53 protein-coding genes, 2 tRNA genes and 1 pseudogene (1 of these 56 only partly in view) are annotated in these 56,604 nt (G+C 62.5%); 22 read left to right on the top strand and 34 right to left on the bottom strand.

Annotation, left to right across the window (positions count from 1 at the left end; genetic code table 11):
- The 5 genes from QP884_RS03995 to QP884_RS03975 all read right to left on the bottom strand — a co-directional run.
- Positions 1-132: the 5' portion of a DUF445 domain-containing protein gene (locus QP884_RS03995; protein WP_284820839.1), read on the bottom strand. 1,203 nt of this gene lie to the left of the window's left edge; 132 of the gene's 1,335 nt are visible here — the first part of the coding sequence; its start codon is at positions 130-132; its stop codon lies beyond the left edge, outside the window.
- A 251-nt stretch (positions 133-383) separates the two neighbouring features.
- The gene (locus QP884_RS03990; protein WP_179387315.1) at positions 384-758 is read right to left on the bottom strand and encodes a hypothetical protein; all 375 of its coding nucleotides are present in this window, start codon (positions 756-758) and stop codon (positions 384-386) included.
- 56 nt (positions 759-814) lie between these two features.
- The gene (locus QP884_RS03985) at positions 815-1,564 is read right to left on the bottom strand and encodes a succinate dehydrogenase/fumarate reductase iron-sulfur subunit (protein WP_005323073.1); all 750 of its coding nucleotides are present in this window, start codon (positions 1,562-1,564) and stop codon (positions 815-817) included.
- Entirely contained in the window at positions 1,564-3,579 is a 2,016-nt protein-coding gene (locus QP884_RS03980; RefSeq protein WP_200435948.1) for a fumarate reductase/succinate dehydrogenase flavoprotein subunit, read from the bottom strand. The genes QP884_RS03985 and QP884_RS03980 overlap by 1 nt, the downstream gene beginning before the upstream one ends.
- A gap of 15 nt (positions 3,580-3,594) precedes the next feature.
- Positions 3,595-4,350: a succinate dehydrogenase cytochrome b subunit gene (locus QP884_RS03975; protein WP_284820837.1), complete on the bottom strand. Its 756-nt coding sequence runs from the start codon at positions 4,348-4,350 to the stop codon at positions 3,595-3,597.
- A gap of 369 nt (positions 4,351-4,719) precedes the next feature.
- On the opposite strand from QP884_RS03975, the gene ramB reads away from it, so the two are divergent.
- Entirely contained in the window at positions 4,720-6,129 is a 1,410-nt protein-coding gene (gene ramB, locus QP884_RS03970; protein WP_284820835.1) for an acetate metabolism transcriptional regulator RamB, read from the top strand.
- A gap of 262 nt (positions 6,130-6,391) precedes the next feature.
- Here the strand turns inward: ramB and lpdA are convergent, their stop codons facing one another.
- Positions 6,392-7,804 carry a dihydrolipoyl dehydrogenase gene (lpdA, locus tag QP884_RS03965; RefSeq protein ID WP_005327177.1) on the bottom strand — a complete coding sequence of 471 codons (1,413 nt, stop codon included), beginning with the start codon at positions 7,802-7,804 and terminating at the stop codon, positions 6,392-6,394.
- A gap of 532 nt (positions 7,805-8,336) precedes the next feature.
- Between lpdA and QP884_RS03960 the strand changes: the two genes are divergently transcribed.
- The 7 genes from QP884_RS03960 (at position 8,337) to rfbA (ending at position 17,120) form a co-directional block, all read left to right on the top strand.
- Positions 8,337-9,749, top strand: coding sequence for an alpha/beta hydrolase (locus QP884_RS03960; RefSeq protein ID WP_284820833.1), 1,413 nt, complete (start codon positions 8,337-8,339; stop codon positions 9,747-9,749).
- A gap of 33 nt (positions 9,750-9,782) precedes the next feature.
- Positions 9,783-10,862, top strand: coding sequence for an alpha/beta hydrolase (locus QP884_RS03955; RefSeq protein WP_284820832.1), 1,080 nt, complete (start codon positions 9,783-9,785; stop codon positions 10,860-10,862).
- Positions 10,863-10,907: 45 nt separating this feature from the next.
- Positions 10,908-12,233 (top strand): M1 family metallopeptidase, encoded by a 1,326-nt coding sequence (locus QP884_RS03950; protein ID WP_284820830.1) that lies wholly within the window; start codon positions 10,908-10,910, stop codon positions 12,231-12,233.
- Between the two features lie 141 nt (positions 12,234-12,374).
- Entirely contained in the window at positions 12,375-13,853 is a 1,479-nt protein-coding gene (locus QP884_RS03945; RefSeq protein ID WP_284820828.1) for an HNH endonuclease signature motif containing protein, read from the top strand.
- A 55-nt stretch (positions 13,854-13,908) separates the two neighbouring features.
- Positions 13,909-14,913, top strand: a complete 1,005-nt coding sequence (rfbB, locus tag QP884_RS03940) for a dTDP-glucose 4,6-dehydratase (RefSeq protein WP_284820826.1) — start codon at positions 13,909-13,911, stop codon at positions 14,911-14,913.
- Between the two features lie 2 nt (positions 14,914-14,915).
- A complete protein-coding gene (rfbD, locus tag QP884_RS03935; RefSeq protein ID WP_284820824.1) occupies positions 14,916-16,271 on the top strand; it encodes a dTDP-4-dehydrorhamnose reductase in 1,356 nt (451 codons plus the stop codon).
- Complete coding sequence (rfbA, locus tag QP884_RS03930; RefSeq protein WP_200435941.1) at positions 16,272-17,120, top strand: glucose-1-phosphate thymidylyltransferase RfbA; 849 nt, start codon at positions 16,272-16,274, stop codon at positions 17,118-17,120.
- Between the two features lie 21 nt (positions 17,121-17,141).
- On the opposite strand, the gene QP884_RS03925 is transcribed toward rfbA, so the two are convergent.
- From QP884_RS03925 to QP884_RS03915, 3 genes are read right to left on the bottom strand one after another with little or no spacing between them, the layout of a single operon-like run.
- Positions 17,142-17,756 (bottom strand): MBL fold metallo-hydrolase, encoded by a 615-nt coding sequence (locus QP884_RS03925; protein WP_269947142.1) that lies wholly within the window; start codon positions 17,754-17,756, stop codon positions 17,142-17,144.
- Positions 17,756-18,841 (bottom strand): S-(hydroxymethyl)mycothiol dehydrogenase, encoded by a 1,086-nt coding sequence (locus tag QP884_RS03920; RefSeq protein WP_005327163.1) that lies wholly within the window; start codon positions 18,839-18,841, stop codon positions 17,756-17,758. The genes QP884_RS03925 and QP884_RS03920 overlap by 1 nt, the downstream gene beginning before the upstream one ends.
- A gap of 52 nt (positions 18,842-18,893) precedes the next feature.
- Positions 18,894-19,709, bottom strand: a complete 816-nt coding sequence (locus QP884_RS03915) for a GDSL-type esterase/lipase family protein (protein WP_284820820.1) — start codon at positions 19,707-19,709, stop codon at positions 18,894-18,896.
- A 151-nt stretch (positions 19,710-19,860) separates the two neighbouring features.
- Between QP884_RS03915 and QP884_RS03910 the strand changes: the two genes are divergently transcribed.
- Entirely contained in the window at positions 19,861-21,483 is a 1,623-nt protein-coding gene (locus QP884_RS03910; RefSeq protein ID WP_284820818.1) for an AMP-binding protein, read from the top strand.
- Positions 21,484-21,540: 57 nt separating this feature from the next.
- On the opposite strand, the gene QP884_RS03905 is transcribed toward QP884_RS03910, so the two are convergent.
- Positions 21,541-21,616, bottom strand: a tRNA-Thr gene (locus tag QP884_RS03905).
- Positions 21,617-21,692: 76 nt separating this feature from the next.
- On the bottom strand, positions 21,693-22,931 hold the full coding sequence (locus QP884_RS03900; protein ID WP_284820817.1) for a DNA polymerase III subunit delta': 1,239 nt from the start codon (positions 22,929-22,931) through the stop codon (positions 21,693-21,695).
- On the opposite strand from QP884_RS03900, the gene QP884_RS03895 reads away from it, so the two are divergent.
- On the top strand, positions 22,930-24,462 hold the full coding sequence (locus tag QP884_RS03895; protein WP_284820815.1) for an adenylate/guanylate cyclase domain-containing protein: 1,533 nt from the start codon (positions 22,930-22,932) through the stop codon (positions 24,460-24,462). The two genes, QP884_RS03900 and QP884_RS03895, sit on opposite strands and share 2 nt — an antisense overlap.
- A gap of 37 nt (positions 24,463-24,499) precedes the next feature.
- A complete protein-coding gene (locus QP884_RS03890; protein WP_434736447.1) occupies positions 24,500-25,714 on the top strand; it encodes a DUF418 domain-containing protein in 1,215 nt (404 codons plus the stop codon).
- Here the strand turns inward: QP884_RS03890 and QP884_RS03885 are convergent.
- Entirely contained in the window at positions 25,664-26,257 is a 594-nt protein-coding gene (locus QP884_RS03885) for a hypothetical protein (RefSeq protein ID WP_284820812.1), read from the bottom strand. The genes QP884_RS03890 and QP884_RS03885 overlap by 51 nt on opposite strands.
- An 18-nt stretch (positions 26,258-26,275) precedes the next feature.
- Positions 26,276-29,251, bottom strand: coding sequence for a type I DNA topoisomerase (gene topA, locus QP884_RS03880; protein WP_284820810.1), 2,976 nt, complete (start codon positions 29,249-29,251; stop codon positions 26,276-26,278).
- A gap of 248 nt (positions 29,252-29,499) precedes the next feature.
- Here topA and QP884_RS03875 point away from each other — a divergent pair, with 248 nt between their 5' ends.
- The gene (locus tag QP884_RS03875) at positions 29,500-30,129 is read left to right on the top strand and encodes a DedA family protein (RefSeq protein ID WP_284820809.1); all 630 of its coding nucleotides are present in this window, start codon (positions 29,500-29,502) and stop codon (positions 30,127-30,129) included.
- A gap of 44 nt (positions 30,130-30,173) precedes the next feature.
- Here the strand turns inward: QP884_RS03875 and QP884_RS03870 are convergent, their stop codons facing one another.
- Positions 30,174-30,377, bottom strand: a complete 204-nt coding sequence (locus QP884_RS03870) for a cold-shock protein (protein WP_204610420.1) — start codon at positions 30,375-30,377, stop codon at positions 30,174-30,176.
- Between the two features lie 176 nt (positions 30,378-30,553).
- Between QP884_RS03870 and QP884_RS03865 the strand changes: the two genes are divergently transcribed.
- Positions 30,554-32,917, top strand: coding sequence for a Zn-binding domain-containing protein (locus QP884_RS03865; protein WP_284820807.1), 2,364 nt, complete (start codon positions 30,554-30,556; stop codon positions 32,915-32,917).
- Positions 32,918-32,924: 7 nt separating this feature from the next.
- Here the strand turns inward: QP884_RS03865 and QP884_RS03860 are convergent, their stop codons facing one another.
- From QP884_RS03860 to ssd, 8 genes are all read right to left on the bottom strand, one after another.
- Positions 32,925-33,122: a hypothetical protein gene (locus tag QP884_RS03860; RefSeq protein WP_005327148.1), complete on the bottom strand. Its 198-nt coding sequence runs from the start codon at positions 33,120-33,122 to the stop codon at positions 32,925-32,927.
- A gap of 242 nt (positions 33,123-33,364) precedes the next feature.
- The gene (locus QP884_RS03855) at positions 33,365-33,691 is read right to left on the bottom strand and encodes an Rv3654c family TadE-like protein (protein WP_284820803.1); all 327 of its coding nucleotides are present in this window, start codon (positions 33,689-33,691) and stop codon (positions 33,365-33,367) included.
- The gene (locus QP884_RS03850) at positions 33,684-33,998 is read right to left on the bottom strand and encodes a hypothetical protein (protein WP_005323101.1); all 315 of its coding nucleotides are present in this window, start codon (positions 33,996-33,998) and stop codon (positions 33,684-33,686) included. The genes QP884_RS03855 and QP884_RS03850 overlap by 8 nt, the downstream gene beginning before the upstream one ends.
- Positions 33,999-34,053: 55 nt before the next feature.
- Positions 34,054-34,242 (bottom strand): DUF4244 domain-containing protein, encoded by a 189-nt coding sequence (locus tag QP884_RS03845; protein WP_005327144.1) that lies wholly within the window; start codon positions 34,240-34,242, stop codon positions 34,054-34,056.
- A 24-nt stretch (positions 34,243-34,266) separates the two neighbouring features.
- The gene (locus QP884_RS03840) at positions 34,267-34,863 is read right to left on the bottom strand and encodes a type II secretion system F family protein (RefSeq protein WP_284820802.1); all 597 of its coding nucleotides are present in this window, start codon (positions 34,861-34,863) and stop codon (positions 34,267-34,269) included.
- Positions 34,860-35,648 carry a type II secretion protein F gene (locus tag QP884_RS03835; protein WP_284820801.1) on the bottom strand — a complete coding sequence of 263 codons (789 nt, stop codon included), beginning with the start codon at positions 35,646-35,648 and terminating at the stop codon, positions 34,860-34,862. The genes QP884_RS03840 and QP884_RS03835 overlap by 4 nt, the downstream gene beginning before the upstream one ends.
- On the bottom strand, positions 35,641-36,819 hold the full coding sequence (locus tag QP884_RS03830) for a TadA family conjugal transfer-associated ATPase (protein ID WP_284820800.1): 1,179 nt from the start codon (positions 36,817-36,819) through the stop codon (positions 35,641-35,643). Before QP884_RS03830 ends, QP884_RS03835 begins: the two co-directional genes overlap by 8 nt.
- On the bottom strand, positions 36,816-37,883 hold the full coding sequence (gene ssd / locus QP884_RS03825; RefSeq protein ID WP_284820798.1) for a septum site-determining protein Ssd: 1,068 nt from the start codon (positions 37,881-37,883) through the stop codon (positions 36,816-36,818). The genes QP884_RS03830 and ssd overlap by 4 nt, the downstream gene beginning before the upstream one ends.
- 460 nt (positions 37,884-38,343) lie before the next feature.
- Here ssd and QP884_RS03820 point away from each other — a divergent pair, with 460 nt between their 5' ends.
- Complete coding sequence (locus QP884_RS03820) at positions 38,344-39,225, top strand: HAD family hydrolase (RefSeq protein ID WP_284820797.1); 882 nt, start codon at positions 38,344-38,346, stop codon at positions 39,223-39,225.
- On the opposite strand, the gene QP884_RS03815 is transcribed toward QP884_RS03820, so the two are convergent.
- A complete protein-coding gene (locus QP884_RS03815) occupies positions 39,222-39,938 on the bottom strand; it encodes a hypothetical protein (RefSeq protein ID WP_005323119.1) in 717 nt (238 codons plus the stop codon). The genes QP884_RS03820 and QP884_RS03815 overlap by 4 nt on opposite strands.
- A gap of 108 nt (positions 39,939-40,046) precedes the next feature.
- Between QP884_RS03815 and QP884_RS03810 the strand changes: the two genes are divergently transcribed.
- Together QP884_RS03810 and QP884_RS03805 are read left to right on the top strand one after the other, a co-directional pair.
- Positions 40,047-40,550 (top strand): phage holin family protein, encoded by a 504-nt coding sequence (locus QP884_RS03810; protein ID WP_005323120.1) that lies wholly within the window; start codon positions 40,047-40,049, stop codon positions 40,548-40,550.
- 120 nt (positions 40,551-40,670) lie between these two features.
- Positions 40,671-41,585, top strand: coding sequence for an alpha/beta fold hydrolase (locus QP884_RS03805; RefSeq protein WP_284820795.1), 915 nt, complete (start codon positions 40,671-40,673; stop codon positions 41,583-41,585).
- Here QP884_RS03805 and QP884_RS03800 read toward each other — a convergent pair.
- From QP884_RS03800 to nth, 4 genes are read right to left on the bottom strand one after another with little or no spacing between them, the layout of a single operon-like run.
- Positions 41,582-42,778 (bottom strand): MarP family serine protease, encoded by a 1,197-nt coding sequence (locus tag QP884_RS03800; RefSeq protein WP_284820793.1) that lies wholly within the window; start codon positions 42,776-42,778, stop codon positions 41,582-41,584. The two genes, QP884_RS03805 and QP884_RS03800, sit on opposite strands and share 4 nt — an antisense overlap.
- 57 nt (positions 42,779-42,835) lie before the next feature.
- A complete protein-coding gene (locus QP884_RS03795) occupies positions 42,836-43,537 on the bottom strand; it encodes an NUDIX hydrolase (RefSeq protein ID WP_284820791.1) in 702 nt (233 codons plus the stop codon).
- On the bottom strand, positions 43,534-44,097 hold the full coding sequence (locus QP884_RS03790; protein WP_284820789.1) for a TlpA family protein disulfide reductase: 564 nt from the start codon (positions 44,095-44,097) through the stop codon (positions 43,534-43,536). The genes QP884_RS03795 and QP884_RS03790 overlap by 4 nt, the downstream gene beginning before the upstream one ends.
- 9 nt (positions 44,098-44,106) lie before the next feature.
- Positions 44,107-44,763 carry an endonuclease III gene (gene nth / locus QP884_RS03785; RefSeq protein ID WP_284820787.1) on the bottom strand — a complete coding sequence of 219 codons (657 nt, stop codon included), beginning with the start codon at positions 44,761-44,763 and terminating at the stop codon, positions 44,107-44,109.
- A 340-nt stretch (positions 44,764-45,103) separates the two neighbouring features.
- Here nth and glxR point away from each other — a divergent pair, with 340 nt between their 5' ends.
- The gene (gene glxR, locus QP884_RS03780) at positions 45,104-45,787 is read left to right on the top strand and encodes a CRP-like cAMP-activated global transcriptional regulator GlxR (RefSeq protein WP_005323128.1); all 684 of its coding nucleotides are present in this window, start codon (positions 45,104-45,106) and stop codon (positions 45,785-45,787) included.
- Between the two features lie 219 nt (positions 45,788-46,006).
- On the opposite strand, the gene QP884_RS03775 is transcribed toward glxR, so the two are convergent.
- From QP884_RS03775 to QP884_RS03760, 4 genes are read right to left on the bottom strand one after another with little or no spacing between them, the layout of a single operon-like run.
- Positions 46,007-46,822 (bottom strand): MBL fold metallo-hydrolase, encoded by an 816-nt coding sequence (locus QP884_RS03775; RefSeq protein ID WP_040424920.1) that lies wholly within the window; start codon positions 46,820-46,822, stop codon positions 46,007-46,009.
- Positions 46,823-46,840: 18 nt separating this feature from the next.
- On the bottom strand, positions 46,841-47,299 hold the full coding sequence (locus tag QP884_RS03770; RefSeq protein WP_284820786.1) for a RidA family protein: 459 nt from the start codon (positions 47,297-47,299) through the stop codon (positions 46,841-46,843).
- Positions 47,300-47,458 (bottom strand): DUF4177 domain-containing protein, encoded by a 159-nt coding sequence (locus tag QP884_RS03765; RefSeq protein ID WP_005323131.1) that lies wholly within the window; start codon positions 47,456-47,458, stop codon positions 47,300-47,302.
- 45 nt (positions 47,459-47,503) lie between these two features.
- Positions 47,504-47,827: a WhiB family transcriptional regulator gene (locus tag QP884_RS03760; RefSeq protein WP_005323132.1), complete on the bottom strand. Its 324-nt coding sequence runs from the start codon at positions 47,825-47,827 to the stop codon at positions 47,504-47,506.
- Between the two features lie 144 nt (positions 47,828-47,971).
- Here QP884_RS03760 and QP884_RS03755 point away from each other — a divergent pair, with 144 nt between their 5' ends.
- Positions 47,972-50,485: a transglycosylase domain-containing protein gene (locus tag QP884_RS03755; RefSeq protein WP_284820785.1), complete on the top strand. Its 2,514-nt coding sequence runs from the start codon at positions 47,972-47,974 to the stop codon at positions 50,483-50,485.
- A 27-nt stretch (positions 50,486-50,512) separates the two neighbouring features.
- Here QP884_RS03755 and QP884_RS03750 read toward each other — a convergent pair whose 3' ends face one another.
- Positions 50,513-50,977, bottom strand: coding sequence for a GatB/YqeY domain-containing protein (locus QP884_RS03750; RefSeq protein WP_049377313.1), 465 nt, complete (start codon positions 50,975-50,977; stop codon positions 50,513-50,515).
- Positions 50,978-51,010: 33 nt separating this feature from the next.
- On the opposite strand from QP884_RS03750, the gene QP884_RS03745 reads away from it, so the two are divergent.
- The gene (locus QP884_RS03745; RefSeq protein WP_284820784.1) at positions 51,011-51,901 is read left to right on the top strand and encodes a metallophosphoesterase; all 891 of its coding nucleotides are present in this window, start codon (positions 51,011-51,013) and stop codon (positions 51,899-51,901) included.
- Between the two features lie 78 nt (positions 51,902-51,979).
- Positions 51,980-52,056: transfer RNA gene (locus QP884_RS03740), tRNA-Pro, on the top strand.
- Between the two features lie 35 nt (positions 52,057-52,091).
- Here the strand turns inward: QP884_RS03740 and QP884_RS03735 are convergent.
- Both QP884_RS03735 and QP884_RS03730 read right to left on the bottom strand, forming a co-directional pair.
- Positions 52,092-53,456, bottom strand: a complete 1,365-nt coding sequence (locus QP884_RS03735; protein ID WP_284820783.1) for a CitMHS family transporter — start codon at positions 53,454-53,456, stop codon at positions 52,092-52,094.
- A gap of 458 nt (positions 53,457-53,914) precedes the next feature.
- Complete coding sequence (locus QP884_RS03730) at positions 53,915-55,363, bottom strand: hypothetical protein (protein ID WP_284820782.1); 1,449 nt, start codon at positions 55,361-55,363, stop codon at positions 53,915-53,917.
- An 86-nt stretch (positions 55,364-55,449) separates the two neighbouring features.
- On the opposite strand from QP884_RS03730, the gene QP884_RS03725 reads away from it, so the two are divergent.
- Positions 55,450-56,046 carry a hypothetical protein gene (locus QP884_RS03725; protein WP_284820781.1) on the top strand — a complete coding sequence of 199 codons (597 nt, stop codon included), beginning with the start codon at positions 55,450-55,452 and terminating at the stop codon, positions 56,044-56,046.
- 246 nt (positions 56,047-56,292) lie between these two features.
- Positions 56,293-56,604: pseudogene (locus QP884_RS03720) on the top strand (helix-turn-helix domain-containing protein); the annotation flags it as partial.

Here is a 56,604-nt window from a genome sequence, read left to right as displayed (position 1 = left end):
CAGCGCAATCGCCTTCCACCGCCGCAGATCCGCACGCCGGGCCTCCTGGTTGCCAGCCTGCGGCACGGGAGCAGCACCCGACGATGCCGATGCCGTAGCCGATTCGAGGCCTTCCTCCGCGCGGTGCGTCATGAGTTCTCCTTGAGGTTGTGAAAGTGTATTTCAGCTTCGTTCTATAACACTAGTGCCCACCTCGGACACGCCCGGTGGTTGCCGTCATTCCAGCGACTTGTTGAATCGCTACCACCTGCTAGCGGCAGAGTCGTTTAGATGGTGAGAGATCACGCAACCCCCGCCTCCTGCACGGTGAACATGCTAATGGAGGCGGGGGTTGCGTCGAGTCAGTACAGAAACTTAGGCAATGCCTAGATTAGGCAGCTGCCTTAGTTAGCTCGGCCGGTTTCCTTGCGGTACTTGCGGTAGTAGCGGCGGCCGTAGTGGACGGTGCCGAATGCGGCGATAGCCACAGCCACCAGAGCGATAATGCCGATGATGATGGTCAGGGAGTAGTTGCCCTCACCGGCAGTGCCCAGCGGGGTATCCCACACGCCAAGGCCCCAGATGAGGATGCCGGCGGCTGGGAGGCAAGACAGGATCAGACCCATGCCCACCCAGGTGGAGGTGCGCAGAAGGGAAGAGTGAGGAGCACCGAAGGATACTGGATCGTAGCCCTCAATGTAGGTGTCCTGAATCTTGCCGGAGAACTCCGGGTAGGTCTCGCTGGCGTAGTCAGCGACTGCGTGGGTGTTATCGCTCATGGCGGAGTCTTTCTGTCTTTCTCTCGTTCCTAGTATTCCTACGGAATAACCTTAGCTTAGTCGTCCTTGCCACGGAAAGCAGCACGTGCACGTTCGCGGGTAACCGCAGAAACTGCAGTCAGCGGAACGCCAGCCGGGCAGACATCGGCACACTCACCGTAGAGGGAGCAGTGGCCAAAGTTGGCTTCCAGGTCGTCGACCATGTTGCGAGCACGGCGGCCACGCTCTTCCTTGCCCAGTGGCATCAGGGAAAGGTGCACCAGCTTCGCGCCGGTAAACAGGTGAGCCGCACCGTTCGGGCAGGCAGCAACGCAGGCACCGCAGCCAATGCAGGCAGCGTGGTCCAGCGAGTACTCGGCGGTCTCGTGGTTGAGGTGCATGGTATCCGCATCCGGAGCGGTACCAGCATCCATGGAGACGTAGCCGCCCTGCTCCATGACGTGATCCAGTGCCGCGCGGTCTACGACCATGTCCTTGATGACGGGGTAGGCAGCGGAACGGAATGGCTCCAGCTTGACGGTCTGGCCATCGGTGAAGTTGAACAGGCGCTGCTGGCAGGCAGGGGTGTTCTGGCCAGGGCCGTGCGGGCGACCATTGACGGTCAAACCACAGGTACCGCAGATGCCCTCACGGCAGTCAGAAGCGAAGGCGAAGGGCTCTTCGCCGCGCTCAATGTAGCCCTCGTTGACGTGGTCCAACAGCTCCAGGATGGACATCTGCTCAGAAGCGTCATCCACCTGGACGGTCTCGAAGTGGCCTTCTTGGGTCGGTCCGGCTTGACGCCAGATCTCAAGTGTCAGTTTCATTACTTGTAGTTCCTTGTCATCAGCGGGATCGAATCAAAGTACAGCGGCTCGGCGTGGCGGATGAACTCGTTCTTATTAGCGCCCGGCTCCCAGGCGGAAACGAAGCACCAGTTCTCGTCGTCGCGTTCTGCCTCGCCGTCCTCGGTGAGGTGGTCCTCGCGGAAGTGGGCGCCACAGGACTCGTCGCGGTCCAGAGCGTCAACACACATGAGCTCGCCCAGGTCCAGGTAGTCGGCAACGCGCAGGCCGTATTCCAGCACCTGGTTCATGTCATTGGCCTCACCCGGAATGCGGACATTAGCCCAGAAGTCCTCGCGCAGCTCGCGGATCTTGGTGATCGCGGTCTTGAGGTCCTCGACGTTACGGGACACACCGCAGCCGTGGTAGAGGATATCGCCCAGCTGGCGGTGGTAGTAGGACGGACCGTGCGGGTTCTCACCGCGCACACCCATGAGGCGGTCGATGCGCTCCTGGGACTGTGCCAGGGTTGCCTGTGCCTCTGGGGAATCCTCGGCCAGCTTCTCCTCGTTGAGGTGGTCGGCCAAGTAGTTCGGGATGGTAAACGGCAAGGTGAACCAGCCATCGACGGAAGCCGAAAGCAGGGAGTTAGCACCCAGGCGGTTAGCACCGTGGTAGGTCCAGGAGCACTCACCGGCGGCAAAGAGGCCATCGATGGAGGTCATCTCGTTGAAGTCGGTCCACAGGCCACCCATGGTGAAGTGGCAGGTCGGGGCGATGCGCATCGGGGTCTCATAAGCAGACTCGCCGATGGCCTCTTCGTACATTTCGATGAGGTTGGAGTAGCGCTCGCGGATCTTGTCCTTGCCCAGGCGCTCGATGGCGTCGCGGAAGTCCAGGTACACCGAGTTGTGCAGCGGGCCAACGCCCAGGCCGGCGTTGATCTGCTGCGAGATGGCGCGGGAAGCAACGTCACGCGGAACCAGGTTGCCGAATGCCGGGTAGCGGCGCTCCAAGAAGTAGTCGCGCTCTTCTTCCGGAATGGTATTCGGGTCGCGGTCGTCGCCCTCCTTCTTCGGGGACCAAATGCGGCCGTCGTTACGCAGGGACTCCGACATCAGGATGGTCTTGGACTGCCAATCGGAGTTGACCGGCAGGCCCGTCGGGTGGAACTGCACGAAGGCCGGGGAGGCCAGGTAGGCACCGCTGTCGTACGCACGCATCATGGCGCTGGCATTGGAGTTCTTAGCCAGGGTGGACATGTGGTAGACGTTGCCGTAGCCGCCGGTACCCAGCACAACTGCGTGGCCGGTGAAGGCCTTGAGCTCACCGGTAATCAGGTTGCGGGTAACGATGCCGCCGGCACGCTTCTTACCGTTGTCGTTGTAGACGATGATGTCCTGCAGGTCGTTGTGAGCGAAGAGCTCCACGTTGCCCAGGCCAATCTGGCGGTAGAGCGCCGAAGTGGTGGACAGCTGCAGCTGCTGACCTGTTTGGCCACGGGTGTAGTAGGTACGGGAGACCTGCACACCACCGAAGGAACGGGTAGCCAGGGTGCCGCCGTACTCGCGAGCGAATGGGGCGCCGATGGCGTTCATGTGGTCAATGACGCGGACGGACTCGTTTGCCAGGCGCCAGCAGTCGGACTCGCGGCAGCGGTAGTCGCCGCCCTTCACGGTGTCCTTGGTGTGGCGGTAGGCGGAGTCATTGTCCACCTTCTTGGCACGGGAGGCGTTGACGCCACCCTGCGCGGCAATGGAGTGCGCGCGGCGCGGGGAATCGTGGTAAGTGAATACCTTTACCTTGTAGCCTAGCTCGCCCAGTGCGGCCGCAGCGGAACCGGCGGATAGGCCCGTACCAACCACGAGAACCTCAAACTTGCGGCGGTTCAGCGGGGAGACCAGCTGCATGTGGTCCTTTTGGTGGGACCACATATCCTTCATCGGCACGCCGTGCGGCTCGTGGGATTCCAGAATGTTGCCGGCAGATACGCCCGGAACGATGGACTGTGGGTGCGAGAACTTAGGGTGCTCGCGCTTGAGTTCAGTATTAGTCATGGGTTTCTAACTCCTTTAGCTGACCAAGCCCAGGGCAACGGACAAAGGCATAACGATGTTGCCGATGCAGACAACGGCCGGGATGACGTACGCCAGGATCAGGAAGGTCTGACGCCACTTCGCACCGGTGATACCCAGGTCAGAGGCGGCAAGGCGAATGCCGTGGGTGAGGTGCAGGAACAGGAAGCACATGGCAATCACATACACGATGGTGACCGGCCAGCGGCTGAAAGTAGCAATCATGTTGGCCTTCACCGCGCCCTCTGCAAAGTCACCTGGGGCGATGGGCTGTACGCCCATGGTCAGGTCCAGCAGGTGGAAGATGATGAACAGCAGCAGAACCAGGCCGGAGACCAGCATGGTCTTGGTGGCGAAGGAATCCAGGCCACCCATGAGGTTGCTGCGGCTGAACTTGCCGCGGGATGCCTTGGAGCGGGCGGTCAGGGCGATCGCGCCGTAGATGTGGGCGATGATGGCGACCAGCAGGACGGCGCGAATAATCCACAATGCGCCCTCATGCGGGAACAACGGCTCGCCCATGGAGCGCAGGAATGCGCCGTATTCATCCAGAGCCTCTTCGCCGCCGTTCGCCGGCAAGTACAGCTTCAGGTTGCCGGCCATGTGGCCAACAACGAAGAGGGCGAAGAGCAGGCCGGTGACGGCCATGATGAGCTTCAGAACCCAGGAGGGCACTCCCGGCTTCTGGCGGATTGGTTCGTTAGTAATGTGGCCGTGAGTTACTGCCTCACGGTCCGGATTTCTTAAAGTCATGACACCTCCATTGTCGCCCTCACTTTAACTGGGCTTAACCGCTGGTTACTAGTCAATTCCTGCAGCGTTTCGCCTTACGGTACGGCGGTACGGTTAAAGTCATAATTCTTTTAGGTAAGGGTTGCCTTAGAAGCCTTGGGGTAAAACGTCACTACCTTGGCTGCTCGGAATTCCGCAATATTGACGTTGCGTAATTCCCTCCACAGTTGTGAACTTGGTCACCCGGTGTTACTAGAGTGACCGCCTTACCCCTTTATGTGTCAAACTTTCGCATGAAACCCACATGTAGCCCACAGGCGGGTGAACATTCTTCGCAAGATCTTTGCAATTAGGGTGCACACCCGCAGGCCAGCCAGTAACCTTGCCGGCATGAGTAAGACGTATGTGGGATCCCGCCTTCGCCAGCTTCGCCGTGAGCGCGATCTCAGTCAGGCTTCCCTTGCCGCGACGCTGGGTCTCTCCGCCAGCTACGTCAATCAGATCGAGCACGACGTCCGGCCGCTCACAGTGCCGGTGCTCCTGCGTATCACGGAAGTCTTCGGCGTCGATGCCACCTTCTTCTCCCGCGACGATGACTCCCGCCTTCTTGCCGAGATCCAGGACGTCATCCAAGACAAGGAGCTCTGCCCCTCCCCCGTCGAACTGCAGGAGCTCTCCGAGCTGGTCTATAACCACCCCACCGTGGCCCGCACGCTGGTAGACGTCCACCGCCGCTACCGCAATGTGCGCGATAAGCTTTCGCTGGCCACCGATGCCCGCCGCACCACCGAGGCCACCCAGGCCCTATCCATGCCGCACGACGAGGTGCGCGACTTCTTCTACGCTCGCCAGAACTACTTGGACAACCTGGACCACCATGCAGAGCAGCTTGCCGACGCCCTCTCGGTCACCCACTTCGGCATCCGCGACACCGAACATGCCCTGGCCCAGCGCCTGCGCGATCGCCACAACGTAGATATCCACATCACTTCCCAGATGGATGGCACGCTACACAGCTTTAACCGCGAGACCGGCGAGTTCCGGCTCGCTTCGCGCCTGAGCGAAGGCCAGCGCGCCTTCCGTATGGCCGCGGAGCTGAGCTTCCTCGAGGCCGGGGACGACATCGCTTCCCTAGTGGAGGAGGAGCCGTTTACCTCGGATGCTTCGCGCAACCTCGCGCAGCGCGGCTTGGCCAGCTACTTCGCCGCGGCCACCGTGATGCCCTATGCACTGATGCATTCCGAGGCCGAGCGCTCGGGCTACGACGTGGAATACCTCTGCCAGGTCTTCGGCGTGGGCTATGAATCCGTGGCCTCCCGCCTGTCCACCCTGCAGCGCGATAACCTCCGCGGCATTCCTTTTACTTTTGTTCGCGTCGACCGCGCAGGCAATATGTCCAAGCGCCAATCCGCCACCGGCGTGCACTTTTCCAATAATGGCGGCACCTGCCCGCTGTGGAATGTCTACGAGACCTTCACCCAGCCCGGCATTATCTCCCGCCAGCTGGCCCAGATGCCCGATGGCCGTAACTACCTGTGGATTTCGCGCGCCGTCCAGCACCACCAGGGGCGCTTTGGCGATACCGATAAGCTCTTCGCCATCGGCCTAGGCTGCGAGGCCCGCCACGCCGACCGCACCGTCTACGCCGAGGGACTCGATCTCACCGATCTCTCCTCGGCCACCCCCATCGGCTCCGGCTGCCGCACGTGCCCGCGCGAGAACTGCGCGCAGCGCGCCTTCCCGCCCATTAATGAAGTCATCAACGTCGACGCCCACCGATCCGCAGTTGCACCCTACTAGCGTCTTGGGCGCCAATCGACCTACTCGAAAACTACTCGAAAGCTACTCGAAAGCTACTCGAAAGAGCTCGTTTCGAGTAAATAACGTTATGACCTGCCGGTTTGGCAGTACTCGAAGCCTACTCGAAATCTACTCGAAAAATTTTCGAGTAGTGCTTACAAACAGAAAGCGGCACCGCAGTCCGTCTCCCTCCGACGAGCGGGAGAACGGTGCGGTGCCGCTGGCGTCGCGCTCAAAGGCGGACGTCGGCAAGCAGCCCTGCTTAGAGGTTAATCATGTGGCCGCCGATGCCCTCGGCAGCCTCCTTCATGGCCTCAGAGAGGGTCGGGTGGGTGTGAACGTTGCGGCCGATTTCCTCAGCAGTGAGGTCGAAGCGCTGCGCCAGGGTCAGCTCCGGCAGCAGCTCAGATACGTTGGAGCCCACCATGTGGCCGCCGATGAGCTCGCCGTACTCGCCGTCCGCGATGAGCTTGACAAAGCCGGCGGTCTCATTGAGGCCAGCGGCCTTGCCGTTAGCGGAGAACGGGAAGGTAGCAACCTTAATGTCGCGGTCCGCGAACTTCTCCTTGGCAGCCTCTTCGGTGTAGCCGAAGGAAGCGACCTGCGGGTTGCAGAAGGTAGCGCGCGGCATATTCATGTAGTCGCCCAAAAGCTGGGTCTCCACGCCGGCGATGGTCTCTGCGGCGACAACGCCCTGGGCCTCAGCAACGTGGGCGAGCTGCAGCTTCGCGGTGACGTCACCGATGGCGTAGATGTGGTCGACGTTGGTGCGCATGGTGTCATCGATGGCAATAGCGCCGCGCTCGGTGAGCTCAACGCCGGTGTTCTCCAGGCCGAAGCCCTCGGTGCGCGGGGCGAAGCCGATGGAGATCATGGCACGGTCCACGGTGAGGGTGTCCTGCTTGGAGCCGTCCTTGGACTCCACCTCAACGGTGACATTATCGCCGTTGTCCTTCACGGAGGTGGTCTTGTAGCCGGTCAGCAGCTTGACGCCGAGCTTCTTGTACTCCTTGGCAATGGCCTTGGAGACGTCCTTGTCCTCGTTTGGCAGGACGCGGTCCATGAACTCCACGATGGTGACGTCCACGCCGTAGTTGGACAGAACATAAGCAAATTCCATGCCGATGGCGCCGGCGCCGACGATGACCATGGACTTCGGGGCCTCATCGTTGAGGATCTGCTCCTCGTAGGAGACGATGTTGCCACCGAGCTCTACGCCCGGCAGGGACTTGACCACGGAGCCGGTAGCGATGATGCAGTCATCGAAGGTAACGGTCTTGCCCTTGTCGTCACCATCGGTGATTTCGATGGTCTTATCGTCCTTGAAGGAGCCAAGGCCGTTGATCTCGGTGATCTTGTTCTTCTTCATCAGGTAATGGACACCCTTGACGATGCCCGCGGAAACCTTGCGGGAACGCTTGTGGGCAACACCGAAGTCGAAGGAAACATCGCCAGAAATGCCGAAGTCCTTGGCCTCGTGGTTGAAGGTGTGGGCAACCTCAGCGTTCTTCAGCAGCGCCTTGGAAGGGATGCAGCCTACGTTGAGGCAGACACCGCCCCAGTACTGCTTCTCGATTACGGCAACTTTCTTACCAAGCTGAGCTGCACGGATGGCGGCCACGTAGCCGCCAGGGCCCGCGCCGAGTACTACTACGTCATAATGTTCATTAGTCACGCCCTTTAGGATACGTAACTTTCCCCTCCATGTCGCGCATTGGGTCACACTCTTGTGCCCGAGTACCCCACGCTTCGGGGGTAAAACGCGCAAAGGCCCTGCACGGTGGCGTCGGCAAGCGCGCGACGCCCCCACGCAGGGCTATGGACTCGGTGTTTTAGAACAGGCCGAGAGCCAGTGCAGCGGTGGAGGACATGGAGGAACCGGTGTGCAGGAACTGGCCCAGAACTTCGTTGATGGCCACGAGGATGGAATCGAAAACGTTCATTATGCTTCTTTCTGTGTTTTTACTTGCCTAGAGCGAGGGATGGGCCCGCGGATGGGGACCGCATTATTCACACGTTTAGTACTAGCGGAGATTGTAGCGTCACCGTTACATACGCGCCGCGTTCAGAATTATGACACACAAACCACATGCGTCACAGGTTTTGCTACATTAAAAGGGCTATTAAGGCATAGAGTCTTGCTAACATTCCCGCTTTGCGGAACGATACCTACTGAGAAGATTCTCTTAACTCGAGGAAGCTAAAATATGCATACTTTGCGCTCTATCGGCTCCAGCGTCGCAGGCATCGCCATCGCGGCAGGAGTCCTCTCCGCCCCTATCGCCTCCGCCGTCGAGCCGGCCGAGATCCAGGGCGACGCCACCCCGTCCACCATTCGCGAGGTTAACCTCACCGACTCGGCGGATGCGGAAAACATCAACTACGCCATCACCACCAAAGGCGAAAACCGCGTGGTGGATATTGCCAAGCTGAAAGATAAGGACAAGTGGAAGGGCTATGCCTTCGGCCACAAGAGCGGCCAAGGCAAGCACTACGGCAACCACGTTAAGGCCCTGACCGCCACCTCCGCCGCCATGGACGGCCGCGAGGTTCCGCTGGCGGTCATCACCCCGGACGGCAACTTTGATAAGAAGCGCCCCACCCTGTACCTGCTCAATGGCGCGGGCGGCGCCGAGCAGGGCATGGACTGGCTGACCGCCACCGCCAACCACGACATCGACCCTGAGGCCGAGGGCGTGCAGGACATGGTGGACTTCTACACGTCCAAGGACGTCAACGTGGTCATCCCGCAGGCCGGCGCCTTCTCCTACTACACCGACTGGGTATCCTCCCCGAATAGCGGCTACCTCAAGGGCCCGCAGAAGTGGGAAACCTTCCTCACCAAGGAGCTACCGGGCAAACTGGAAGAGCACATCGGCGGCAATGGCAAGCGCGCGATTGCCGGCATGTCCATGTCCGCCACCTCCTCCCTGCTGCTGGCGGAGCACAACCCGGGCTTCTACAACGCCGTGGGCTCCTTCTCTGGCTGCGCTTCCACCTCTCGCCCGCTGCCACGCCTCTACACCCAGCTGACCGTCAACCGCGGCGGTGGCTCGGCCGATCAGATGTGGGGCGCTATGGGCAGCGAGTACAACGTGTACAACGATGCCTTGGTGAACGCTAACCCGAATAACCTGGGCAAGTCCGAGACTTATGTTTCGGTCAACTCCGGCCTGGGCGGCGCCAATGACTGGGGTGTTCCGGGATCTTCCACCCTCATCGTTGAGGGCGGCGTCATCGAGGCCGCGATGAACTCCTGCACCCATGACCTCAAGGCCAAGATGGATTCCCAGGGCATGAAGGCGGATTGGAACTTCCGCAATACCGGCACCCACTCCTGGCCAGGCTGGCGCAATGACCTCTTCACCTCTTGGGCAACCTTCGAGCGCGGCTTTAACAAGGCTGCTGCAGAGGCACCGGCCGTGCCGGAGGTAAAGCCCAACGAGCTTTCCATCGAGGCACCGCAGGCCGAGGAAGATGCGCAGGTTAAGGACGCCCCGAGCGCCGCTGACCAGTCCCCGGACAAGGACTTTGTCGAGGACAAGGGCGTTGAGGGCGCAGAGGTTCCGGACGCTGCGGAGGCTGTAGCGGCCGCCGTGGATGCTGTCGCTGCCGAATAATCAGGAATTCATTAACTACAGGAAAGAAGCACTATGAAGCGCCTTAGCTCCATCCTTGCCGGCACCGCAGTGTGCGCAGGCTTGGCTTGCACCCCGATGGCGGGGGCCGCACAGCTCACCCCGCAACAGGTAGCGGGCAACGCCGCCCAGTCCACCCTGGCCCCGCTGGAGGTCACCCCAGAGCTGGAGCAGCAGACTTGGTACCAGAAGTACAAGGACGATCCGCGCGTCGAAAAGCTGCAGGCCACCTCCCCGGCCATGAACGGCCGTAAGATTCCGCTGGCTGTCATTCGCGCGACGGACGAGAACCGCCCCACCATCTATCTGCTCAATGGTGCAGGCGGCGCGGAGCAGGACATGGACTGGCTGAAGCTTTCTGACGCCGTCGATTTCTACCACTCCAAGAACGTCAACGTGGTCGTCCCACAGGCCGGTGCTTTCTCCTACTACACCGACTGGGTCTCCGAGCCGAACTCCAAGTACCTCAAGGGCCCGCAGAAGTGGGAAACCTTCCTTACCAAGGAACTGCCGGGCGCCATCGAGGGCCACATCAAGGCCGATAACCACCGCGCTGTCGCGGGCATGTCCATGTCCGCCACCTCTTCCCTGCTGTTGGCGGAGCACAACCAGGGCTTCTACGACGCCGTCGGTTCCTACGCCGGCTGCGCGGCTACCGCTTATCCGGTAGAGCACAAGGCCGTTGAGCTTACCGTTAACCGCGGCGGTGCGACCGCGGAGCAGATGTGGGGCCCGTTCGGCTCCCCCACCAACCGCTACAACGACGCGATGATGAACCACGAGAAGCTGCGCGGCACGGAGCTGTACATCTCTTCCGGTTCTGGGTTGGCCGGAGAAACCGATACGTATTCTTACTATACGAATCAGGGAGCTAACCCTGCTATCGCTGCTGTGGGCTCCGCTCGGCTGCAGGTCGAAGGTGGCGCCATCGAGGCTGGCGTGAACTACTGCACCCACAACTTCAAGGCCAAGCTGGACCAGGCTGGCATCCCGGCGACCTACAACTTCCGCAATACCGGCACCCACTCCTGGCCGCACTGGATTGCGGACCTCAAGGATTCTTGGCCGGTCTTCGAGCGCGCTTTCAATAAATAAGCTCGTTTCTTTCCACGGCTAAAAGGGCGGTAGGCTTGCAGCATTATGAAGTTGCTTCCTACCGCCCTTTCGCGTGCCCACACTGATCCTTATACCGGCGTGGATTTTAACCTCGGTTTCGAGGTCTCCCACTACACGCTGGACCTGACCTACCGCGTGGAGCCCAACCTCCTCCACGGCGAGGCTACTTTGGCCATCCGGACCGATGAGGATTTGGCGTCCCTGACCCTGGATCTGGGCGGGGCGATGGTGGCCCGGCGCGTGACCGCACAGGGTGCGCCGCGGGTAGCTAAATTCCGCCAATCCTCCGGCAAGCTGCGCCTGCGCTTCGCAGAGGAGATTGCGGCCGGCACGGAGTTTGAGCTGGTGATCCGCTATGGCGGCAGCCCGCGGCCGATCCGCACCACCTGGGGCGAGATCGGCTGGGAAGAAACCGAGTCCGGTTCGCTGGTGGCCAGCCAGCCCAATGGCGCGCCGAGCTGGTTCCCCTGCGACGATACGCCTTCTGCCAAGGCGCTCTATGACATCATCATTACGGCCGATGATCCCTTCATCGTGGTATCTAATGGTGACCTTGTCTCCCGCCGGGCGGGCGGTTCCACCACGCGCTGGCACTACCGCACCCGCGAGCCCATGGCCACCTATCTGGCGACGGTGCAGGTAGGAGAGTTCTCTTCTTTCGATTTGGGACCTTCCACGCGCGCTTGGGCGCCGGCCGCGCTGCGCGAGCGCGTGCTGAATGAGTTTGCCCAGCAGCAGGAAATGGTGGACTTCTTCTCCTCCCTCTATGGCCCGTATCCCTTTGCGGATTATCAGGTGGTCATCACGGAAGATGAGCTGGAAATTCCGCTGGAGGCGCAGGGCCTGTCCATCTTTGGCTCCAATCACATCAAGGGCGATCACGCCTTTGAGCGTCTTATTGCGCATGAGCTTTCCCACCAGTGGTTTGGCAATTCCGTGGGCCTGGGCGAGTGGAAGGATATTTGGCTCAACGAGGGCTTTGCCTGCTACAGCGAGTGGCTATGGGGCGAGCACAAGGGCGAGACCACCGCGCGCGAGGCGGCACGTTCCCACTACAACGTCCTGGGACGCAAGGCGCAGAATCTCACCGTTTCCGATCCGGGTGCGCGCGATATGTTCGATGACCGCGTGTATAAGCGCGGCGCCTTGACCGTGCACGCCATTCACCGCCTGCTTGGCGACGCCTTCTTTACCACCCTCCGCAGCTACCTCACCGAACACCAACACTCGGTGGTAGAGCCCTCCATGCTGCTGGATGCCTTCCGCGCCGCCGCTCCTGACGCCGCGCTTTTCGACGCCACCGTAGACACCTGGCTCAACCAGAAGGCCCTTCCTCCCTTCCCGAGTTAGTGGCTTTGGCCCCGTTTTGTGGGGTTTTGCCTGCGTTTGTTTGGGGAATGTCTAATCTATTGACCAATCCCTTCTTTCCTGTTGACAGGGTGTTTTATCTGGGTAATATAGAACATGTAAACGAAAAGGAAGGGAGGGAACATGCAGACCACCAAGCACGCGGAGATAGACTCCGCCATCGCACAGGTTGCCACTGGGCTCACCCAGCTGCGCAGCCTCATGCAGGATCCCTCCGATCTGTCCTTCGAGCTTCTTCATTCGCATTTCGAACACTTGGAGCGGGCGCTAGGCAATAAGTCCACCATCGACGCCGCCTTCGCTTTCATCGCGGAGCGGGATGACGCCGGCCGCCGCGTTGGTTCTTCCAAGGCCAAGGACTACCTGACCACGCGCCTAGGCCTTACCGATGCCGAGGCCGCCACCCGCCTCCGCAATGGACGCAACCTCTTCGCACCCATCCCCGATCCGGAGCCCACTCCCCCTGCGGACCCCGATGCGGACGATGCCGCACGCGCCCGAGCCGAGGAGGAATCCCGCCGCCGCGCTGACCGCGAGCGCCGCGAGGAGGAGAAGCGCCGCAAGAAGCTCTTTGAGGAAGATCCTATCCCCGAGCGCATCCTCAACCTCATCGAAAACGAGCTGCGCAGCCTCAGCAAGTACGCCATCCCGGGCCCGAGCGAACTGCGCAACCAGGCTCTCGAGCAGGCCAAGCGTCGTTCCTTCGATTCCCTGCGCGAATGGCTACGCAAGGCCATCCGCAAAGCAAATAGGCACGCGCTCAACCCAGCCGGCGAACCCGATCCGCACGCCGCTACCCGTAAGCGCCGCTTTAGTATCTCCCGCCAAGATGCTGATGGCGGCGTGCACATCTCCGGCTATCTCGATGCCTCCGCAGCTGCCATCCTCGCCAGCGCCTTCGCGCCCGCAAAGAATAAGGGCAGCGCGGACCTCAGTCCCGAGGACGATACCCGCACCTATGCCCAACGCATGGCGGACCAATTGACCGCTGCGCTATCCAGCTATCTCTCCGCCACCCAAAAGAACTCCGACGGTCTCGGCTCCTTCTTCGTCGCCACTACCTTGGAGGAGCTAGAAGCGATGGGCGGAGATACCCGTTTCGCCACCAGCACCGGCATCGAGCTCACCCCGCTCGATCTCCTCCGCCTCGGCGGCGCACGGCACGATTTCTTCTGTGCCGTGGATGAGAAGGGCTTCCCCCTCGAGCTTGGCCGCACCAAGCGCACCGCGTCCCTCTGGCAGAAGCTCGCTCTCGCAGCCTCCGAACTCGTCTGCACGCACCCAGAATGCAACCGCCCGTGGCAGGACTGCGACGTCCACCATCTCCAAGCCTGGTCTCACGGTGGCGCCACCGACCTCAAAAACCTCACTCTGTTGTGCCGCCGGCACCACGTGGACAATAACGATTACCGCGATGGCCGCAACGGAATGGGACACGCCGAACGAGACCCCGACACGGGCCGGGTAGGATACCGAGCCGCCCACACCGACGGCTTATCTCCCACCGTGGAGGTCAACGACCACCCCGCCGCGGAACAAGCCCCGGCCCGCAGGCTCACCGATCCACCTTCGCCACCGCCGTCGCCCCCGGGCGCGGCCTGACCGGGGCCCGCAGCCTGCCACAGCCGCGCGCCCGACTGCCCTACACTGGATAACCATGCAAACGATGCTCGTCACTGGCGGCGCCGGTTTTATCGGCGCCAATTTCGTGCGCCTAATATGCCAGGCGCGTCCCGATACCCGCGTTACGGTGCTCGATAAACTCACCTACGCCGGAAACCGCGCCAACCTCGCCGGCCTCGATATTGACCTCGTGGAGGGGGATATCGCCGATCCCGCCACCGTAGAACCGCTCGTCGCCGCTGCCGATGTAGTGGTTCATTTTGCCGCCGAGTCCCATAACGACAATTCTTTGCGCGACCCCTCGCCCTTCATCCACACGAACCTCGTAGGCACATTCACCCTTTTGGAGGCCTGCCGGAAGCACGATACGCGCTTCCACCATGTCTCCACTGACGAGGTTTTCGGAGATCTGGAAATCGGGGCAGGCACCAAATTTACCGAGGATACTGCCTACGCTCCCTCCAGCCCATACTCGGCCACCAAGGCGGGGTCTGACCACCTCGTGCGAGCATGGGTGCGTTCCTTCGGGCTGCGCGCGACCATCTCAAACTGCTCCAATAATTACGGGCCTTACCAGCACATCGAGAAGTTTATCCCCCGCCAGATCACCAATATCCTTTCCGGACACTCGCCCAAGCTCTATGGGACGGGCGAGCAGGTGCGCGATTGGATCCACGTCGATGACCACAACGAAGCGGTGCTCGCCATCCTCGAGCGGGGCCGCATCGGCGAGACCTACAATATCGGCGCGGACCAGGAAGATATTAATAATAAGCAGGTCATTGAGCTGATCTGCGAAATCATGGGCCACACCCGCAATGGGCGCGCACTCTATGAGCACGTGGCGGACCGCCCCGGCCACGACCAGCGTTATGCCATGGACGCCACCAAGCTGCGTCGCGAGCTGGGATGGATCCCGCGGTTCACGGATATCCGCGCCGGTCTCGAAGACACCATCGCGTGGTACCGCGATAACGAAGGCTGGTGGAAGCCCGAGAAAGAAGACGTGGAAGCCCGCTACAAGCAGCAAGGACAGTAGATATGCGTATTACCGAAACCGCCATCCCGGGGCTGCTCATCATCGACCTCGACGTGCACGGCGATAACCGCGGCTGGTTCAAGGAGAATTGGCAACGCGAGAAATTCACCGGCCTCGCGCCAGAGCTCGCGAGCTTCCAGCCGGTGCAGAACAATATCTCTTTTAATCACGCCGGTGCTACGCGCGGCCTGCACGCTGAGCCGTGGGACAAGCTCGTCTCGGTGGCGCAGGGCAAGATTTTCGGCGCATGGTGCGACTTGCGCGAGGGGTCGGATAGCTTTGGCGAAGTCGTCACCCACGAGGTAGGGCCGGAGACTGCGGTGTTTGTCCCGCGGGGCGTCGCCAATGGCTTTCAGGCGCTGGAGGAAACCTCCTATTGCTACCTGGTGAATGAGCACTGGTCGGCCGAGGCTCGCTACGCCGCGGTGAACCTCAACATCGTCGACTGGCCGCTGGAGCCCACCGAGATTTCGGAGAAGGACAAGCAGCACCCCGCCCTCGAAGACGTGAGCCCGATGCCTGCCCGGCGTATCCTCGTCACCGGCGCGAACGGGCAGTTGGGGCGTGCGCTCAAACGCCTGCTTGCCGACGCCGAATTGTGCACCCACGCCGACTTCGACATCACCGACCCACCAGAACGGAATTGGAAGCAGTACTCCGCCATCATCAATTGCGCGGCGTATAACGACGTCAACGGTGCCGAAAACGACCGCGCCGCCGCCTGGGCCGTCAATGCGGAAGCGCCCGCACGGCTGGCGCGCATCGCCGCGGAGAACCAACTCACGCTGGTGCATGTGTCGAGCGACTATATCTTCGACGGCACCAACGAGGTCCACACCGAGGAAGAACTGCCGTCGCCGCTGAGTGCGTATGGGGCGTCGAAAGCCGCGGGCGATACCGCCGCGCAGACCGCGCCGCAGCACTACGTCATCCGTACTTCCTGGGTCTTTGGTGATGGTGAGAATTTCATGTCCACCATGCGCCGGCTGGCCACTAAGGGCGTGGAACCGAAGGTCATCCATGACCAGCGCGGGCGGCCCACGTTTGCCGAGGACTTGGCCAAGGGCATCGTGCACCTGCTCAACTCCGGTGCGGACTACGGAGTGTATAACCTCTCCAACTCGGGCGATACCGTGGGCCGCGATGAGATTGCCATGGCCGTGTTCATCGGGCTCGGCCACGACCCGGCCGAGGTCACTCCGGTAAGCACCGAGCAGTACCGCGAGATCGCGGGCCCCGAGGCGCCGCGCCCCAAGGAGTCGACGCTTGCGCTAGATAAAATCGAGGCTACGGGCTTCAAGCCGCAGAATTGGCGCGCGGCGCTTGCCCTGTACTTGGCGCTGTACCCGGAGGATTAAATGAAAGGCATCATCCTGGCCGGCGGTTCCGGCACGCGGCTCTACCCGATTACCAAGGGCATCTCGAAGCAGCTCATGCCCATTTATGACAAGCCGATGATTTATTACCCGCTCACCACGCTCATTCAGGCGGGTATTCGGGAAATCCTCATCATTACCACCCCAGAGGATGCGGGGGCCTTCCAGCGACTGTTTGGCGATGGATCGCAGCTCGGGCTCATGATCGATTACGCGGTCCAACCGCGGCCGGAGGGGCTCGCGCAGGCCTTTTTGATCGGCGAGGAGTTTATTGGAGACGACAGCGTCGCGCTGGTGCTCGGCGATAATATCTTCCACGGCTTCGGCGGCGAGCTCGCCCACTGCCAAGATCCGGAGGGCGGCATCATCTTCGCCTACGAGGTCTCGGATCCGCAGCGCTATGGTGTCGTGGAATTCGACGCCGCAGGCCATGCGCTCAGCATCGAGGAAAAGCCGGAAGTACCGCGGTCGAACCACGCGGTGGTGGGCTTGTACTTTTATGACAACTCCGTCGTGGAGATAGCCAAGGGCATCGAGCCCAGCGGCCGCGGTGAACTGGAGATCACGGCGGTAAACGAGGAGTACCTGCGCCGCGGCGAGCTCAATGTCCAGCGCCTGCACCGCGGCAGCGTGTGGCTCGATACGGGAACGGTGGACTCGATGAGCGAGGCCTCCGCCTACGTCGAGGTGATGCAAAAACGCACCGGCATCGTTATCGGCTCACCAGAAGTGGCCGCCTTCGAAGCGGGCTTCATCGACCGCGCCCAGCTAGAAAAACTCGCCGAGCCGTTGCTTAAGTCCGGCTACGGCGAGTACCTGCGGGCGTACTAGAGGCGTACTAGCACGCAGCGGTTAGTAACCGCGCTCGATGTATTCGTCGATGCGCGCGGCCTCCGCGCCCACCGTGGTGGCGTCGCCATGCCCTGGCAGGACCTTGGTGTCCTCCGGCAGGGTGAAGACGACGTTCTTCAGCGACTCGATGATCACATCGAAGTCGGAGTACTTGCGGCCGGTGGCACCAGGGCCGCCGTTGAAGAGCGTATCGCCCGATAGCAGCGTCTCGCCCACGTGCAGCACCACGCAGCCCGGCGAGTGGCCCGGGGTGTGGTAGACCGTAATCTTCTCGCCGCCAATATCGAACTGCCCGCGGTCCGCCAATGGCGTGTACGGAGCATCGCCATTGGACTCCTGCCACAGCATGTCATCGTCCGGGTGCAGGTAGACCTCGGTATCGAAGCGCTTGGCGGCCTCGGGGGCGAGCTCGCAGTGGTCATTGTGCCCGTGGGTCAAAAGGATGCCCTCCACGCGGCGGTCACCAACGAGCTCTGCTACCGCATCCAGATCGTGGGAGGGGTCCACCACGTACACGCTGGAGTCATCGCCCACGACGTAGACGTTATTGTCCACGTCCCACTCGCCGCCATCGAGGCGGAACTTGCCAGAAGTAACCGTGCTATCGATACGCATTAGAACTCCACCACCGAACGCAGAACCTTGCCGGACTTCATGGTGGTAAAGGCCTGCTCGACGTCGTCAAGCGCAATGCGCTCGGTGACAAACTTGTCCAGCGGGAAGTTGCCGGCCTTGGACAGCGCTACGTAAGCGGGGAAATCGCGCTCTGGGAGGCAATCGCCGTACCACGCGGGCTTGATGGAGCCGCCGCGGCCGTAGAGGTCGATGGCCGGAATGTCCACGTGGTCGGTGAGGTTCGGCACGCCCACCATGACCATGCGGCCGGCATGGTCGCGGGAGTAAAAGGCCTGGCGCCAAGTGGGCTGGATGCCCACGGCGTCGATAGAGACGTCGGTACCGAAGCCGCCGGTGAGCTCGCGGACGGCATCGATGACCTCCTGCTCCGACAGATCCTTGGAGCAGATGGTGTCGGTCGCGCCGAACTCGCGAGCGGTCTCCAGCTTGGACTCGTCGATGTCCACAGCAATGATCTTGGCTGCGCTCGCCAGCTTGGCGCCCGCAATGGCAGCCATGCCAACGCCGCCGCAACCAAAGACAGCGACGGACTCGCCGAGCTGGATATCGCCGGTGTTCACGGCCGCGCCGAGGCCCGCCATAATGCCGCAGCCCAGGAGGCCGGCAGCGGCTGGGTCGGTGTCTTCTACCTTGGTGCACTGGCCCTCGTGGACCAGGGTCTTCTCAGCGAAGGAACCGATGCCCAGCGCAGGGGTGAGCTCGGTGCCGTCCTCGAGGGTCATCTTCTTGGAGGCGTTGTGGGTATTGAAGCAGTACTTTGGCTCGCCCTTCTTGCAGGCGCGGCACTCGCCGCACACGGCGCGCCAGTTCAAAATGACGAAGTCGCCTTCCTCCACGTGGGTGACCGCAGAACCTACGGTCTCTACTACACCTGCGGCCTCGTGGCCGAGCAGGAAGGGGAAGGCGTCTTCAATATCGCCATCGCGGTAGGCGAGGTCGGTGTGGCACACACCGCAGGCCTGGACGCGCACGATGACGTCGTTAGGGCCGGGGTCAGGAACGACAATGTTGACGGTTTCGACTTCCGCACCCTTGGAACGGGCGATAACAGCTTTTACAGTCATGCGCCCGAGCGTACCGATATTTTCAAAACCGGCGCATTATTGAAAACTCTTTTTAAGAGCGGGCGATGACGTTGGCCGCATGCTCGTGGCCACGCTGGTTCATATGGATGGGCAGGTTGCCGTCGCCAGCAGTAAAGTCCACCAGACCAGCCCACATGCGCTGGTTTGCATCGGCGCACATGCCGTTATTGCGGGTGGAAGGCTTCATATCCAAGAACTGCACGCCGGTACGCGCCGCCAGATCCACCTGCATCCACTGCGCCTTATTCTCAAAGTCTTGGATGCCCGGCAGGAAGGTGGAATCGGCCGGGCGCGGACCGAAGTGGAAGAGGCAGTAATAAGGGCCGGTGCCGATGGTGGGGTATCCCACGATCTGGACGCGAGCGTTCGGGGCCGCGCGCTTAATGCGCTCGATCTGCGGGGCGGTGCGGTCCGCGAACTCCTTGCGAATCTGCGGCAGGCTCATATCGCGGTGGTTGTAGGTGTCATTAAAGCCGGTGGTGATGACCACGCGGTTAGTGGCCGGGCTCAGCGCGCCGGTACGGATGGCCGCATCCACCTGCTGGAAGATCTGCGGGCCGCGGGACATGGACACGGCGCCGGAGCAGGAGAAGTCCCGCACCGGAAGGCGCAGCTTGGCGCCGGCGCGCTTGGCGTAGTTATTGGAGGTCGGGCAATCTACGCCCACACCTTTAGAGGGATCGTAGCGGTGGGCCAAGTAGGAGCCGGCGTCTGGATCCGCCAAGACGGAATCGCCGAAGGCTACCAGGTTGCGCTCCGCGGCGGTGGCCTGCGGCGCGACAGCCACGCCTACGACGGCCAGCGCGGACGCCACCACGGAGAGGACTTTGAGCTGCAGAGATTTCATGAGATCCTTTTCTAGAAACACCAGTAACTTCAGGTAACTGTAGTCACTTCTGTAACATAATTCGAGTTGGCGGCAACACCGCGCGCCTCTCTCACGATATCGTCCATGGTTACCTTTTTGTTATCTTTGCTTATTTGGAGCTATCCCAACCGTGAATTTCTCTGATTTCAAGTTCCACGCCGCAGCCCTCGGCCGGTTCGTGCCGGCGCTTCTCAACGCCGGACTCGTCAGCCACCAAGGCGGCACGAAGGCCCAGATCAATCTGCTGCCAAACCTGGCCCGCTACCGCTTCACCACCGCGCGCGAGATCGAACAGGGCTACCTTGCCTGCCCCGAGCGCTTGGCGCTTATCGACGACGACGGCACCCTCACCTACCGCCAGCTGCGCACCCACACGCAAGGCTTCGCCCGCTACCTCCGCTCGCTGGACCTGCCCGAGATTCGCCTCGGCGTCATGGCGCGCAACGGCCGCGGCATCATCATTCCGCTCGGCGCCAAGGGTTATGTGGGCGCTTCTATTTATCTGCTCAACGTGGGCTCCTCCCCGGAGCAGCTGGCCGGCTGCATCGAGGAAAACGGCATCAACGTGCTGGTTGTAGATGACGAGTTCATTGACCGCGTGGACACCGATATCCCGGTCATCATCGCGCACGATACGGGCGCAAGCGATCTGCCGAAACTCGATAAAATTGTGAAGAACCCACCGGCCGCGGAGCTGCCGCGCTTCCCCAAGCACGGCGCAATCGTGCTCATGTCCTCCGGCACCACCGGCATTCCGAAGGGCATTGTGCGGCCGGAGCCTACCCTGCCCGTGGTGCTGGCCTCCATCGTGGATACGATTCCGTGGCGCGCCGACCAGCGCCTGCAACTGACCGCCTCCATTTTTCACACCTGGGGCTGGGCCTGCATCAATATTGCACTGGGCCTGCGCAATACCATCGTCACCCGGCGCGTATTCGACGCGGAGCAGGTGCTTGACGACGTCCAGCGCTACCGCCTCGATGGCATGATTTCCTCCCCCATCTTCTTTAAGCGCTTGGTGGAGCGGGACCCAGCTGGCGAGTTTGATACCTCGAGCCTGCAGTTCATCGCCTCGGCCGGCAATGCGCTGACCCCGGAGGTGGTCAAGGAGACCAATGAGCGCTTTGGCGCCATCCTGTGCAACGTGTACGGATCCACCGAACTCGCGCTCGCGACGACCGCCACCATGGATCAGGTCGCCGCCAACCCCACCATCGCCGGGCGCGTGGCCTCGGGCACGAAGCTGCGCATCCTCGATAAGGAGGGACACCCGGTTCCGCGCGGCGAGGTGGGAGAGATCTACCTGACCAACTCCACCGCAATGACCGGCTATACCAACCCGAACCTGCGGCTCAATAAGGTGGACGGGCTCATTTCTATCGGCGACTTGGGCTACATCGACGAGCACGACTTCCTGCACGTGGTCGGCCGCGCCGATGACATGATCATCGTCGGCGGCGAGAACGTCCACCCGCAGTCCGTCACCGAGGTCCTCGAGGCCATGCCCGGCATCCACGAGGTGCATGCTGGCGGCGTAGAGGATAGCGAGACCTTCCAGCGCATCGCTGTGTGGGCGGTGCCTACTGCCGACGCCGCCGGAAAGGCCCTCACCGCCGACGCCATCCGCGACTGGGTCCGCACCAAGCTTGCCGATCACTCCGTGCCGCGCGACGTGCACTTCCTGGCCAAGCTCCCGCGCAACGCCACCGGCAAGGTGGTCCCGCGCCTGCTCAATAACTACGGGGAGGCTTAGCGCACCTCCCACCCCCGAAACCGCGAAAGGCCGCAGGCTATACACCTGCGGCCTCTGTGGAGCCGCCTGCGAGAATCGAACTCGCGACCTTTTCATTACGAGTGAAATGCTCTACCGACTGAGCTAAGGCGGCGCGCTGCTCGGCATGCGCCAGTGCAGCAAGAGAGAGTTTAACCTAGGGGCGCCGCGGAATAGAAATCGGGCCCCACCTACAGGCACGCGCGGCGCAGGCGGCCCACCAACCCGTCGAAAGCAATCTGCGTGCCGACGTTTTGGGTCAGCTGCTCGCGGCACAGCGTAATGGCCGCCTGGCAGTCCAGCAGGCCTTCCTCGCTCACGCGCTGCGCGATCTCGCCAGAAAGTCCAGCAAAATCCGGGTGGGTGAGATCCACCTGCGCGCCCACCTTCTGCATGAGCGCATCGCGGTAGACGCCGGAGAGATCAACCAGCACCAGGTCCAGGTTGTCCATCACGCGGCGCTTCGCCCGCTTTTTGTGCTGATCCTGTAAGTCTTTAATCGCAGAGCGGGCGTCGCGCTGCGCCTTGGCCGCACCTTTGCCCTTCGCACCCACGCCGAGGGTCTGTTCCAGCTTCGCCAGCTCGGCCTCTTCCTGTTCCTTATGCGACTCCTTCGCCTCCGAGTCCACCAACTTCAGCAGCGAGGTCACCGCCTGGAAGCCTTGGGAGCCGTGGAAAACTTCCTCTGCCAGGTTGATGGCCACCGCGCGGCGCTTTTGCACCGCCGGATCGTTGACCAGGCGCCGCGCCCGGCCGACGTGACGGAGGGAGGTGAGGGCGGCCAAGTGGGCGTCGTGATCCGAGGCGCCCTCGCTGACCAACTGGGCGGTAATGCTCTCCACCGACGGGGAGGGAATGTAGAGGTGGCGGCAACGCGAGCGGAGGGTCTGGGAGAAGTCCTCGGGGGCGTCGGAAGGCGCGCACATGACGATCACGGTGCGCGCCGGCGGCTCCTCTACCGTCTTGAGTAGGGCATTCGCGCCGTTATTGTTCAGGCGGTCGGCATTATTGAAGATCACCACGCGCCAGGGCGCCACCGTGGGCAGGCTCGCCGCGCGACCGATGACCTCGCGCACCGTATCCACGGGAATGATGACCTCCTGCGGATCCACGAGGACGAGATCGGTGTGCTGCTTGGTCTCCAGCACCGCGCGGCAGGCCTCGCACCGGCCGCAGCCCGGTTCCTCCGGGTCCGTGCACATGAGCGCGGCCGCAAAATCGATGGCAGCCAAGGAACGGCCGGAGCCCGGCGGGCCGGTAAATAGCCAGGAATGGCTCATCGCCCGCGGGTCTGCCCCCGGCATCCCCCGAGCTGCCCGGGCGGCGCCCAGGATAGTGCGGGCCACACCTGGGGTATCTGCCAATCTTTGCGCAACGCTTCCGGTATTCACTCGCCCTAGCCTACTGGTCTTACTAAAGTATGAAAGCATGAACAGACTACTGCGCGGCGCACGATGGCTCATGGGTACCCAATGGCCGGTCTACGCCGCCTTAGTCCTTGGCGCGAACCTCATCGGCGCCATCGCGATCATGACCTTTGTCCTTTATTTCCTACCGATGCCGGAGATTAAGGATTTTGCCGCCGAGCTGCCCAGCCTGATGGGCGTCGCCGCGGTGTACCTCATCTTTGCCGTGGTCATCGGCATCGCCGTCACCCTGCTGCTATTCCGCCCGGTGCTGGACTGGCAGCGCAACCCGGAAGAGCACGATCCGAATATGGTGCGCAACCTGGTGCTGCGCATCCCCGTCTACCAATCCGTGGTGGCGGCCGCGGTGTGGCTTATCGGCATCATCCTGGCCGTGGTGATTTCCGGCCGGGAATCCGGCGGCCTCGGGCTCGTCGTGGGCGTGTCCGCCACCCTGGCCGGCCTCGTGGTGGTCATCTTGACCTACCTGCAGGCAGAGCGCCTCGTACGCCCGGTGGCCGCCCAGGCGGTGGCGCGCCGCTTCGAGGATGCCACCCTGGAGCCGCCCATCAAGTACCGCCTCATTTCGACCTGGCTGATGACCTCCGGCGTGCCGTTGGTCGGCATCTTGCTCGTGCTCATCGCACAGCGCACCGGGCTCTTCTCCGGCACCGCAGGAGACCTCGTGCCTGCCATTACCGCCCTGGCACTTACCGCCCTGGCCACCGGTTTTATCGGTACTAGCTTCGCGGTGATGAGCGTGGTGGACCCGATCGTGGAGCTCCAAGACGCCATTAACCGGGTGCGCCGCGGCGAAAACAATGCCGAGGTCGATATCTATGACGGGTCCGAGCTGGGCGTGCTGCAGGCCGGTTTCAACGAGATGATGCGCGGCCTGCGCGAGCGCCAGCGCGTGCGCGAAATCTTCGGCCGCTACGTCGGCACCGAGGTGGCGCAGCGCGCCCTAGAGGAGCGCCCCGAGTTGGGCGGCGAGGACCGCAAGGTCGCGGTGCTCTTCATTGACGTCATCGGCTCTACTACCTTCGCCGTCAACCACTCCCCCGAGGAGGTAGTGGAGGAGCTCAATAAGTTCTTCGAGCACGTTGTCCAGGTGGTGCACCGCAATAAAGGCATCATTAATAAGTTCCAAGGCGATGCCGCCCTCGCCGTTTTTGGCGCGCCGCTCAATGTTTATGATTCCGCCTCCATGGCCCTGCAGGCCGCCCGCGAGCTGCGCGGCGAGTTGCGCGGGCTGGAGCTGCAGGCGGGCATCGGCGTGGCGGCGGGGCACGTCGTCGCCGGGCACATTGGCGGCGCGGATCGCTTCGAATACACCGTCATCGGTGACGCCGTGAACGAGGCCGCGCGCCTGACCGAGCTCGCTAAGGACACCCCGGGCCAGGTGCTTACCAACGCCGCCACGCTCAAGACCGCCAATGAGGCCGAGCAGGCCCGCTGGACTATGATGAAATCCATTGAGCTGCGCGGGCGTCACCGCATGACCCAGCTGGCTCGCCCTATCCGCGCTACCCTGGCAGAACGTTCCGAGGTATAACGAGGTTTTTTAAGTGAGCTCAGCTCCCCGGCCGCGCATGATCGTGCCCGATGTGGCGCGCGGCATGGCCCTTCTAGGCATCGCCATGGCCAATATGACCACGGCATGGATCATCACCACCGACCGGCCGGGCAGCTATTTCGGCGGCATCATCGATGGCAGCGCGTGGGATAAGGCGGCCGTCGTCTTCGGCGCCTTCTTTGTCCACAACCGCGGCCTGCCCATGTTTTCTACCCTGCTCGGCTTTGGCGTGGGGCTTATTGCGATGAGTCTGTGGCGGCGCGGGTTTCCGGTGCGGGCGGCGCGCGGGGTCATCGCCAAGCGCTATGCCTTCTTGGCGGTGATGGGCGCGGTGCACCTGGTGCTGCTGTTTTGGGGCGACATTATGTTCTTCTATGGCGTGGCGGGAATTATCATCGCATTCCTGCTGCGCAAACGGGATTCTACCCTCATGCTCGTTGCCTATATTCTGTTTGCGCTGTGCGCGCTGGGCGGGGTGGTGGCCTTTATTTCCGGTGCCTTGGATCCCCTCGGCGTGGTGGCCACGGAAGGCATTGGCACCATCGAGTCTTATCCAGATCTGCTGCTCAGTCAGCTTATTACCCTGGGCAGCCAGGCCGTTGCCACGCCGATCATTGTGCTGATGTACCTGCCCGTCATGCTGGTGGGCTTTGTGTGGGCGCGCCAGGGCGTGCTTGCCGACGTCCCCTCTCACCGCCCCACCCTCCTGCGCTGGGTCGCCATCGCGGTGGCCATTACCGTCGTAATCGGTAGCTTGTGGTCTTTGAGCACGCTGGGGGTCATCGGGCAACGCTGGGCCAATGCGGCCAATAATGCCAACGCTTTCATCGGAGTCTTTACCGGGCCTGGCATCCTGGCCGGGCTCGCGCTGCTGCTGCAGCCGGTGCAGGAGCGGCTCTCGGGCGGCGCGCCGCTGCCCGCGGTGCTGTGGCCCTTTGCGGCGCTGGGCAAGCGCTCCATGAGCGGCTACGTGGGGCAGTCCATTCTCTTTTTCTTCCTCGTGCACCCCTTCACGCTGGACTTCGGCCACGATCTGGGCGCCTTCGGCCAGGCCGCGCTGGCCTTCGCGGTGTGGTTGGCCACGCTTATCGGGGCCTGCGTGCTGGAAGTCTTCGACCTCCGCGGGCCGTTCGAGGCGGTGCACCGCCGGCTGTCCTACGGTCCGACGATGCAGCCGCAGCTACCGCGTGCGGCACAGGCCATCAATGAGCAGCAGGTGGCCGACAACTAGGGCGCCCGCCTCGGCCGCACCCACCAGGCGCGCCCCCTGCTTCCGCTTACCGCGATAGTGCTGCGCGAGCGCCGCGCGCAGGGCCGTCAGCCCCTCGGCCACAACGAGCAGGTTGGCGCCGTGGCTCATGCCCTTGCCGGCCTCGGTGCGCAGCGCTGGGTCTCCCGCCAAAGCCGAGGTCGTGAGCACCGCCGCGCCGCCCACCGCGACCGCGGCGGCCGTCGGCTGTGTGCGAGTGGCGGCAACGCCCGCGCACCATGCTGCCGCGCGCAGGCCCCAGCCCAGAGCATCATTGCGCGCGCCGCGACGATATAGGCTCCACGCATAGGCGGCGTGGTTCGCCGTTACGGCCGCCACGCCAAGCGCCGAAGGACGGGTCAGCCGGCGGGCCTTTTCCACCTGGCCAATAGCTCCGGCTACAACTCCGGCGCCAACGGCGGGCTCTTCGCGTACCGAGGCCAAAAGCTGCGGCCGCGTTTTGATGGTGACGGCGCGCCACAGGGCCGCGGCGCCTTCTCGGGTGCGGGCAAGAAAATCCTTCATGCCCGCCACCTTACGCGGTTACTTCTTGCGCGAGCCGGCCTTTACCACGTTCTTCGTACCGGGCGAAGGCTTCTTAGTCGCCTTCTTTCCAGCCTTCTTCGTGGACTTTTTGGTGGCCTTCTTGGTTGCCTTCTTCTTCGTCGTCTTCTTAGAGGACTTCTTGGTGGACTTCTTCTTGGTCTCGCCGGAAGCTTCCTTGGCGCGGCGCTCGGAAAGGAGTTCGTTCGCGCGGGCGTCGGTAAGCTGCTCCGGGTCATCGCCGCGGCGCAGGGAGGCATTGGTGGTGCCATCGGTGACATACGGGCCGAAGCGGCCGTCCTTGACGGTCATGGGCTTGCCGGAGACGTCGTTATCGCCCAGCTGCTTAATCGGCGGCTGAGCCGCTGCGCGGCCGCGACGCTTCGGCTCGGCGTAGATGCGGCGGGCCTCGTCCAAGGTGATGGTGAAGATCTGCTCTTCCTTGGCCAGCGAGCGCGAATCGGTACCCTTCTTCAGGTACGGGCCATAGCGGCCGTTCTGCGCGGTGATCATCACGCCGTCGTCCTCGCCCACCTCGCGCGGCAGGGAAAGCAGCTTGAGGGCCTCCTCCAAAGTCACGGTGGAGGGTTCCATGGAGCTAAACAGCGACGCCGTACCCGGCTTGAGCTTGTTCTCGATGTACTCCTTGACGCGCTTTTCCTTCTGCTTCGCGGCCGTCTTGGTTTCCCAATTCTTGGCGCGCTTGCCTTCCTCGGCGCGTTGCTTGTCTTCCTCGGCGCGCTCCTTGGCGACGATCTCCTCGGCCTCACCCTCGGCCTTCTCCCGCTCATCCTCGCGGACAACCTCGGTGACATAGGGGCCGAAGCGGCCTTCCTTGGCCACGATCATGCGGCCGTTTTCTGGGTTCTCACCCAGCTCGCGGCCGCCCTGCGGGGTGGCGAAAAGCTTTTCCGCCAGCTCCTCGTTCAAACCATCCGGGGTGACGGTTTCGGACAGGTTAGCACGCTGATACTCGATGCTGCCGTCGTCGTTGGTACCAACGGCGCGCTCGATGTACGGTCCGTAGCGGCCTACGCGGACGAAGACATCGCGGCCCTCGGTGTCAGTGTAGAGGCGCAGGGAGTTGACCTTGCGGGCGTCGATGGCTTCCAGGTTGACGTCGATAAGCGACTTCAAGCCGCCGTGACGGGCAATGGAAGCCGCCTTCTGCTCGTTGGCCTCGGCGTTGCCAAAGTAAAAGCCATTAAGCCAAGCAGTGCCGTCCTCGATACCGGTGGCAATCTGGTCTAGCTCGTCTTCCATGGAAGAGGTGAAGTCATAGTCCACCAACTCGGTGAAGTTTTCCTCCAACAGGCCTACGACGGCGAAGGCAACCCACGAAGGCACCAGCGCATTGCCGCGCGAGACCACATAGCCGCGGTCCTGGATGGTCTTGATGATGGACGCGTAGGTGGACGGGCGGCCGATGCCCAGGTCCTCCATCTTCTTGACCAGGCTGGCCTCGGTATAGCGCGCCGGCGGGTTGGTGGAGTGGCCGTCGGCGGAGACCTCCTTGGCGGTCAGACCGCGGCCCTCCTCCAAGTGTGGCAGGCGGGTCTCGCCCTTCTTGTCACCCTTGGCATCGTCCGCGCCGTAGGCCTTCAGGAAGCCGGGGAAGGTAATGGTGCGGCCGGTGGCGGAAAATTCCACGTCGTAGCTGCCCTTATCGGTGGCGGCGGTGCCGGCTACGGTGACCTTCATGGAGGTTCCCTTGGCATCGGCCATCTGGGAGGCGACGGTGCGCTTCCAAATCAGGTCATAGAGCTTAAACTCCTCCGCATCCAACTGGCCGGAGAGCTGGCCCGGGGTGGCGAAGGACTCGCCGGCCGGGCGGATGGCCTCGTGAGCCTCCTGGGAGTTTTTCACCTTGCGGTCATATACGCGCGGGGAATCAGAGACGTACTCTGCGCCATAGATGCTGGTAGCGGAATTGCGCGCAGCGGACAGGCCCTGCTTGGAGAGCGAGGTGGAGTCCGTACGCATATAAGTAATGTGTCCGTTTTCGTACAGTCGCTGCGCAATGCGCATGGTGCGCTCAGAGGTAAAGTGCAGGCGGCGGCCGGCCTCCTGCTGCAGCGTAGAGGTCATAAACGGCGCATAGGGCTTGCGCGTATAGGGCTTGTGTTCGACCCCAGCGACCTGCATATCCGCACCGCGCAGCGCGGTTTCTAGCGCCTTGGCCTGCGGCTCGGTGATGACGATGACGTCTTTGCTCTTGACGTTTCCGCGGTCATCAAAGTCGCGGCCCAAGGCCACGCGCTTGCTATTGACGGCGGTGAGGCGGGCGTCGAAAGTAGCAGGGTTGTCCGCGTCCGCAGCGCCGGTATCTAGCGTGGCGGCCAGATCCCAGTAGTCCGCGGGGATAAACGCCATGCGCTCGCGCTCACGCTCGACGATGACGCGGGTGGCCACCGACTGCACGCGGCCGGCAGAAAGCCGCGGCATGACCTTCTTCCACAGCACCGGGGAGACCTCATAGCCGTAGAGGCGGTCGAGGATGCGGCGGGTTTCCTGGGCGTCGATAAGGTTGTAATCCAGATCGCGGGTATTATCCGCGGCCTCCAGGATCGCGGACTTGGTGATCTCATTAAAGACCATGCGGCGCACCGGCACCTTGGGCTTGAGGACCTCGAGCAGGTGCCAGGCGATGGCCTCGCCCTCGCGGTCAGGGTCTGTTGCGAGGTAAAGCTGGTCGCACTGCTTCAGCTTGGACTTGAGGTCCGCGACCTTCTTCTTTTTATCGGGGCTCACCACGTACAGCGGGGCGAAGTCATCCTCCGGGTTTACGCCGAGGCGCGCCCAGGATTCCTTCTTATACTTAGCCGGCACGTCCGCAGCGCCGCGGGGAAGATCGCGGATATGGCCCACGGAGGCCTCCACGATGTAGTTATCTCCGAGGTAAGGCTGAATCTTCTTCGCCTTCGTCGCCGACTCGACGATCACCAAGGTCTTTCCCGGCCCGGCTGCTTCTGCCACTTCGACTTCATCCCTTTCGATGATGCGAACAATAAGGTTTGCACGCTTTCAGCAATCGCCCCTAGCGTACACAGTTGATCTGCGTTTCCTTTCTCGCACCATATACGCGGTTCTGCCAAAAGGCCGTTTTCAGGGGCACTATGTACCCCCACGGAACGGGTCTATACTGGCCTACTTAGAACGCCCAGTAGCTGTGAAAGCATTGTGGGGCACGATAGCACACCCAAGACGACGCCCGGGGAGTATTCATGGTTGACACCATCACTATGTGGATCGAATCCGTCATGTCCACAGAGTGGATCTACCCGCTGGTGGGCGTACTGATCTTTGGTGACTGCTTCTTCCCCGTGCTGCCTTCTGAAATCCCGCTCAATATGGCCGGCGCCTGGTCCGGCTCCCAGGGCTTTCCGCACCTTCCCACCATGTTTTTCGTGGCGCTCATTGCCGCCATGATGGGCGATAATCTCTGTTTCCTGCTGGGCACGCGCTTCATGCCTCTGCTCCAGCGCGTACCTAAGGGATCGAAGGCCTACGAGGGGCTCAAGTGGGTCAAGCGCAATATGCGCCGCGGCGGCGGTGCGGCCATTATTATTGCCCGCTTCATTCCTTCAGCGCGCCTGTTTATGACCATCCTGCTGGGATCAATGCGGTTCCCGTGGATCGTCTTTGTCTTCTTCGACACCATCGGCGTCGCGCTCTGGGCGGCCGAGGCACTCGCCATCGGCTACTTGGGCGGCATGGCCTTTTCCAATTCGCCCGTGCTGGCGGTGGTGGTCAGCATCATCGCCGCCGTGGTCATCGGCGTGGGCCTGCAGAAACTGCAGAATAAGTTCACCGAGTGGTGGGATACCCGCCGCGGCTACGCCGAAACGCCGTAGCAGGAAGGCCTGAGCAGAAAGGCCTGAGCAGGGGAGCCGGCCGCCTAAACTACGGACACGGACTGGGCCTGCTCGCCCTTCGGACCGGAGCCTACCTCGAAGGTGACCTGCTGGTTTTCCTCTAGGGTGCGAAAGCCGCTGCCCTGGATCTCGGAGTAGTGGACGAAGATATCGCCTTCGCCGTCCGCGCGCTCGATGAAGCCGTAGCCCTTTTCAGAGTTAAACCACTTAACGGTTCCTTGTGCCATGGTGTGCAGTCCTTTTCTTGATTGGCGGTGCGGCGATTCCGCGCCGAGGGGTTCGGTAAATGCGTCCTTTAGCAGTACCTTAAAGTGTAAACACCGCACCAAGACATCATTGGCCTCATATAAGTGTGACACGTTCCACGCCAAAGCGATAGGCCTAACTCATGAGGGGGTAGAAATTGGCTCACCCGGAAACGGATAATCCCCTGGGAGAAGAGCTCCTCGAGTTCATCCAGCGCCGCCTCGATGAGTCCACTCTCACATTTCACACCACCCTGCCGCCGCAGCGCGCGCAGTATGCCGAGTGGCCCGAATGGGTGCTGCCGGAGTTGAAGGAGAAGCTGGTCGAAGGGGGCGTCGGCAAGCTGTATAGCCACCAAGCCGAGCTGGCGCAGGCGGCCTGGGCCGGCGAGGATACGGTAATTTCTACCGGCACATCCTCGGGAAAGTCCCTGGGCTACCAGCTGCCCATCCTGAGCCGGCTGGCGCAGGAGCCGACCGCCTGCGCGCTGTATCTCACCCCGACCAAGGCGCTGGGCTCGGACCAGCTGCAGGCGGTGCTCGAGCTGTGCCGGGGCATTCCGGCGCTCAAGGGCGTGGTGCCCTCGCCTTATGACGGCGATACGCCGCAGGAATCCCGCGCGGGCGTGCGCGATCATTCGCGGTTCATTTTCTCCAACCCAGATATGGTGCATATGTCGCTGCTGGCGGCGCACGCGCGATGGGCGCGGCTGCTGCGGCACCTGGAGTTCATCGTCATTGATGAATGCCATTCCTACCGGGGCGTTTTTGGCGCGAACGTGGCGCTGGTGCTGCGGCGCCTGCTGCGCCTGTGCGCGCACTATGGCTCGCGGCCGACGGTAATTTATGCCTCGGCCACCATGAAGGACCCAGGCCGGCACGCGCAGCGCCTTACCGGCCGGCCTGCCCGCGCGATTACGGAGGACACCGCCCCCACCGGCGCGCGCACCGTGGCGCTATGGGAGCCGGGCTTTATCGAGGGGGCCGAGGGCGAGCACGGGGCGCCGGTGCGCCGCGCCGCCACCACCGAGGCGGCCGAGATGATGGCCTCCTTCATCGCCGAGGGCGCGCGCACCATGACCTTTGTGCGTTCGCGCCGCTCGGCCGAGGTGGTGGCCATGCGCGCGGCCGAGGTGCTCTCCGGTAGCCTCGGCCGGCCCGATTTTGCCCAGCGCATCGCCGCCTACCGCGCCGGTTACCTGGCCGAGGACCGCCGCAAGTTGGAGCGCGCGCTTGACGACGCCTCCTTGCTCGGCGTCGCCACCACCTCCGCCCTCGAGCTGGGCATCGACGTCGGTGGGCTCGATGCCGTGGTCACGGCCGGTTTCCCGGGCACCGTCGCGAGCTTTTGGCAGCAGGCCGGGCGCGCCGGCCGCCGCGGGCAGGGCTCGCTCGTGGTGCTCATCGCCCGCGATGAGCCGATGGATACCTACCTGGTCCACCACCCCGAGGCCCTGCTGGGCCGGCCGGTGGAGGCCAGCGTATTCAACCCGGCCAATCCGTATATCCTCTTCGGCCACGTCTATTGCGCCGCGGTGGAAACGCCACTGGATGATGCCACGATTGCCGCTTGGGGCGCGCAGGATGTGGTTCACCAGCTGGCCGAATCTGGCCTGCTGCGCCGCCGCGAGCGCGGCTGGTTCGCCGTGCCCGTCCCTGCCCATTCACCGGAGGAACTCTCGCCCGAAACGGCGCATACCGCGGTGTCGCTGCGCGGCGGGGCAGGCGAGGAAGTCATGATCGTAGATTCCTCCGACGGCCGCCTGCTCGGCACCATCGACGCCGCCCGCGCTACCAGCCAGGTCCACCCCGGCGCGGTGTACCTGCACCAGGGCGAAAGTTTTGTCATCGAGGAGCTCATCCTCAGCGATTACCTGGCGCTGGCCCGGCCCGAGGCCCCGGACTATTCCACGACTCCGCGCTCCACCACGGATATCCGCATCCTGCGCGAGGCCGATAACCTGGTCAATTACTCCCCAGGGCTGTGGGTGGCGGACGTGGAGGTGGAGGTCACCGACCGCGTCACCGGCTACCAGGTGCGGCTTGCCGATGGCACCATTGGCGACGATATCCCCCTCGATCTCCCCGAACAGCGCCTGGTCACCCGGGCGGTGGCCTACACCATCGATCCGATGGCGCTTTCCGCCATGGGTGTGACGGCCTCCGATACGCCCGGCACCCTACACGCGGCCGAGCACGCCGCCATTGGCCTATTACCGCTTATCGCCACCTGCGACCGCTGGGACATCGGCGGCGTGTCCACCGCGCTGCACCCCGATACCCAGCTGCCCACCGTCTTTGTCTACGACGGCCACCCCGGCGGCGCCGGTTTTGCGGAAGAAGGCTTCCGCCGCTTCCCCGAATGGATCGCGGCCACCTTCGAGGCGGTGCGCTCTTGTCCGTGCGAAGCCGGTTGCCCGTCGTGCGTCCAGTCGCCCAAGTGCGGAAACGGAAACAATCCGCTGAGCAAGGACGGTGCCATCAAGCTACTGGGTGCGCTGGTCACCATGACGCAGGGCTAGCCTCAACTTAAGCGGTTTTGCCTTCTTCTTCATTTACTCGTTGCGCCCGCGCGTATTCATAGTCGGCGCTGCGCTGCAATAGCTCCTCACGCCGATGAGGAAACCGCTCCAATATTATGCGCTGAATTTCCGCCGCTGCACGTGCGCGAGTGCGCCGCACTTCAGGATTCGGCTCGTAAAAAGGCGAGCCTTGCGGATGCCTCATGGAGCATCGCCTCTTTCTTCTTTCGGGGCAGATTTGTCGAGCTCACCCTCTTTAAACTCTTGGGCAAAATCCCACAGCGTGTTGATAAAAGGGGAATCTCCTTCAACGTCCGATAATAATCCCAGAATTGTGGGGAGAAAATACCATCCAGTAATTCATTCGGCGGTATTCCCGCCAAGCGATGAAGCCTGCTACGGCTGCCACCGCGGTGGGGATAAGGCGCACTACTGCTTCCTGCCAGGTCATACCGGCCCGGCCTTCGCTTGAGTGGACCGGCCACGGACTGTGGCGGTGACAATGACATCGCGGCCGGATTCGGAGCAGGTTTCTAAGGTGGCGTTGTTGAGCGCGGCGGTATCGCGCGCGGCGGCACAAGCATCTTCACCCGTAGCGAGGGCCCAGGCACCGGCAACCGCCGCGAGGTCGGCCGCCACTTGGGCCTCGTGGCGCGCGGCCACGCGCGAGCCCACTGCCGCCACGATTAGCAGGAGGCTCACGATGGCGACGATGATGCCGGCCGCGGCAATGGTGGCATAGCCTTCCTCGCCGCAGCGCCTCGGCCTACTCATTTCCGCCCACCTCGGCCGGAAATACCGCCTCGGAGCGCATGGTGCCGACGGGGGCATCGACGCTTACCGACGCCCTCACCAACCCACCGCTTTCCTCCACGCTGACCTGGGCATCCTCGCGCGGGGGATGGTATTCGACGCCGATGGCGTGCGAACGCGCGGCCGCGCCCGCCATGTCCACCGCGGCGATATAGGATGCCAGCGTGGCAATGGCACCCACGATTCCCGCCGCGACCAAGACCAGGGAGCTTAAAGCCAAGGCGGCCTCGATGGTCACGGAGCCATCGTCATCAAATACCCTGTGCATCATTCCTCCTTTCTGCCGGCGGGTTGGGCCCGCCGGCCGCGGTTAAAGAGCGTCGCTAGCTCGGGGTATTCGAGAGGGCGTCGGTAATGATGCCCTCGATGGCATCGACCACCCCGCCGCCGTTGATGACCATGTAGAGCACCCCGGCAAGCGCGGCGGCCGCTAAAGATCCCATGGCATATTCGATGGTGCTCATCCCCTCGTCATTACGGATGAGCTGGGAATACTTATTTAGTGCGTGCATGATTAGTGTCCTTTCATGTGAGGTTTAGAGAAGTTGTGCGCCCAAACTGATAACTACGGGCGCAAGTCCTAGAACGATGAATGCTGGCAGGAAGCACACCGCCAGCGGGAGGGCGATAAATACTCCTGCGCGCTCCGCCTGCGCCGTGGCGTGGGCGGATGCTTCCGCGCGCAAAGAAGTACAGATTCGATGGCACCCGGCCGCGATGGTGGCGCCGGATTGGCCCGACATGATGACAAGCTGCGCTAAGTCCTCCAGCCCCGCATGGCCCTTCATGTGGCCCCACGCGGAGTGCGCGGGAACGCCCACGCCGAGCAGCGCGGCGACGGTCTCCCACAGTTCCTTGGTCTGGGCATCCGCGGTGCGGGCCACCGCGGTGGTGGCGCCATGTACGGATAGCCCTGCGGCCAGGCACGCTGCGAAGAGCTCGACGTCGCCAGCTACTGCCAGTGGATCCAGCGGTACGGCGGGCTTGAGCTTGCTTATCAGTCCCCCGCGCGCGGTCGGGCCATCGCGCGGGGTCTTGGCGGTGGTCTCGGTTGCGCTGGCAGGTGCCAAGCGGGCGGTGTGCGATGGCAGGCCGACAAGGGCGGCGAGGGCGATAAAGATGAGCGGGGTCATGCGGCCGCCTTCCGGATAATGACGCGCGACCAGGCGAATCCGCCGCAGGCCAGCGCCACGCCCACCACGAGGAGGATGCCGCCTAAACCGCCGCCTAAAAGGAAGCCGAGCGAGTTGGCGCCCATGGCCCCGCCCATGGCGATGCCGGCTATGGGCAGGCACGCGAGCACCGTGGCGGTGGCTTGGGGGCCTTGCAGGCTAGCGGAGGTGGATTGCTGGTGGCGTCGGGAAGCGTCGAGGCGGCTTTGGGCTTGGTCGAGCAAGCTGGCCACCGCAATGCCGTGGTAGGTGGAAAGCTCTAATAAGTGACCTAAGCGGTGAAGCTCTGACAGGGCCTTGCCGCCCTGCGCTTCTGTCAGCGCCATGTGCGGCGGCGCACCGCGCGCGGCAAGGGCGGCCGTGGACTCTAGTGCTGTGGATACCTCGCGCGGGGTGGTGGCTGGCAGGGACTCCACGCCGCGGGCGAGCGCCCCAGCCAAGGTCGCCCCTGCGCGCAGGTCTGCGGTGACCACGCCCAGGTAAGCGGCCAGCCCCTCGCGGCCACGCCGCTCCGCCCGCGCGGCCACAATATCCTTCGCGTACCAGGACACGCACCACGCGATAATGGCGGCAGCGATGGCGATGCTGATGCGTCCCACCGAGTAGAAGACGAGGCTGCCGCAAAAGACTGCGCCTAAGATCACCACCGAGCTGGTCTGTGCCCGGCGCGTGGCTGAGGCCAAGCGGCCGGCACTCGAGGGCGCGGGTATAAGCAGCGCAGCGGCAAGGATGAGGTAACTAAGCATGGCTGGCCTCCCCGGCAGGCTCGCCCAGAAGCTGCGCGGAGAATTCCGCGAAGCCGTCTGCCGGGCCATCTTCGGCGCTCCAGATGATGCGTGGGGTCACTGGGTTTCCCTCGAGCAAACCGATATGGGCGAGGCGGCGGCCCTGCGGGGTGCGCTCCATGGTCAGCACCATGTGCACAGCCGCCGCCAATTGCGAATGCAGCGCCGCGCGGTCCAAGCCGCCGAGGGCGGCGAGCGCCTCCATGCGGGCTGGTACTTCAAAGAGGGAATTGGCGTGCAGCGTGCCGGCGCCGCCGTCGTGGCCGGTGTTGAGCGCGGCGAGGAGGTCCACCACCTCGCGGCCGCGGATCTCGCCCACCACGATGCGGTCCGGCCGCATGCGCAGCGCTTGGCGCAGCAGTTGTGACATCGTGACCTCGCCGCTTCCCTCCGCGTTGGCCCGGCGCGAGACCACGCTGACGCAGTGCGGGTGGTGCGGAGAAAGCTCGGCGGTGTCCTCAATAACAAGGATGCGTTCGCGCTCGGAGACGGTTCCCAAAAGTGCGGAAAGCAGGGTGGTTTTGCCGGAACCGGTGCCGCCGATGACGAGGAAGGAAATCCGCTTGTCCACCACGGCGCACAGCAGCGCCGCGATGTCTTCTGGCACCGTGCCATTGTCTACGAGCTGGGGCAGGGTGGTCTGAGCTTGGCGCAGTACGCGCAGGCTCAGGCAAGTCCCGGCCACCGCGGGCGGGCTTAGCAAGGCGTGGACGCGCAGCACGACACCATCGGGGCGAGTAACGCGGCCATCGGCAAAGGGCTGCGCATCATCGAGGCGCGTGCCTGAAGCTGCCGCAAGCCGGCTGGCCAGCTGGCGGACCTCGGCATCATCGCGGAAGGTGATATCGGTGCGCTCAAGGCCTTCGCCGCGGTCCATGAATACCGCGTGTGGCCCGTTGACTACGACGTCTGTGACACCCTCGCGCCCCAGCACCGCATCGAGCGGGCCCATCCCGGTGGCGTCTTGGCGCAGGCGGCGCAGCAGGTCGAGCACTGCAACGTCACTAATCACGCCGGCTTCTGCGCGAATGCGCCGGGCCAGGGCTGCCGCATCATGCACCAATTCGGGCTCGGCGGCAATGATGCGCTGCATCTTTTCCAGCGTTTCTTGTGCTGCTTTATGCTCGCTCATGCGCCGACCTCCTCGAGGACCGCGCGGGCGGCCTTGCGCAAGGGTGCGGGGAGGCGCTGCGGCAGGCCGCCGATTTCTACGGCGCGGGTGAGGCCCCGGAGCGTCGGCAATTCTGCCAGCACCGTGCTGTGGACGATGCGTTCTACTTCCGCCGCGCTTAACGACGCCCACTGGCGTTGCCGCAGCACCACCACGCACCTGCGCCGCGCGGCATCGAGACGCACCAGGAGTTGCGCGGCCGACGCTGCCGATCGCACCTCCGCGGCCACCACGATGACCACGTGAGTACAGGCATCCGGGATAGTCTCCGGGGTGCAATCCACCACGCATACCCCTTCGCCCGCATGGGCCGCCCCTACCACCCGGGCAAGCAGGTCTTTTTCCAAGCGGAAGGGATCCGCGACGGTGCTGCGCGCGGCCGAGAGCACCGCTACTCCATCAGGCGTGGAAGGCAGCGCGCGGTAGAGATCGGCGGCATCGATGCTGCCATCGCCCACGGTAAGCTCCGGCCAGCGCGCCCCCGGTTCCGCTTCTACGCCGAGCAGGAGGTCGAGGCCGCCGGAGTATGGGTGGGCGTCGATAAGCAGGGCGCGACCGTCGGCTGCGCACTGGGTGCGGGCCAGCGCGGCCGCGAAGGTAGAAGTACCCACCCCACCGCTCGCGCCCACCACAGCGATGGTCGCGCTGCCCGGCCGCGCTTCCTGCGGCGCGCCCGCCGCGGCGATGCTCGCCAGCAACTCCTTCACCTGGGCGGGGATGATAAAGGCGCTCTCCGCGTGGCAGGCGAGCGCCGCCTCGTAGTCAATCGGTCCGGGATCCGCAGCGAGGAAAAGCACGGGCGCAGGCGCGGTGTGGGTGCGCTGCGCTGCTGCCACCACGCGGGCCATCAAGGAATCAACTAGTACCGCATAGGCGCCGGGCAGGCTGCGTGGGATATCGCGGGGATCGGTTACGGTCAGCACATCGTGGCTGGTCGCAGCCGCGGCGTGAACGGCCTCGGCGCGCAGCGCTTCGTCACCAATGGCGACGACGATGACGGTGGAATCAGGGTGTAGTGCGTTCATGCCTCATAGCCTGAAACAGTCGCGCAACCGCAGCGAGGCTCTGGCAGCAGCGCTGTGGATAACCCGCCCGAAGTCACCATGTGGACCTAGTTTGGTTGTCGTTTCAACCAAAAATCTGTGGATAACCCGCTCCGCACGGTGGTAGATATAGGTGACGGCCCGCGCATCGGGGGGGGTGTGCGCGCGGGCCGTCAGTAACCCGGCCTCGGGGGGTGAGCCGGGGCAGGCCGCACAGTATATCGGGGCCTTGCACGCATTATTATGACATGTTCGCCACCCAATCACAACAGCTAACAGCAGATTTCCACGGTCACGGCGCTGACCTGCACCGAATGCATGTTCACTCAGCGCCACCCCCACGCGGGTTCCCAATCCCACATTAGTGGCATACAAATCACCGTTAACGTCAGCCACTTCTACACCAGCAAGCGCTGAGGGCGGCTACACTCGGCAGCACATCATGCCTACTTCCCGCGAGCCCCGTCATCCCCGCCGCGCCAGCGCAACCCGCACCGGCGGCGACCCCGCGCGCACCGCGGCGTTTTTCGATCTCGATAAGACCATCATCGCCACCTCCTCGGCCTATGCGTTTGGCCGCGAGTTCCTCCACAACGGGCTCATCTCGCCGGCCGAAGCACTGCAGCTCTCACTTGCTAAGGCCAGCTATATGTTTTCTGGTCTAACCAGCGAAGGCATGGATTCCACCCGCGACCAGCTCACCACACTGGTCACGGGCTGGTCCGTGGACGAGGTGCGCGCCATCGCCCGCGACACCATGCATCACGTGGTCACGCCCTTCATTTATGCCGAGGCCCGCGAACTCATCCGCGCCCACCGCTCCGCTGGCCACCACGTGGTCATCGTCTCTGCCTCCGCGGCCGTGCTGGTGGACATCATCGCAGAGGAACTCGGCGTCGAGCACGTCATCGCCACCGAATTGGCAGAGGAAAACGGACGTTTTACCGGCGAGGTGCTCTTCTATTGCAAGGGTCCCACTAAAGCGGAGGCCCTGGAGCGGACCGCAGCGGCAGAAAGCATTGACCTTGCTGCCAGCTACGCCTACTCGGATTCCGCGACGGATATCCCGATGCTGGAAAAGGTAGGCCACCCCGTCGCCGTCAACCCTGACAAGCAATTAAAGCGCCACGCCCTCGCCCACGAGTGGGAGATCCGCTCCTTTAAGGACCCGGTGCCACTCCTGCCTGCACCGACCGCCAAAGAAATTGGAATCGGCGCCTCCGTTCTGGCGGGTACCGCAGCAGTTATTGGCGCTGGCCTGTGGCTCGCCCAGCACCCGGGCCGCCCCGGCCCGCCCAAGCGGGGCCCACGGCGCGCCTCCTAGGCCGCGCGGGCAATCGCGTCGGCTTCTTTGCCGCCGGCGGTCCAGGCGGCGAGGTGGGTTAAGAGGGCGTCGGCAAGCGCGGTGCGGTAATTGCCCACCGCGGCGGCATACTCGGCGCGGTGGCGGGTGTAGTAGACCTCGGGCACGGCGAAACCGCGCGGGTCAAAGCCCGTATGCACCGCGGCGAGGCGGGAGGCAACGCGGGCGACGAGGCCACTGCGAGGGCCAAAGAACTCGCCGGCGGCAATCTCGGCATGGACCACACTCGGCAGCAAGAGATCGAAAGCGGGACCGCCACCCTGCGCGATGAGCCGGCCTAGCCCTTGCAAGCGCGCACTCTCGCCGGCCGGAATGCCAGTACCGCCCGCCGCTACATCAATGCGCGCCAGCACCTGCAGCGGTGCCCGGGCAAAGGAGCGCACCGTGCCATCTAAGAGTTCCGGGGCGGCCACGGAATAGGCGCTGACAGCGCTGGCCAGCGGACCTTTTTCCATATCTTCCGGTCCCGGATGTGGGGGGATGGCGTGGCCGTCCAGCGCCACGCTGGCACGGGCGCCGCGCATGAGGGACTCCGCAGAGATAACCTCAAACTTGCGCAATCCTGCAGGTCGGCGGTGTGCACGAGCAATGGCAGCGGCGGCCTTTTCTGCACTTTCTTTCACCCCCGGCAGGCGAAACAGCGGGGATAACGCGTCATTTTCTGACATATCCATTAGGATAGCCGTGGAAGTCCCTAAGTATGCGTGGCACCATGGGATAATAGTGATTCCATTATTATTGGGGACATTACAAGGTTTAGATAAACGCGAGGAGAATTAATCGTGAGCAACGATGGACTTTTTACCGACGGTACTGATCAATTTGCACCGAAGGTGAACTCTATCCCTTTGAGTGACGTGGATACGTCCTCGTCCGAGACCTCGGTAGGCCAGCTGGTCTCCAACGCCACCGAGCAGATGTCCCAGCTCGTGCGCTCCGAGGTGGAGCTAGCCAAGACCGAGCTGGCAGAGTCCGCTAAGAAGGGCGGCATCGGTGCAGGCCTCTTCGGCGGCGCAGGCACCATCGCGCTGTATAGCTCCTTCTTCTTTTTCTTCTTCCTGGCCGAGCTTCTCGCCGTCTGGCTGGACCGCTGGGCTGCGTTCCTGATCGTCTTCTTGATCATGATCGTCCTCGCCGGCATCCTGGCTTTCGTTGGTCTGAAGAACGTCAAGCAGGTCAAGGCCCCGCAGAAGACCATTGACTCCACCAAGGAGCTCAAGAACCTGGTTCCGGGCAAGGCGCAGAAGTCCCTGGACCGTAAGAACACCCACGGCCTCTACACCTAAACCGGCAGGCGCCACGCGTACGTGCACCCCTCTATCCGCCCTAGCTAGCCTGGGGCGGATTTTGTGTACTTCCTCCCCTTTTCTCTACCGTTTCTGCCCCAACTATAGAAAGGCGGCACCATGGCCTTCGCACCCCTGCCTCCCTCAACGGTGGAGCTGGATGGACCTTATGCGCATGAGTTCGTCCACACCCGCGGCATCCGCCTGCACGTCGCCACGGCGGGCGATAGCACGCAGCCACTCGTGGTGCTCATCCACGGCGCTTTTGGCGGGTGGTTCGATTATCAGGACGTCATAGCGCCGCTTGCCCAACGCGGCTTCCACGTCGCGGCCGTGGATATGCGAGGCTTTGGTATGTCCGATAAGCCGCCCATTGAGGCGGGGCAGGATATCCGCACCTTGGTGGGCGATATTAGCGGGCTCATTCAGGCCTTGGGCCATGACGATGCCTTTGTGGTGGGCGCCGATACGGGCGGCGCGGTGGCGTGGTGCTTGGCGGCAGAGCGCCCTGAGCGGGTGCGCGGCCTGGCCTCCATTTCCGCCGCCCACCCGGTAGATCTGCGCCGCGCGATTGCCGCCCGGCCGTGGGATTTTGGCTGGATTAACCTGCGCTCGCTGCTGTGCCGCCTGCCGCGCGTTACCCGCGCCCAGAACCTACTGCTTAGCCCGCGCGCCTACCGCAAGGAGCTGGAGCTGGATACGGGGCCTTTGCTTGCCGACGCCACCCTAGACCGCATCCTCGATCTCCGCCTGCGCGCCTCCCGCATCGGCAGCGTCCGCCGTGGAATCTTGTGGAACCACCGCATGCGCACCGCCGTGGTTCCCTTGACCTGGGTGGAACTGGCAGTAGAGCGCCCCGTACTCTTCATCCACGCCCAGCAGCGACTGTGGAACCCTGTGGTCCGCCGCGCCGCCTCGCGCGCCCGCCGCGGATTCACCGCCACGACCGTCCCCGGCGCGAAGAACCTTCCGCACCTGGAAGCACCGGCGGATTTCGTTTCCATGCTGGCGGCCTGGCTACAAGAACATAACTAGTGCGCCACGCACTCCCCGGTATCAACCGGGTGGGTAAGCTGCGTGATGTCTCCGATCTGGGCGTTGACCTCATCGGCGGTTAAGGCATAGCCCGTCTCGGAATCATCCACCGAGGCGCCGAAGACCACGCCGAGGACCTCGCCGGCCGTGTTGACCAGCGGCCCGCCGGAATTTCCTTGTTGGATCTTGCCGCGCACGGTGTAGGAATCGCGTTCCACGCGACCATGCGAGTAGATATCCGGGCCGGAAATGGTGATGCGATCGCGCACGCGCGCCATCTCAGCGTCGAAAGGCCCGGAGTGCGGGAAGCCCATGACCATGGCATCATCGCCTGTCTGGGCCGGGGCCTGGGCCCATGGCAGCGGATCGATGCCCAGGTCGCGCGAGTGCAGCACCGCCACATCCACATCCGGGTTGTAGTAGACCACGGTCGCGTCCTTGAGACCCACCTTGGTATCCAAGCGCACGGTCTGCGTGCCGGCCACTACGTGAGCATTGGTGATCACGTAGTCATCGGCCGCCACGAAGCCGGAACCCATGAGGCGGCGGGAGCACTCTTCGGCGTCGCCAAGCACGTGAATGATAGACGGCCGCATGCGCCGCACCATCTCCGGATCCTCCACGTCTGGGTCCGGCTCTTCTACTTCCTCGGTGCTAATCGAGTTTTGCCACGGCGAGACTAGCGGCGGCAGGCCGGACTCGTTGAGCATCGCCGCCACCCCATTGGGCAGCGACGCTACCTGCGCCGGCGCGGCCGAGTTGAGGTTGCCCAAGATGCGGGAATCGCGCAGGCCCTGGCCGGCCACCCCACCTAAGTTGGTGGCCACGGGGATAGAAATGAGCCAAATAACCACCAAGGCGGCAAAGGCTTGAAAAACCGCACCCACGGCGGAATCAAGGCGCTGCGTCTTGCGCGCCTTCATGCGATCGCGCACGCTGCCACCCAACGAGGATCCGATAAGCTGCCCGACGCCCACAAAAAGCACCAGGATTCCCACTAACAGCAGCAAGCGCAGCGAGGGCTGATCCACCAAGCGCAGGGCGGCCGGGGCCACAGCAATGCCTAGCACTACCCCAGCGCCCACACCGATGGAGGCCAATACCGCCGCGAGGGCGCCATTGCGCCACCCACTCAGGAGCGCAATGAGGACGGCGACCACAATCAGGCCGTCAACGATGAGCGCAGGAGTCATGGCTATGGGTTCTTTCTATCTGGGGTTTAAGACGTATGCGTACCGCGGCACCAGCGGTTAGGACATCTTCTCATTATTGCGGGAGTTTGTGAGGGAGTCACGCAGGTCCATGACTGAATTGTTATCCCATGGAATGCTCCACCCGGCGTGCTGCAATAGTGCCGAGAGCACGCCGGCGGTAAAGCCCCAAATGACGTAACCATTGGCGTGAAATGCTGGTCCTTGCCATTTTCTAAAGCCCACCATGAAGCGGTTGCGCGGATCGGCCAACTCCCGGATAGGCACGAGAAACACGTCATCGGTTTCATCGGGGCTGGCGGGATAGACCTCCCCCGGCTGGGTCCAATGCGCCAAAATGGGGCTCACCGGATTGCCGGTGGCGCGGATATGCAGCTGCTCCCACTGCTCCAGCGGGGTCACGGAGTTGCGCTGCAGGTCCGTTTCCTCCCAGGCTTCCCGCAGCGCGGTATCTACCAGGGAGGTATCGGCGGGATCCCGGCGGCCGCCGGGAAAGGCAATCTGGCCCGAGTGCGAGCGCATGGACGGCGAGCGATGCGTGAGCAAGATGCTGGCCTCCTCCGCGCTCTCACCGCTCAGCAGCATGAGCACGGCCGCTTCCCGCTTGACCGGCACCTGCACATTGGTGCCATTGAGGGACGAAGCCTGGCGGTTGCCAATGAGCTCTTGCACCTGGCTGGGGTCTACCCCCAGCGCCGGCTTGAGCCATTCTGGCGTGCGCTCGGGAAGGAGTTGACTCATGCCGCAATCGCCTCCTCCACGGCCTTTTCAATCTCCGCTGCGGAGCTAAACGGCTGCGCAAATTGCTTGCGCACCTCGCCGTCCTTGAGCACCACGGTGACCGGCACCACGCCCGGCAGGCCCAGCTCACCGGCGAACTTATTATCCGAATCTTGGAAGCTCGGCAGCTCCACGCCCAGGTCATTCAAGAAGGCTGCACCACTTCCCGCGTTCTTATCCGCGTGCACGCCTACGACCTGCCAGTCCGGGTGCGCTTCCGCCACATCCTGCAGGTAGGGAAGTTCCGCGCGGCACGGCTCGCACCACCACGCCCACACGTTAACCACGGCTACGCCCTCATCGGCAGGTTTTCCGGCGGCCGCACCACCTAAACACTCCAGCTCTACCCCAGCCACGGCACCGGCCGGGCAGTCCGGACGCTGCGGGACTTCTTGCGGGGGAGCCTCGCTTGGCGACGCCTCCTCGGATCCGTCCCCACCCCGCAACTGCGAGACCCCAGCTACCGCAATGACGGCAATGAGGATCGCGGCAATTACCGTGCCAAGGACGTAGTTCTTCATACCGTTAGCCTAGCGCCCACGAGCGGCTGGACACATATCCCGCAGAACGCATGCTTCGCATTCCGGCGTGCGCGCATGACATACTTGGCGCCCGTGAAAGATCACGCGGTGTGAAAACATCGTCCACTCTTCCTCCGGCACGAGCTTAGCGATGTCCCGCTCAATCTTGACCGGCGTCTTCTCCCCCGTCAGCCCAAGCCGCTGCATGAGGCGGCTAAAGTGCGTATCCACGGTCAGTCCGGGGATCCCGAAGGCATTTCCGAGCACCACCAGTGCGGTCTTGCGACCAACACCAGGCAGGCTGGTCAGTTCCTTGACTGTGCGCGGGACCTGCCCTTGAAAATCAGCCACCAGTTTCTCCCCGATACCCAAGAGGTGTCCCGCCTTGGCGCGCTGAAAGCCCAACGGCCGCAGGATGCTCTCCAAATCCGAGCGCTGCGCGGAAGCATAATCCGCCGCCTCTGGGTAGCGGGCAAAGAGTTCAGGGGTCACCGAATTCACGCGTTCATCCGTGCATTGTGCGGAAAGAACGGTGGCAATGAGCAGCTGCAGCGGGGAGTCATAATCCAAGGCACACCGTGCATCCGGATATTCCTGCGCCAAACGCCGATTTACTTCCGGTGCGCGTAGCTCCGGCGCGCTGGCCGCTGACAGTGCTGAATTCATGGGGTTTAGCTTAGTAGACTAGGAAAACATGATTTCACTCGTGATTCTGGTACCACTTGCCATCGCCCTTTTCGCCCTCCTTATGGAAAAGCTCGAGGCAGTCGTTTTTGCTGACTAGGCCGCAAAACTGCTGGCCTGAACCGTGCACTAGCACGAGTAGAGTTTCTATAGTGTGACAAAATTTCTGTGAAGTACCAAAAGTGACCAATTACACTGTAAGATGAAACGCGTTACACAGTGACCCCGCTTGTTCCGCATTGTCGAGTGCATGAAAGACCGCACCCAGATGTGGCACAGGCTCATCTATGGACTTTCGTAGTCGACATCCAAGGAGTAAAACGTGGAAGGCGTACAGGACATCCTCTCCCGCGCCGGAATCTTCCAAGGCGTTGATCCCGTTGCAGTGCAGCACCTTATCGAGCAGATGGAGACCGTGCGCTACCCGCGCGGAACCACCATCTTCGACGAAGGCGAGCCTGGTGATCGCTTGTACATCATCACCTCGGGCAAGATTAAGCTCGCCCGCCACGCCCCGGATGGCCGCGAAAACCTCCTGACCGTCATGGGCCCATCCGATATGTTTGGCGAGCTGTCCATCTTCGATCCGGGCCCGCGCACCTCCTCCGCTGTGTGTGTGACCGAGGTTCAAGCCGCCACCATGAACTCCGAGCTGCTCAAGAAGTGGGTTGGTGACCACCCCGAAATCGCCCAGCAGCTGTTGCGCGTGCTGGCTCGCCGCCTGCGCCGCACCAACGCTAACCTGGCTGACCTCATCTTCACCGACGTTCCGGGCCGCGTGGCCAAGACCTTGCTGCAGCTGGCTAACCGCTTCGGTGTTCAGGAAGGCAGCGCCCTGCGTGTAAACCACGACCTCACCCAGGAAGAGATTGCCCAGCTGGTGGGCGCTTCCCGTGAGACCGTCAACAAGGCGCTGGCTACCTTCGCGCACCGCGGTTGGATCCGCCTCGAGGGCAAGTCCGTGCTCATCGTCGATACCGAGCACCTCGCCCGCCGCGCTCGCTAATACCGCGCCAGCCCGCTACCCCGCTTCGGCGGGGTTTCGCTGGTTTTGCCCCCTTAACCAGTTCCGCACCACACTTGTGGCCACAGTACGCTCCACACCGCACCGCCTGCGGGCCTTTCCGTGGCCAAACGTTGCCCCTGCGCGCCTCCTGCCTCAGCCCACAAACACAGTTAAGCCCCTCTTCCCACCAAAGAGGAAGAGGGGCGAACGGAGACAGGCTTATTTAGCCTCGCCGTCCAAGTACTTCAGCGCGGTGCGCGTGGACTGCTCCGCAGCGTGGCGCAGCACCGGGTCCACGTCGTCATACATCTCGTTGACCAGGGTATTCAAATCCACATCATCGCCTAGGCGGGAGCGGATCTCCTTAATCTGGTCAAGGCGGTAGTGGCGGCGGTCAATGTACTTGCGGGCCACCTGAGAGGTGTCATCCAAGTCCGGACCGTGTCCTGGGAACAGCGCAATATCCTTGCCGCGCTCTTCCAAGGTGTCGAGGGTGTGCAGGTAATCGGCCAAGTTACCGTCCGTCTCCGAAAGGAGAACGGTGTGGCGGCCGGCGATGGTGTCACCAGAGATAATGCCTTCGAGGCGGGAATTTCCTACCTCCTCGCTCCACACAAAGAAGCAGGTGGAATCCGCGGTATGGCCTGGGGTGTGCACGACCTCGAGACTTGGGGTGATGCCATCGAGGGAGATGTGCTCGCCGTCCTGAAGGGCCTCGGCACCATTGCAGTAGCTCGGATCGAAGGCGCGGATGGGGGCGCCGGTCATCTGCCGCAAGCGTTGTGCGCCCGAAGCGTGGTCATCGTGGCGGTGGGTAATCAAAATCAAAGCCACCTCACCTGCGTTGCGGTGCACAACGTTGAGATGGCCTTCATCCTCGGGACCCGGATCCACGACGATCGCCCGAGAGTCTTCAGCGGCGCGAATAATCCACGTATTCGTACCCTCAAGGGCGGTGTAGCTGGGGTTATCACAAAGGACTACGCCAACGGATTGGCTGACGGGACGCAATTGACTATATGCGGGGTGCTCCATAGTTACTAGCCTATCCGATCAAGCAGCAATTTCTACGATTAGTTCGATCTCTACCGGGGCGTTTTTAGGCAACGCAGCTACGCCCACGGCGGAGCGAGCATGCTTTCCAGCATCCCCAAAGACCTCACCGATGAAATCGGAGGCACCATTGATAACTACCGGCTGGTCGGCATAGGCCGGATCGGAGGCCACAAACCCCACGATTTTTACCACGCGGGAGATATTGTCCAGGCCAACCTCGGCATCGATAGCGGCAAGGGCATTAAGCGCCGCGATGCGTGCCTGTTCCTGGGCTTGTTCCGTGGTGAGATCGGCGCCAACCTTGCCGGTCAGCGGCAAGGAACCCTCTACGAGGGGAAGCTGGCCAGAGGTCCAGACCTGATCACCCACGCGCACGGCCGGCACATAGGACGCTAGCGGCTTGGCGACGCCCGGTAGCTCATACCCCAACTCCCGCAAGCGAGCATGAAAGCCCATTTACTCTGCCACCTCGCGCTTGAAGTAGGCCACGACGTTTTCCGGGTTAGGACCCGGGGTGACGGTGACCAGTTCCCAGCCATCTTCACCCCAAGAATCGAGGATCTGCTTGGTGGCGTGAGTAAGGACAGGTGCGGTTGCGTATTCCCATTTAGTCATGGGGCCCATTCTAACTATTAAATACGCCCCACGCCGTCTAAATTCTTAAATCCCGACGAGCTCGCCACCTTGGGCCAAGTAGTGGGCCCAATCCGTGATGTGGGGGTTCTTGCGCAGCAGGGCTCGGCGCTGGCGCTCGGTCAGCCCGCCCCACACGCCGAACTCGACGCGGTTATCCAGGGCGTCGGCGCGGCATTCGGTCAGTACCGGGCAGTGGCGGCAAATAACGGCTGCCTTGCGCTGTTCCGCACCGCGAACGAATAGGGCATCCGGGTCGCCCTTGCGGCATTTGGCCTGGGTGACCCACTCACCACGCTCGGGATTTCGGGCTGTATTAGACATTCCAGCAGTCTTCACACGAACGGTCATGGGTGAGTGTGCTCCTTCCCAGACGGAATACTATGTAACGCATCTGAGTCTATTCATCCTGGTGGAAGATTGTCTAACACGTCACACTTTAGGGGGTGCGAGTGATCTTCCACCTACCAAGGGCGACCACGTAGGGTATGGGACGTGACTGTCATCAAATCTTTGGCCAAGATAGCCCTGTCTACGGTCTTGGTAGGCGCGCTCATCGCCCTGGCTCTTGCCCCCTTCGCGGGCATTTCCGGTGTGGCGATTGCCCGCACTAACGAAACCATGCAATCTGACCTGCAAGATCTGACTGCCGGCAATATCCCAGGCGTCACCACGATCAAAGACGCCAAGGGCAAGGACATGGCCTATGTCTTCAGCCAACGCCGCCACCCGGTGGAGAGCAAGAAGATCTCTAAGGCCATGAAAAACGCCATCGTCTCCATTGAGGACGAGCGCTTTTATGATCACGAAGGCGTGGACTTCCAGGGAAACTTCCGCGCGCTGTGGACCAACCTAACCTCGGGTGGCGTTTCCCAGGGCGCCTCCACCATCGATCAGCAGTACGTGAAGAACTACCTATTGCTGGTTTCTGCCACCACCGATGAAGAACGGGCCGCGGCCACCGAGCAATCCGTAGCACGCAAGCTGCGCGAGATGCGTATGGCCACCAAGATGGATGCGGAATTGGATAAGGATGACATCCTCACCAATTATCTCAACCTGGTGTCTTTTGGTAACCATGCCTATGGCGTCGAGGCGGCGGCCCGCACCTACTTTGGCACGCATGCTTCCGAGCTCACGGTGCCGCAGGCAGCGATGCTGGCCGGCATGGTCCAATCCTCTGAGCGCCTCAATCCCTATACCAACGCCGAAGAAGTAACCGAGCGGCGCAACCTAGTCCTGCAGTCCATGGCGGATAACGGCCATATCAAGCAACAGGAAGCGGATAAGTATAAGGGGGAGAAGCTGGGCGTCGGCAAGAAGCCTAAAACGCTAGCCAATGGCTGCATCGGCGCCGGCGACCGCGGTTTCTTCTGTGATTATGTGCTGAAATACCTGGATAAGAAGGGCATTAGCGAGGAGCAGCTGGCGCGCGGTGGCTACACCATCAAGACCACCCTGGACCCAACGGTGCAGGATAAGGCCCTCGAGTCCGTCCAAAGCCATACCAATCCGGATGCCCCGGGCGTGGCTGAAGTCATGAACGTCATCAAGCCCGGTAGATCGGACCGCAAGGTACTGGCCATGGTCTCCTCGCGCGACTATGGCCTGGACCTAGATAAAAATGAGACCATCCTGCCGCAGCCCTACTCCTTAGTGGGCAACGGTGCAGGTTCCGTCTTCAAGGTCTTTACCGCCGCGGCCGCGCTCGAAGCGGGCTATGGCATCAAAAACACCGTGGATGTGCCGACCCGCTACGAGGCGGAGGGGCTGGGCCACGGCGGCGCCGCCGGCTGCCCGGCGGACCGCTACTGCGTGGAAAACGCCGGTGCCTACAAAGCCACTATGACGCTGCAGGAAGCGCTGGCGCACTCCCCCAATACGCCGTTTATCAAGCTCACGGAGCAGGTAGGCGTGGCACCCATCGTCGATATGGCCGTGCGATTGGGCCTGCGCTCCTACGACGACAAGGGCAGCTTTGATAAAGAGACCTCGATTGCCCAGCACACCAAGGAGGCCAACTCCGGCTCCTTCACCTTGGGCCCGGACCAGGTCAACCCGCTGGAGCTTTCCAATGTGGGTGCCACGCTGGCCGCGGATGGCAAGTGGTGCGAGCCCAACCCCATCTCCCAGGTCACGGATAAGGAAGGCAACGAGGTCTATCTCAAGGAAACCCCGTGTGAGCAGGCCGTTGATAAGGACGTAGCCCGCGCGATGAGCAATGCCCTGTCCGAGGATGCAAAGCAAGGCACCGCCAAGGATGCCGCCCAGGCGGCCGGTTATTCCAGCCCAATTGCGGCCAAGACCGGTACCACCGAGTCCAACCAGTCCTCCGCGTTTTTGGGATTCAACGAGGGTATTTCCGCCGCGCCGTATATCTATAACGATGGCACCTCCACCGTCCCGCTATGTACCGGGCCGGTGCGCCAGTGCGCGGGTTGGGGCAACCTCTACGGCGGCTTGGAGCCGGCACAGACCTTCTTCAGCATGGCTACGCAGCTGCCGATAGCCACCAAGGCCGGGCTGCCGAATTACAACAAGAAATACGACAACGGCACCACAGCCGATAAGACCCTTGATAGCCTGCGTGGCAAGTCCGAGGCCGAGGCCCGCCAGACCTTGGAGTCCAAGGGCTACGTGGTCAAGACCTCCCGGGTCATTGGCGGCAATGTTCCTTATGGCCGCGTGGTTCGCGCGATTACCGGCAAGGACGGCAAGAAGAAGGGCGCGGAGATTACGCTGCAGCTTTCCGACGGCGCCGGGGCCTCCCAATCCCCCTCCTCCGGCGTGGCCGACGCCAACTCCACCGGCGCACAAAATAGCACCGGCGGCGGTAATGCCGACGGTGCTACGAGCCCGAGCCGCTCGACTGGCGACACAGGCGGCAGAACGGACAACGGCGGTGGCGGTACCGATACCGGCGGCGGGTTCTCGCCGGAAGACTTTGGCATCCGCCAAGAGGACATCGATAGCTTTGCCAACGACGTCCGCAGTCTGCTTGGCCGCTAAGCCTCGCCCGTTGCGGTCTCGCCCGCTTTAGCTCAGCTGGGACTTGACCTCGGCGGACAGGCGCTTACCATCCGCCTGACCGGCGGCCTTGGCATTGGCCACCTTCATTACTGCACCCATCTGCTTCATGGTGGGTGCTTCGCCGTTTTCGGCCTCTACCTCCGCGATAGAGTCCTTCACTAGGGCCTTAAGCTCGGACTCGTCCAGCTGGCGGGGTTGGTAGGCCTCGAAGAAGGGGACGTCGGCAAGCTCGGCTTCCGCCAGCTCCGGACGGCCGTTGTCCTCATAGACCTCGGCGGACTCGCGGCGCTTTTTAATCTCGCGCGCAATCACCTTGAGGATATCGGCGTCCTCCAGCTCATGCCGGGAGCCATTGGTCTCCTCGGCCTGGATGGCGGCCAGCAAGGCGCGGATGGCGCTGGTGCGCTGCTTCTCCTTGGCCTTCATTGCGGTTTTCAGATCTGCACGGATGGTTTGCTTTAGCTCGCTCATGCCTATCAATGTACGCCAGGTAGTGTGGTAGCCGTGAAACTTTTACGTATTCTTGGCGGCCTCACCGCTGCCGGCCTGGGCGCCGCGGCATGGGGCTATAGCGAACTGACCAAATTCGAGCTCAAGGAATATACGCTCCCCCTCCTGCCCAAGGGCACGCTGCGCGGTAAGCAAGAATTTCGGCTGCTGCATCTGTCCGATCTGCATATGATTCCGGGCCAGGAGACCAAGATTGCCTGGGTTTCTGCCCTCGACGCCCTAGAGCCGGACCTCGTGGTCAACACTGGCGATAATCTCTCCGATCAGCAGGCCGTTCCCGATACGCTGCGCGCTCTCGGCCCTTTGCTGGCCCGCCCCGGCCTCTTCGTCTTCGGCACCAATGATTACTGGGCACCGCAGCCGGTCAACCCTTTCAAGTACCTGCTGGGCAAAAAGCGCGAGCCCTCCTATGTGGACTTGCCGTGGCGCGGCATGCGCGCCGCCTTCTTGGAGCACGGCTGGCGCGATGCCAACCAGGCCCGGCATGAATTCAAGGTGGGCAATGTCCGCCTTGCCGCCGCCGGCGTGGACGATCCGCACCACGATCTGGATGACTACTCCGAAATCGCCGGCCCGCCCAACGAGGACGCGGATCTGTCGCTGGCGCTCCTCCACGCCCCCGAGCCCCGCGTGCTGGAGAAGTTCGCGGACGACGGCTACCAACTCTCGCTGTCTGGACACACCCACGGCGGCCAGATCTGCCTGCCCGGCTCCCGCGCACTGGTAACCAATTGCGGCATCGACCGCGACCGCGTGCAGGGCCTCCACGACTTCGGCCCGATGAAGATGCATGTTTCCAATGGTCTGGGCACCTCCAAATTCGCCCCGGTACGCATTTTCTGCCGCCCTTCCGCCACTCTGCTGAAAATCACCGAGGTGGACTAAACCCAGCCACCTGCCGTTTTGTTGATTGCGCTCAGCTTGCGTTAAAGTATCCAGGTACCGCTTTTCAAGGCGGAACGCCGGGATATGGCGCAGGTTGGTAGCGCGCTTCGTTCGGGACGAAGAGGTCGCAGGTTCAAATCCTGTTATCCCGACCAGCAGCCCGCAGCTTTGCTGCGGGCCTTTTTCGTTGTTACGCCAGCATCCCCGTAAATAGCGCCACGGCAACCAAGATGGCGGAGAAAATCCACGCAATTGGGAAAGCCAGCTTGAGGTATTTACCCATCTGACCTTCCGCAAGCCCCAGCGCCAACCACAATGCAGGAGAGAAGGGCGAAACAAAGGTGCCCACCACGTTGCCGATAATGAGCGCGCAAGCCGCACCCATGCCGCTGACCCCAAAGCTTTCAACAGTTCCTTGAACAATTGGAAGCACTGAGAAGTAATAAGCATCCGTCGAGGTCAACAAATCAAGCGGCACACCGAAGAAGCCCACAATCACATGGAGGTGCGGTGCGACGCCCTCTGGTAGAACGTTCACTAATGTCAGTGCGATTTCCTCAAGCATCTTGGTTTCATTGAGGACACCCAAGAACATCGCGGCTGCAAGGATCACGCCTGCCATGGCCAAGGCGTTTGGCGCATGCCGTCGCAGAGCCTCGCCCTGCTCCATGGGACCACTGAAATTAATAGCCAGAGTGATGGTCGTGGCAATGAGAAAGGCTGGGGCGGGCGGGACTACGCCCGAGAGCAAGGCCACCAAAACGGCAAGTGCAACGACAATGTTGATCACGGTTACCCAGCGCCCTTCGCGGAAGTGGTAGCCCAATTTATGCTGTTCACGTGCCTGTGCAGCAGCGAATTCATCCGCCAACGCATTCACGTCCACTGCAGTACCACCTGCTAGTTCTCCGCTTTCGCGCAGGCCCGCTATGCGTCGCTGTTCCCGCCATCCCAAAAGCGCAGCCAAGAGGAATACCAGCACAATCGCCACGCCTTGAATAGGCAGGAGTTGCACCCAGATGGCATTGGGCTCCTGATCGACCACAGCACCGGCGCGGCCCAGCGGGCCGCCCCAAGGAACCATGTTCATAACCGAGGCAGCCATCGCCACAATGGTAATGAGCACATAGCGCGACATGTTCAGCGCACGGTAGAGCGGCAAGAGAGCCGGGATGGTGATGAGGAAGGTAGTAGAACCCGATCCATCAAGGTGCGCCACTACACCAATCGCTGCAGTGCCCAGCGTTACGGCCATGATCCTTCCCCGGGTGGCCTTGATGAGCGCGCGAATGACTGGGGTAAACAGGCCGACGTCTTGCAAAATGCCGAAGAAGATAATGGCGAAGATAAACATCACCACGACGTTGATGACGGAATTTAAGCCCTCGCTGAAAAAGTCAGATATTTCACCTAGACCAAATCCACATATTAAGGCGCCAACTACGGGTACCAGGGTCATGGGGATAATGGGATTTACTCGGCCGCGGATCAAAATTCCCACCGTCACGAAAATGATGATGAGGCCCATGGCCGTGAGCCCGAGCGAGGTCTGCATAGTGCTCCTTAATAAGTCGACAACTCACCATGTCCTACGCTACGAAAGTAGGCGAGTGTGACTCAGATTAAACCCCAACTATCGACAGCGCTACCACCACCCCCAAAGTCAACACCGATTTAAATTGAATTGCCTATAGATAATCGTCACCGCGAAGCAGTTCGCACTGCTTGAAAAAGTCCCCACCCCAGCAAAAGCATTCAAGGAATTGCACGGATTTTTCCGCGAAAAATTGCAGCTAGGCACCCCACATATGGGAAACGACGCGGTGCCCCTACAGCGCCGCGTCGTCCCTATTCCCTATCACTCACAACGGATTGGAGAAACCGTTCGCCTACCCCCTAAGTAGGCTTTGTGAGCAAGACCAACTGTAGCACTCGCACAATGCAAACGGTAGCGCGAATCAAAATTCCCAGTTTCCACCAATGTTTCTTATTCTTAGGTGTGCTTTTTCAGACCTAATGAACCGTAGGTTTGAATTTTCCTGTGGATGGAGCCCACCACTTTGCACTCAGCCCAATGAGAGTGATGGCGAGCAATACCGTAACGCCGGTCCACAACACGGCCTGTTCGCCTTCGTTGCCCGCGGTTGTGACGGCCGCGGTAGTCCAATTCAGCGGCAAAAGATAAGAAACAATCTGCCAAACCTTAGAAACACCGGCAATTGCCGCGGATTTCCACAGCCAACCCACCAGCGCGGTCTGGCCGATGCCAAACAGCGCCGCGAGGATGCTGCCGGCAGTAATACCGCATAGCCCGAGTAGGCCGCGGGTGATGGCCGCCATGGACAGCGCGCCTAGAAGGAGCGCCGCGCCGGCCCACACCGCCGCCACAGGGGTAAATCCGGTGGCGAGCACAAAGAGGAGGATTTCCCCGATGGCGACCGCGGCCAGCGTGCCGCCGAAGACCGTCAACCATGGGCGGATCCCCACCTGCCAGGCCACACCGGCCGCGGCGCCTGCGAGCAGGACTAAGGCCGAGACCAGCATCGCCACAATAGGGCTGAGCAGATGTGCCGGGCCGTCGGTCGCGGTATGCGCTGGCGGCAGGGCACGCTGAATGTCACCCACGTTGGTCTGGTTTTGGGCTGCCATGGTGGAAAGCTTGCCGGCGCCGTCGTCAAGCTTGTCCACGCCCTCCTGCGCCTCACCGACGCGCTTGTTCAACTCCGCAATTCCTTCATTGAGCTCCTGCGCACCGGATACGGCCTGGTTCACGCCATCGTGATAGGCATAGCCATTGACCGCCAACTGATTGGATAGATCGCGCGAGCCGTCCTTGAGCTTCTTGAGCTGATCGGTCACCGAATTATCCAGGCGGAAATTATTCACCTGTGCACGGAGATCGCCCAGCTGCGAGCGAATTTCCTTCGCTTCCTTGGACTTATTGCCTTCCAGGTCACGCATAGTGCCATCGATGGCCTGCAGAATCTGCCCTTGGACGGCACCGAGGCCCACCACCTGGTCCACGGCACCGCCGACACCATTGGCCAGCTCCGTTGCGCCGCCACCGAGCGTATTAGTTCCGGACTGCAGCTGATTGAGGCCGGCTACCAGTTCTTGGGAGCCCGTCGCCAGCTTGTCGACGCCCCCTCCGAGCTCATCCGCCCCCTTATTCAGCTCTCCCGTGCCGTCGTCAAGCTGCGTGGCACCCGATTTAAGCATGCTCGCCTGTGCCTGCGCGCGGCTGGCCGCCTCGGCGGCTTCCTTCACCTCTGGAGAGGCGGAATTTTCCCGCGGCGCTCCAAACGGCTGCGCGGCGCTAGACCAGGTGTGGGCGGGTTCCCACTGCGCAAGGCCCGCCACCGCAGCGCCAATAATGAGCGGCAGGGCGAGCAAGAGGATCAGGAGGACGCTGCGCCACCGGGAGGGGGACGCAGCGTCTGGGGAGGCAAGGCGTGAGGTCATGATACTGAACCTATCCTTGCAGGTCACTCCCCTGTTGCAGGCGCGCCGAACACCCCCGCATTGGCAGTTCCTCTACGATATATGGCATGTCCCACAATTATTCCCTATCCCCTTCCCGCTACCTCGCCGCTGCGGCCGTCGCGCCGCTGTGTTTCAGCCTTGTTGCCTGCTCCAACGACGCCGATACCTCGGCAGAACCGGAGTTCTCCGACGCCACCGCCGCTAGCTCCTCGGCCGAGGAGACCTCATCCGAAGAAACCACGAGCGAGCCCGCTACCTCGGAAGCCGAAGACACCGCCACCGAGACCGCGGCGGCCGAGCCCACTTCTGCGGAGGCAGCTCCCGCTGAGGACACCGCGGAATCCGGCAACGCAGAAAGCGAAGCCCCGGCCGCCGTACCCGCCGACACCGGCCGCGGCGATTGCTCCCCAGAAGCGCTACAGCCCGCAGCTCCCACCATGACCAATATCCGAGTCAATAACTGCGATGGCCAATGGGCCCACTTTGGCAAAGACAGCACGGACTGGACCGCCTGGGCGCGCTACGAGGGCGGCCAGTGGGTAGCCATTGAATCCATTGGCGAGGCAACCTCCGGCATGGCCGCCCCGTGCTACGACGTGGATAAGTGGGCCGCCGAGGGCGCTCCCGCCTTTGTTACGGAAAAGATGCGCCGCTGCGACTAGCCGCACAGCAAGAAACCGCCCCCGTACCGTGCAGTAAAGCAACTCGTGAACTGCTCCCCATTAGTTGGACTGAGAAATCAGTTGCCAACAACTAGTGGGGAGCATTTTCTTTGAGAGCACGTAGTTCGCTGAGTGAAGTTCAGCGTGAGCAGTTAGTGGAGCTTTTCGAGCAGGGAATGGGTTGCCGAGCCGCTGCTCGTGTTGTCGGTGTCTCGAGAGACGCAACGCGTAGACTTTATCGCCGTTTCCAACTGCGTGGCAGACTATGTCTCGTGGAGAAACCAAACAAGCAGCACTACTCCTTCGAGGCGAAGAAGGAAGTTGTAGAACGTCATCTTGCGGGTGAGTCGATGATGGATCTTGCCCGAGAGTTCAATCTTTCATCCGACCACCTCGTCAAGGACTGGGTGGCTAAGTGGCGCAGAGGCGGCGACGAGGCTCTGCGCCCGAAGCCGAAGGGCAGGCCCAAAGGATCGGCTGCGCCGAAACGCCTCACGGAAGAGGAAAAGCTTCGCCGCCAGGTTGAGCGGCTGGAAGCGGAAAACGCCTACTTAAAAA

Origin of the sequence: Corynebacterium tuberculostearicum, from assembly GCF_030229345.1 — a bacterium.
Taxonomy (GTDB): domain Bacteria; phylum Actinomycetota; class Actinomycetes; order Mycobacteriales; family Mycobacteriaceae; genus Corynebacterium; species Corynebacterium tuberculostearicum_G.
This window is presented reverse-complemented; position numbering and strand designations above follow the sequence as displayed.

Bases quoted from the DNA above. Each gene is read 5' to 3' on its own strand.
- QP884_RS03990 (WP_179387315.1), bottom strand. From the start codon at position 758: ATGAGCGATAACACCCACGCAGTCGCTGACTACGCCAGCGAGACCTAC.
- QP884_RS03985 (WP_005323073.1), bottom strand. From the start codon at position 1,564: ATGAAACTGACACTTGAGATCTGGCGTCAAGCCGGACCGACCCAAGAA.
- QP884_RS03980 (WP_200435948.1), bottom strand. From the start codon at position 3,579: ATGACTAATACTGAACTCAAGCGCGAGCACCCTAAGTTCTCGCACCCA.
- QP884_RS03975 (WP_284820837.1), bottom strand. From the start codon at position 4,350: ATGACTTTAAGAAATCCGGACCGTGAGGCAGTAACTCACGGCCACATT.
- ramB (WP_284820835.1), top strand. From the start codon at position 4,720: ATGAGTAAGACGTATGTGGGATCCCGCCTTCGCCAGCTTCGCCGTGAG.
- QP884_RS03960 (WP_284820833.1), top strand. From the start codon at position 8,337: ATGCATACTTTGCGCTCTATCGGCTCCAGCGTCGCAGGCATCGCCATC.
- QP884_RS03955 (WP_284820832.1), top strand. From the start codon at position 9,783: ATGAAGCGCCTTAGCTCCATCCTTGCCGGCACCGCAGTGTGCGCAGGC.
- QP884_RS03950 (WP_284820830.1), top strand. From the start codon at position 10,908: ATGAAGTTGCTTCCTACCGCCCTTTCGCGTGCCCACACTGATCCTTAT.
- QP884_RS03945 (WP_284820828.1), top strand. From the start codon at position 12,375: ATGCAGACCACCAAGCACGCGGAGATAGACTCCGCCATCGCACAGGTT.
- rfbB (WP_284820826.1), top strand. From the start codon at position 13,909: ATGCAAACGATGCTCGTCACTGGCGGCGCCGGTTTTATCGGCGCCAAT.
- rfbD (WP_284820824.1), top strand. From the start codon at position 14,916: ATGCGTATTACCGAAACCGCCATCCCGGGGCTGCTCATCATCGACCTC.
- rfbA (WP_200435941.1), top strand. From the start codon at position 16,272: ATGAAAGGCATCATCCTGGCCGGCGGTTCCGGCACGCGGCTCTACCCG.
- QP884_RS03925 (WP_269947142.1), bottom strand. From the start codon at position 17,756: ATGCGTATCGATAGCACGGTTACTTCTGGCAAGTTCCGCCTCGATGGC.
- QP884_RS03920 (WP_005327163.1), bottom strand. From the start codon at position 18,841: ATGACTGTAAAAGCTGTTATCGCCCGTTCCAAGGGTGCGGAAGTCGAA.
- QP884_RS03915 (WP_284820820.1), bottom strand. From the start codon at position 19,709: ATGAAATCTCTGCAGCTCAAAGTCCTCTCCGTGGTGGCGTCCGCGCTG.
- QP884_RS03895 (WP_284820815.1), top strand. From the start codon at position 22,930: ATGAACAGACTACTGCGCGGCGCACGATGGCTCATGGGTACCCAATGG.
- QP884_RS03900 (WP_284820817.1), bottom strand. From the start codon at position 22,931: ATGCTTTCATACTTTAGTAAGACCAGTAGGCTAGGGCGAGTGAATACC.
- QP884_RS03890 (WP_434736447.1), top strand. From the start codon at position 24,500: ATGATCGTGCCCGATGTGGCGCGCGGCATGGCCCTTCTAGGCATCGCC.
- QP884_RS03885 (WP_284820812.1), bottom strand. From the start codon at position 26,257: ATGAAGGATTTTCTTGCCCGCACCCGAGAAGGCGCCGCGGCCCTGTGG.
- QP884_RS03875 (WP_284820809.1), top strand. From the start codon at position 29,500: ATGGTTGACACCATCACTATGTGGATCGAATCCGTCATGTCCACAGAG.
- QP884_RS03870 (WP_204610420.1), bottom strand. From the start codon at position 30,377: ATGGCACAAGGAACCGTTAAGTGGTTTAACTCTGAAAAGGGCTACGGC.
- QP884_RS03860 (WP_005327148.1), bottom strand. From the start codon at position 33,122: ATGAGGCATCCGCAAGGCTCGCCTTTTTACGAGCCGAATCCTGAAGTG.
- QP884_RS03855 (WP_284820803.1), bottom strand. From the start codon at position 33,691: ATGAGTAGGCCGAGGCGCTGCGGCGAGGAAGGCTATGCCACCATTGCC.
- QP884_RS03850 (WP_005323101.1), bottom strand. From the start codon at position 33,998: ATGCACAGGGTATTTGATGACGATGGCTCCGTGACCATCGAGGCCGCC.
- QP884_RS03845 (WP_005327144.1), bottom strand. From the start codon at position 34,242: ATGCACGCACTAAATAAGTATTCCCAGCTCATCCGTAATGACGAGGGG.
- QP884_RS03840 (WP_284820802.1), bottom strand. From the start codon at position 34,863: ATGACCCCGCTCATCTTTATCGCCCTCGCCGCCCTTGTCGGCCTGCCA.
- QP884_RS03835 (WP_284820801.1), bottom strand. From the start codon at position 35,648: ATGCTTAGTTACCTCATCCTTGCCGCTGCGCTGCTTATACCCGCGCCC.
- QP884_RS03830 (WP_284820800.1), bottom strand. From the start codon at position 36,819: ATGAGCGAGCATAAAGCAGCACAAGAAACGCTGGAAAAGATGCAGCGC.
- ssd (WP_284820798.1), bottom strand. From the start codon at position 37,883: ATGAACGCACTACACCCTGATTCCACCGTCATCGTCGTCGCCATTGGT.
- QP884_RS03820 (WP_284820797.1), top strand. From the start codon at position 38,344: ATGCCTACTTCCCGCGAGCCCCGTCATCCCCGCCGCGCCAGCGCAACC.
- QP884_RS03815 (WP_005323119.1), bottom strand. From the start codon at position 39,938: ATGGATATGTCAGAAAATGACGCGTTATCCCCGCTGTTTCGCCTGCCG.
- QP884_RS03805 (WP_284820795.1), top strand. From the start codon at position 40,671: ATGGCCTTCGCACCCCTGCCTCCCTCAACGGTGGAGCTGGATGGACCT.
- QP884_RS03800 (WP_284820793.1), bottom strand. From the start codon at position 42,778: ATGACTCCTGCGCTCATCGTTGACGGCCTGATTGTGGTCGCCGTCCTC.
- QP884_RS03795 (WP_284820791.1), bottom strand. From the start codon at position 43,537: ATGAGTCAACTCCTTCCCGAGCGCACGCCAGAATGGCTCAAGCCGGCG.
- QP884_RS03790 (WP_284820789.1), bottom strand. From the start codon at position 44,097: ATGAAGAACTACGTCCTTGGCACGGTAATTGCCGCGATCCTCATTGCC.
- nth (WP_284820787.1), bottom strand. From the start codon at position 44,763: ATGAATTCAGCACTGTCAGCGGCCAGCGCGCCGGAGCTACGCGCACCG.
- QP884_RS03775 (WP_040424920.1), bottom strand. From the start codon at position 46,822: ATGGAGCACCCCGCATATAGTCAATTGCGTCCCGTCAGCCAATCCGTT.
- QP884_RS03770 (WP_284820786.1), bottom strand. From the start codon at position 47,299: ATGGGCTTTCATGCTCGCTTGCGGGAGTTGGGGTATGAGCTACCGGGC.
- QP884_RS03765 (WP_005323131.1), bottom strand. From the start codon at position 47,458: ATGACTAAATGGGAATACGCAACCGCACCTGTCCTTACTCACGCCACC.
- QP884_RS03760 (WP_005323132.1), bottom strand. From the start codon at position 47,827: ATGACCGTTCGTGTGAAGACTGCTGGAATGTCTAATACAGCCCGAAAT.
- QP884_RS03750 (WP_049377313.1), bottom strand. From the start codon at position 50,977: ATGAGCGAGCTAAAGCAAACCATCCGTGCAGATCTGAAAACCGCAATG.
- QP884_RS03735 (WP_284820783.1), bottom strand. From the start codon at position 53,456: ATGCAGACCTCGCTCGGGCTCACGGCCATGGGCCTCATCATCATTTTC.
- QP884_RS03730 (WP_284820782.1), bottom strand. From the start codon at position 55,363: ATGACCTCACGCCTTGCCTCCCCAGACGCTGCGTCCCCCTCCCGGTGG.
- QP884_RS03725 (WP_284820781.1), top strand. From the start codon at position 55,450: ATGTCCCACAATTATTCCCTATCCCCTTCCCGCTACCTCGCCGCTGCG.